The sequence below is a fragment of the Paenibacillus sp. ACRRX genome (assembly GCF_022346885.1).
Lineage (GTDB): Bacteria > Bacillota > Bacilli > Paenibacillales > Paenibacillaceae > Paenibacillus_B.
The window spans coordinates 115,344-173,014 of sequence record NZ_JAKRNK010000005.1; the positions used below are offsets into that span (position 1 = coordinate 115,344).

The window sequence follows — 57,671 nt, forward strand, 5'->3', positions numbered from 1 at the left end:
GTTGCTCCTTACTTGATTCGTTATTGCCAGAATCGTTATTTAACAACGATTAGATATCCAGATGGTGTGCATGGGGAGTCCTTTTATCAGAAAAATTGCCCGCAGCCCACGCCTGAATTCGTAAACACAGCATTTCATGGTGAACATGAGTATGTGCTGCTTAACAACTTGCCTACGTTGATTTGGCTTGCCAATCTAGCAAGCCTGGAATTTCACCCCTCCCTGCACACCATAGGAGATGAGCTTCCTGAGCAATGGATTATTGACCTTGATCCTTCTATTCCCGTAGAGCCGCGGATCATGGAAGCTGCAGCACTTGTAGGGCAGCTGCTGCACTCCTTAGGTATTGACAGTGTACCCAAAACCTCTGGTGCAACCGGCGTCCAAGTCGTAATCAAGCTGCAGCGGGGACCGACATTCGCCCAATTGAAGTCATTCGGCTTATTCGTAGCGCAGTACTTATGCCAGCAATCTCCGAACCTCTTTACCATCGAGCGACTGAAAAAGGATCGCGGCACTCGCATTTACATCGATTATGCACAGCATGATATCGGTCGTACGATTGCGGCTGCGTATACGCCCAGAGCCACCCCTTATGCCACCATCTCTATGCCTTTGACTTGGGAAGAAGTCAGCCGCAATCCGAGTCCGCGCGACTTCACGCTGCTGAATGCGGCGACACACTTATCGCAAACCGGGGACTTGTTGGAGCAAGCCCCCGTACAGCATTTGACAGAGACGCTGCAAGCCTTCCAAACGCAACTTCGAAACTGAGACAAAATCAGTGCATAACAGACCAAATAACCCGAATCGGATAGGACTCCGATGTCGGGTTATAGCAGGTATGACAGCTAATTGCAACAGCAGCAAGCCAGTCAAAATATTTTATAACTATTTGAGCATTACGGCTTACACCATAATTTTGCACATATCATTTGTAAATTGAACAGGGTCTTGAATTGGCAGGCCTTCAATCAACAGTGCTTGGTTGTACAATAGATTCGTATACAGATTCAACTTCTCTTGGTCTGATGCTTGCGCATCCTTCAAGGATTGGAATACTTCATGGTTGACGTTGATTTCCAGCACTTTATCCGCTTGTACATCTTGGCTGTTTGGCATTGCCTTTAATATTTTTTCCATCTCGATGGATAGTTCACCCTCCGTGGACAAACACACCGGATGAGATTTTAATCGTTTGGATGCTTTTACTTGCTTCACTTTTCCGGTCAGAATGCTCTGCATCGCTTCGAACAACGCGTTATTATCGTTGTCATTCGCTTCCTCAGCCTGATCGTTTTCATCCGCCTCAATACCCAGGTCTCCGCTGGATACGGAACGGAACTCCTTCTCTTTGTACTGCATAATCGTCTTAATCGCAAATTCATCGATATCATCGGTGAAGTATAGAATCTCATAACCTTTGTCAGCTACCATCTCAGCTTGCGGCAGCTTCTCGATACGCTCGATGGATTCACCAGACGCATAATAAATGTACTTTTGCTCTTCTGGCATTCTGGATACGTACTCGTCTAACGTCACCAGCTTCTTCTCGGTGGATGAATAGAACATCACCAAGTCTTGCAGTGTTTCTTTATTAGTGCCGTAATCGCTGTACACGCCGTATTTTAACTGTCTGCCAAAAGACTTGTAGAACGTTTCATATTTCTCGCGCTCATCCTTCAGCAAGCTTTGCAGTTGGCTCTTGATCTTGTTTTTGATGTTCTTGGCGATCAAATGCAATTGGCGGTCATGCTGCAGCATCTCACGTGAGATATTCAAGGATAGATCTTCGGAATCGACCATTCCTTTAACAAAGCCAAAATAGTCTGGCAGCAGGTCTGCGCATTTGTTCATAATGAGCACGCCGTTGGAATAGAGCTCTAGACCTTTCTCGTATTCCTTCGTGTAATAATCAAATGGCGTATTCTCTGGAATAAACAGGATTGCCTTGTACACCACTGCGCCGTCCGCGCTGATATGAATATGCTTTAACGGTTTATCGAAGCCATAACGCTTTTCGTTGTAGAAGCGCTCATAATCTTCGGTCGTCAGTTCATTTTTATTTTTACGCCAGATCGGTACCATGCTGTTGATCGTCTGTTCTTCTTGGTAGTCTTCCAGCTCATTCTCTTCGCTGCCTTCTTTAGGACGCTGACCCTTTACATCCATCTTAATCGGGTAACGTATAAAGTCGGAATATTTCTTAATAATCGATCTGAGGCGATACTCTTCCAAGTACTCGTCATATTGATCATCTTCTGTGTTCTCTTTAATTTGCAACGTAATCTCGGTTCCTGCTGTATCCTTCTCACACGGTACAATCGTATATCCGTCAGCACCTTTAGACTCCCACTTAAACGCCTCATCGCTGCCGAACGCTTTGCTGACTACTGCAACAACGTCCGCAACCATAAAGGCGGAGTAGAATCCAACCCCGAATTGACCGATAATGTTATGTCCGTCTTTTGATTCGTTTTCAGACTTAAAAGCCAACGACCCACTCTTGGCGATTACCCCAAGGTTATTTTCCAACTCCTCCTTGGACATCCCGATGCCAGTGTCTGTAATCGTCAATGTTCTGCTGTCTTTATCAACTGCTACTTTAATGTAATAATCTTCTTTGTTAAATACTAACTGATCGTCAGCAAGCGCCTTGTAGTACATCTTGTCGATTGCATCGCTTGCATTGGAGATAAGCTCTCTCAAGAAGATTTCTCGTTGGGTGTAAATGGAGTTGATCATCATTTCCAGCAATCGCTTGGATTCTGCTTTGAACTGCTTCTTGGCCATGAATAGATCCCCTTTCAATGTAAAGAAAATAATAGAATCAACGCTGGCTCACCTTGCTAACAATTAGGGTGTGCAGCGGTCATATATATAGTTCGCCATGATTAGCACTCTTTCCTGTCGAGTGCTAATACTTCTTTTTATATACCACAACCTAATTTTCGATGTCAATACGGTAACGAAAAAAATAGAAAAATATAGCATATGAAATCTTCTTTAGTCAATCAATCGTCTCGTCCCTGTTAGAACAAATGAAAATGACCCCCTACACTCTCATTTACACAAATTCAACATCACCATTACGTAAGCTTAACAAGTGACTGCTATAATTCGACTAAATACGAGCAAGTTAACGATTGAAGGGGGATTTATCGATCATGAACAACAAATGGCTGATGGCTGCTACAGCAGCACTTACACTCACAGTAGGCACCAACGTAATACCTGTAAATGCACTAAATGGTTCCCCGGCAGAGCAGATTACGTATACCAACAACGGGCAAGTGGTGACACCATCTTCTTCTGCGGTGGATATCGATGGCCGTTTATATTTGCCGCTTCGTGCGCTTAGTGAAGCCTCTGGCAAATATGTAGATTGGGATGAGTTCCGTGGCAGCGTAGCACTGACAGACAAACCTGAGTTAACTGGAAAGTATAAATTAAATGCACCTAATCTAAACGAAGGGGTCAAAATGGGGATCGGTTCCTCTTTAACTCACATACCTGGTGACCCTGATAACGTGTTTTATTCAACAGCAGACCGCGGTCCTAACGGAGAAGTCGAGGTCAACGGCAAGAATCGCCGGACTTTCCCGCTTGCCACTTACACGCCAAGCCTTTATAAGATCCAAATTGAAAAAGGCGAAATTAAAATATTAGAGCAAATACCATTAAAACTAAACGGCACCAATCCTGCAACAGGTAATGATCGTATTACGGGTCTACCGAACATTAAAGGCCGTGACGAAGTGCCTTTTGATGTCAAAGCAGAGAAAGAGCTTGCCTATGACCCCTATGGGCTTGATATCGAAGGACTTGCCTATAATCCAAAAGATGACACGTTCTGGATCTCTGATGAGTACGGTCCTTCTATCGTCCATGTAAAACGCGATGGCACGCTTATCGAAAGGATCGTGCCGAAGGGCTGGGGCGCGCAAGTGTCCGCCCCGCTCGTGCCAGCACGTGAAACATTGCCAGCCGTATACAACAAGCTTCGCCAAAACCGTGGTGCAGAGGCGGTTGGCATCACGCCTGACAGCAAATATATGTTCATGGCCATGCAAAGCCCGCTTCGCAGCCCGGACAAGTCCACGGACAATTCGCGCCAGCTGCGGATCATCAAGCTTGATCTAGCAACACTGCAGCCAGTAGCTGAATATGCTTATGTGGCGGAAGACGCGAAGCAATTCAACAACCTGTCCCAATCAGACATCGTAATCTCTGATCTGGTCGTAGTAAACGAGAACACGCTGCTGATCGATGAGCGTGACAAAAACGCGGGCGACAAGGCACAGTTGAAACGAATTTATGCGATCGACCTGACTAATGCATCTAACATTCTCGGCAAATATGATGATGAGAAAGCAGGTAAGACGCTGGAGCAGATGACGATTGCCGAGTTGCGCGCGAACGGGATTCTCCCGCCTTCTAAGCGCACTGTACTCGACGGGGTTCAGTTTGGCTACCCGTACGAGAAGATTGAGGGCTTGTCGCTTGTGAATGGCAATACACTCGTGATTGTCAACGACAATGACTTTGGCGTGGGCAGCACATCTTCGGATAACGGCACTGAGTTGTGGACGTTTAAGCTGCCTTACTCGATTAAGTAACCCTAGTCCCGTGTGCCCCTTCCCTTACTGAATCGTTTCACAACGATTCCATATGTATTAACGGCCCCGTCTTGAGCCTTTGGCTGGACGGGGTTTTGTTGTTCATTTGCATACTCGTCCGCTCACCATATTCCCTCGCTAATTTCCTTCCCCATTCGGTCTATCGGATGACGGTTAAGCATCGATAATCAAAAGGTTGATATAATGGACTCCCCACTTTAAAATGAACTCCAACACCGACTGGTGCTTTATACCCTATTAGATTTGCAAATATTGAAATATTCCATAACCTCCCTTATGATAGAATTACAACCAAGAAAGGAAGCTGGAATATGAAGAAAATAATAGTACTTTTGCTTCTGCTTGTTGTACTCGTACCCTCTCAAGCGTTTGCAGCCGCATCATCGTCTAAGGTAAATATTGAAAAGACTTATTTTGAGTCTTACAAGGGCAAGGTTAACGAAGTGAAAGCCGCCCAGAAGAACCTGAGTGTCTTGCTGTGTCCAGATGTTAAGCCTCTCACAGAGCAGTATAAAGCCTCAGCAGCTAGATACACTAGCTTAGTTAAGAGTAAAGCGAGCAAGGACACGCTGGCGCAAGCCAAAGCAGAGAAGGTTCGAGACATCAAAGCGCTTAACGCCGCGAAGAAGATATGTTCTGCTAAAGTAAAGCAGCACAAGATAGAAAGTGATAAGGCACTGAAAGAAATCAACGTATTAAAAGCAGCCATCGTCAAAAATATTAAGACTCACTTGGCTGGCAAGGATGGCATGAGCGAGAATGACTTCAATTCCTCTGTGCAGAAAAGTTTGTCGTTTATGTATAGCAAGTTTGATGTTCTGTTGAACTCGTTAAGATCTGTGTAGATATTTATGCATAACTAGTAACAAGAGAGGAGTACGTATAAATACGTCTCCTCTCTTTCTTTTTACACTTTACAACCGTGGATCAATCTCCTTCTCTTTAGCTACTTCAAATAACAAATTGGATACAATCTCCTGATACTCTCTGTTATCTGGTTTAATATCTTCAAACTTAAAGGATAACATTTTCTTTCCAAGGCGGTGCTCATTTATAGATGTTCGAAGTTTCTGCTTTATATTTTTCTGTTTGAATAACTTATGATACTTATGCGGGAACCGATAATCATAACCATATATAATTGATAAATAATCCGGGTTCCTAACCTTCATAAAAGGTGCTGCATCCCCATTATTTACTTCAGGTTTAATTACGACTCCTTCCATATGATTAAGCATTGTAAGCGATGCAAAATAATGCTCTGCTCTCTCATAGCTATCCGATTCGGTCAAGTCTACAGTAAGATATTCATCTTCAGATAAGAACTGATACATATCAGAAGTAGTCCAATCTGGTATTTGTTCTTCACCGGACTCATAGATTATTTTTAGTAGCGCAAATGGTTTAAATTCAAGTGTATCGTCCTCAGCATATAATTCAAGCTGCCTTTTATAGGTGATATATGCCTTTTCGTGTTCGTGTAGTGGTACGTAAGTCTCTAAAATACTGTGCACGTGCTTATAATTTTGATATATGTTGTCTCCATACTTCTCACTTAACTTTGCCTTTGGTATATGAAATTGGTCCTGCTCAAACCCGCTAGCCTGATATTGATCCGCTAAATGGTCAAATTCTTGTTGGAAACTATACTGCTTAAGAAATTCAAACTCACTCTCTAGGGCTGATTCAATAGGCTTAAACTGACGTTTAATCAAGGCATCACCCAAGGCCTTCCAAGGGAGCAACTCGCCATCAATAATGAGCATTTCTATTCTATTATCCTGCATATATCCACCGAATTTCAGCTGCAGTTGATCGTATATTGCTGTCAGCTCAACCTGATTAATCTTATAGCCATTTCGACTAACTGCAAAGCATCGTTGACGCTCATTATGCAAATATATATTACATCTTGAACCCATATATTTGGGTTGTAATACAACTTTATTTACTGAGCGAGCTGCATAATAATTTAGACCTGAAGTTAATGACTCGAGCTGATACGTCGCTTCATCCTTATCTGCAGGAGGCATCGTACCGGAAATAAAATTGACCTTATTCCGCGAACAGTATTGGAGTCGGCGAACCTCATCAACATCGAGATCTTGAATCGTAATTTTTCCTTGTTCCACAAACAAATCTTGTAAGGATTCCGCTATAATGACCTGTTTCGATTTGTACGCTTTAAAGAACGGTTTAAACGAGATTTTAACAGATGTCAGCGCATTTCCATGAACGCTTCCCGTATCCAAATGAATTTTATTTTTAATACGGAATGCAGTTTTGGCCGCGATATGGCCGTACACATGATAAGGATGATTTTTTACCGCTTCTTGCTTCAGGAATTGAAGTTGTTCTTCGAACGGCACATTTCGATCAACTCTAAAATTACGTTGATGTCGGAGAGAGCTTGTGTCCAACTTCCCAATATACTTGTTTTTGCATGGTGCGTGTGTTACATAAAAAGATGGACCATTTACTCCACAGAACTTATAAAAAGGTTGTGATAAGTTTACGAGCTGACAAAACTTATCCATTAGATCTGCATCATGTAGCAGGACCTGAGTCGAGTCAAAGTACGTATGAAGCAACTCCTGCTCCACACCACTAACTTCACCTTTTATATACTTGTGTACAAAATTTTCATGGTTTCCAAGAACAAAAAGAAAATGTTCTTGATTTACGTAAAGGAACTCTATCGTCTCTCTTGTTTGTTGACCTTTATCGATCCAGTCCCCCACTAAGATCACTTTAGTATCCCGCACTTGATCTGTTGCAATCAATCTTCCGGATTCAATCTGATAGCCATAACTCAAAAGCAACCCTTGAAGATCGTTAAGACACTCGTGTACGTCACCAACCATAATATACTTTAGGTTTTGTGGCAAAATAGTATGAAGATAGTCATCACGATTTTCAATAATCACTTTATATGGAGAACTATCGTTTGGACACACTGTTGAATAAAAATCTTTAGCTCGTATCTTGTGTATATTCGAGTATCCTTCCCGCGATAATGAACCCAAAACATCCTTTTTAAAACGATTAATATGATTAGTAATGATCTTCTTCGAACGTTCGGAAGCATAATAGTCTTCGCGCTTGCGATAGTCAAATAATATGACCTCAACATTATACTTATTTTCAGATGCAATCTCCCTTACCTTTGCCCGAAAATCATCGGCTAATCCTGTTGTATCCAATACAATAAATTCCGCATTTATAGGAAATGAAGTGACCATTTTAAGTTTCTCAAACAGCAAGTGAAAAGCTTGAGAGCTAGCTTCCAGCATGACTTGATCATACTTGTCATAGTCACTCCCCAAAACCTCCTGCCGAATAGCGTCTGACGAAATATATTGGATATTGAATTTAGCATTTTTATGTATATCTTCAAACCTGAGCTGCGGAATGAGTACATCCTGTGCAAATGTTGTCTTGCCGCATTCTGTCGGTCCAATCATCATAAAAATAGTGTGTATTTTCGTCCGAAGTTCCATCTCAATCCCCTCTTTTCTTCAGCACAATTCCTTGTGTAGTACTGACCTGATTTACACTATCACCGATAGCTACGAATTCGTAGTGAAGATTCATTTCCTTCAAGAATTCCAAGAACCAGGCTCTAAAACGTTCCTGCCCCATTTCCCACTTATGATCATCATGCCTAAAGCCATCCAACTCATAAAAAGTATTAAAGTCAGCGTTCGGTGTTGTAATAATAAAATGTTCATAGTTAACATGTCTGCATACATGTTGAATCAAATCTTTCGCTTCATTCTCACTCATGTGCTCAATTACTTCAGTCATGATGACATCCACTAGTTCGCCGTTATACGTTCCCAAAAATTGATCAAGAGAAGGATAGGTTGATATATTATCGATTTCTTTGATTATTGCTTTACGTTGCAAGGCATCCAATATTTCTTCATTCGTGTCAATTGCATAATAACTGTGATCCATTTTCTTGGCAAAAGGGATGGCATAAAACCCCTCACCGCAACCAATGTCCACTAATGATTTATTAAGAGGTAATACTCCACCAATATAATTTCTTCGTTGGAATGCCGTCCCCCCATAATCCAGACGAATGTCATATCGTCTTGTTTTTTCAATTTCAGACTTATATTTATTGAATCGTTGTCTAGAGGATAAAAAGTTCCGCGCAAATAAACTCCGAATATAAAAAGGCGCGTCTATTATATTAAGACTCTTAATATATTTGTCGAGAATACTATCAGATATATCAATATATTCGTTCCCTAACATAGATAAAAACAAGCAAAGAACACTAGTCACATGAAGCAGTTGATAGAGGCTCCTCCGTGTCGTTACAGTTAAAGCGTAACTTTTATGTGATCGATGCTGAATATGAAAGGTGAAGTCTGGTAAGTGCTTTTGGAAAAAATCAATATATCGAACCATCTCAATATGGATCATATTGATGAAGAGCGAATGATCATAACCTTCCAAGTCAAGTTCATCATCTGATCTCTTTAATGGTGCATTAAAAAATTCATTGATCGCATTAAGCGGAAATAACGGCGTGTTGTAGCGTGACACATTCAAATATTCAAAATGTTCGTTTTCATGCTGTTTGTACGATATCTCGTTATCAGCATCTTTAAAGTAAACATTATACGTAGACTCATCCGAATACCAGCCGTATGCCATTCCTTTGCGAATTGAACGAAGCTGCATTCCAGAGTTCGGATTTTTCTTGATTAGAAAAGTAAACTGGGGATTAGCAGATTTTAATTGTACAATAGCCATCTTTTATTCTCTCCTCTCCGAACCTTTCGGTCGGTCTACAATACGAATCAATATTCTCGTAATCTATTAATCCTTATAAGGATCAATCTCATCCGCCCCTGCCATACACACCCCAATCGGCCTTAATACGTTCAACACCTCGATCGTCTCCGCATGGGCATCCAGCACCTCTTGAAGCTTACGGTATACAAATGGACTTTCATCCGTCCCTGCACCGCGAAGTTCGACCCCAAAGTCACGAACCGCGTCCAGCATCTGCTGCGTACTGATCTGTCCGCCGCTGCGAGAGCGGGTCTTCCAGTTCATCTTGCCGGCTGCCTGCGTTCGACTCATGACACGTCCTGCGCCATGAACAGTGCTATAATACGCATCGCGGTTTTCCACTGTATCTTTGCCCTTGACGATAACAGAAATATCGCCCATGCTTCCGCCGATAAAGCCTACTTGTCCCGGTGCCGACGGTGTAGCTCCTTTACGCACAACTACAACTTCTTCTCCGTTATGTGTCTCTTTCCAAGCGTAGTTGTGGTGAGTATGAACCTCAAAGTCTGCTGCAGTTCCGAGAATCGACAGCACTTCTTGGATCACATAATCACGTCCTGCATATGCGTAACGACCCGCCAGCTTCATTGCACGGTAATACATATCTCCCAGTTCACTGTTAAGATCAAGCAGTACTGGCGGTTGATCCATCTTTTCGCCAGGCGCTTTATCCATAAAGGCTCTTCCCGCAGCCAAGTTTAGGAAGCCGCTTGCCGTCTTATGTCCAAAGCCGCGGCTACCGAAGTGATTTCCGATCCACAGCCGCCCCGTCTCCATTTCCTCAAACAAATCCACGAAATGGTTGCCGCTGCCTACTGTGCCAAGCTGATTGCGGGCCAACACTTTCAGCTTGTCGTGCTCCTGCTTGCCGATCGCTTCATACACAGACCAATCAGGGTCATCAAACAACTCATGATCCACCTTCTCCTGATTGACACGACCCATCCCAAATGAAATACTACGCGCGATCTCATCCATGATCTGAGCCAGCCGAGGCTTAATATCTGCAGCATACAGATTGGTACGCACCGCTTTGTTACCGCATCCGATATCATAGCCAACGCCAGACGGTGATATTTGACCCTCGTATACGACTACGCCGCCAATGGGCTGACTGTACCCTTTGTGGTGATCTGCCATCAACAGCGCCTGTACGACATTTCCGGTATCAGCACATAGTTTGGCTTGGACCAAAGCCCCTTCCTCTGGGTTTCCCCACACACGAACACCATCTATATTTTGATAAGCCATAAGCTTTAACCCCTCTGCCAAATAATTTTTCCTCTACATGGATACTCTAAGCCCTTTATCCCAGCTACTTGATCGATACAATGGCCAATTCATTACTCAAGAGTATCCAAACAATAATATCCTGCCTTATGCCCACACCTCATCCAATGCTGACCGAAACAACTTGTTAAGCTGCTGATCCTGATTGTCAGTAGACGCAGACATTTTAGCAGCAACTTGATCATAAAAGCTTATTTTTTCTTCCAAAAACGCGTTGATCGCATGTATTTTAGGCTCATAATCAAGCTCATCTCCCGCCATTTTCCGCACGAGCAGCTGCTGAATTGCAGCCCTAAGCTCGCTATTGCCTGACACGATCCCCTCAACCAGCACTTGAAACTCGATGGGAGGCATCGTGTTGTACTTCTCAATCCATTCGCAAGCCAGTATCGGACGAAGTACATAGAAGTATTTTTTGATCTTCACTTGCTCACCCTGTAAATACTCGCGATAGTTTCCTTTTGCCATATGAAGATAGTGATACATACACGATCTGGGTGAAAAAGTGGACGGTGCAAGGCAGCGTATCTGCTCTGCAATAGAATAGTTCTCCTGATACCGAATTGGCGATTGCAGCCACTCCAGCAGCGGCGGATTAGACTTGCGGAACAGCTTCAGCGCTTTCTTCAGATCCCAGCCATTCACATCCAGCATATTGCTAATCGGCCGCTCAATCACGTCTCGCTGCTCAAATATAGATAAATACCATTCCAACGGTCTGATGTATATAAATCTAACGTCGTAATCGCTGTCTTTGGACGGAAACCCCCAGGCACGGCTGCCCGATTCGCAAGCATACAAGATTCGAACTTGTTCTTCCTTTTCGATTCGTGCCAATTCCTCCAAGATAAGTTGTTGATAAGCTGACATGAGGTCTCACTTCCCTTACTTTAGTTTGAATGTGCTGTCCCCGAATCCAGTTAATCCAAGTTCAACGCTGCTATTTGCTCCGTCATCTTTGAGTATTCCTGTATGGTCTGAGCGATATAAGATAATACAGTATCACTCCAACCATAAATGTAGAACGTCTGCGGATCTTGATCCGGCACCATGACGTGCCGATAAGGCGCTATATCGATAATAAAAGCCTTTACATCACGGTTCACCTGCGAACGATACCGCTTCAGTTGTTCATAGAACGGACTGCCGCTATTCTGCTGCTCATCTGTAATCATAATGATCTGATCGACTTTTCTCCGCTCCTGAATTAGCTTTTTTACCGCCGCTCCTGTATCTGTTCCACCACGCGTATGGATGTGCGCCGCTTGTGTCAAGATACTATCCTTACGTGAAGGTTTAGCGTCATATACATCCGTGTCAAACAACCAGAACAGCGAATTTCCCTGTGTCTTTTTGTACATGGCCAAGGCGAAGATCGCGCCTGTTTCAAGATAATGGCCTTCCATCGAGCCTGAGATATCTAGGAAAATAGCCGTTTGCTCTCCCAACTGCGGGAGATTGTCAAACGTCAGCTCAACCGCTTCACGTAAAGCATCACGAAGCTCTACATGCTCTATCTGACGAAACGCAGTCGCTAACCGGAATGGCAAAATTTTAGCTTTGCGCAGCGCCTGTTGATCGGTCAGTCGACTCACGACATAATCCAAATGGCTCTTCTCATCCAAGACGCCTGCTCGCTGCAGCGCGTTCAGATGACGAAGCAGCGCAAACGTCGGCATTTGGTACAATAATGCTTCCCATACAGCTTTCAAAGGCTTAATCGCCCCCGTTACTGTCTCATAGGGCAACTTGCCTCGTGTAATCCACGCGATCTGTTCGGATTCTGTCGCAGCAAGCTTCAATTGCTCTAGCGCCTGTACCTGCGGCAGCAGATCCAGATTAGCCTCTTGGCCGCGCAAATATCGGAACAACGCTTGCTGCCTCAAATCTTGCGGCTTCGGATGGGCCGTTGCAATGGCGTCCCCTAGGCTGTAACCGCGGCCACGTCCATTATATTTGATCGCCCAATACTCAGTTATACCAGACAAAAATTGATTCACCTGCCGCTTAATCGCGCGTCCACCCTCACCGCGTCCTAATCCACTCACAATGGTTAAGAAGTCGGACAAATCAGAAGGAATCCGCACCACCTGCATAAAGATCTTCGCGAACAAGTCCGGACGATAGAGAGATAATACAGCCAAGCCAAACAGCGGCTGGAGGCGCATAAAGCCCTCATTACGAGCAAATACGATTGCTTTTGCCATAAAAGTTGAATTCGTGTTTGCCATCTCATGATGAAGCTGTTCCGCCTCACTTAACAGTTCATGTTGATCCGCATAAAACGTATTACTCATCGTATTGGTCAGCAGCGTCTGTACGTATTGCTCCTCTATAGAACGCGTATAGGCTGGATATTTAGCTTTATTTAGAGTGTTTGGTCGCAAGGCGCCAAACAGCTTCTTTGTCATATTCAACAGTATCAGCTCCTTAAAAATTAGAAAGGTGAGGAAAAAGCGGGATAGGTATGCTGCAGGAGTCGAACCTGCCGTATTGCCCGGGTAATTCAATGTGTCGATAAGCTCGAAGTAACCCATCCCAGCGCCTCACCAAGGTATTTCATCTGATGTAATGAAGCGAGGAAAAAATGGAAAAGGCAGATGGTGTCCATTCACACAGACACGACGAATACTTAACCCATTTAAGTCGAAGAAGCCCTTTCCAGCGCCTCGCTTCCAATTCATTTATTAAAGATCATCGAGGAAAAAGGTCGGAAAGGCACAAGACTGCTCTACCACTGAGCTATTCCGCCATAGGGGCGGAAGTTGGAGTCGAACCAACGGCATGTCGCTTAGAAGGCGAAGTAACCCTTCCATACGCCTCGATGATCTACTGGGGCTGCACCATGTGGTGTCGGCCTCTGTATGTATCATCCCTTATTTCCAAGCAAGGGAACATGGTGAAAGTATTACGACAGGTAAACAACTTTTCCATATCGCCCAGCTTTATCCCCTGTTACAATAAAAGAACGATGCAGGAGAACGGAGGATTTCGAGGTGGCCAAGGAAAGCTTTGACAAAGAAATTCAATTTTTGCGGATGCTGACGCTAACGAGTGGTGCCTACAGCAGACAGCAGTTTGCAGAGCGGCTCGGTATTTCCGTACACACGTTTGACAAGACCATTAAGAAGCTGAAAACGATCGTAAACACAACTTATCAGCAGCTTGCACCAGGACAGGAGAAACAATTTGCGGAATCAATTCGCTACAGCTATTACGAGTCAATCGATCCCCTTCTGTTGTTTGTATTTCGTGCCAAATCAGTAAAGGAATCCGAATCCTACAGAATTTCCCTGCTGCTGGCCGCCATGGATGAACAGGCACTCACTACGATGGAGCTTATGGACGTATGCTGCGGCGACCTGAATCCCGACATGCCGCTTCCTGACGAGAAAACCATTCGGTCGGATTTGAAGTATTTGGAGGAAGTTGGCGTCATTAAACGTGAAGCGGGCACACGACCTTTCCGCTATCGTCTACATAACGATTTGATCCAGGAGTTATCGGACGAGGAGCTTTATGACTTGTATGACTACGTGGATGTGATGTCCAATACACAGGTGCCTTCTGTGCAAGGTTATTTGCTGCGTGATGGGCTGAAGAAGCACCTTGCTCGCAATCAAGTGGAAAAGCATGCGATGGAGCCCTTTTTGTACAAATATCATTATTACTCGCGGATATTAGATGAAGCACACCTCTTTACGCTGCTGCGTGCGATTCGGAGTCGACGCAAGGTTCGTTTCTTGTACTTCTCACCCAAAGCTGAGAAGAGTTATGCCTCCCAGAATACGAATCCGTTATTCGAACGGGATCATGAGGGTAAAGTGGAACAGACGCTGCCGCTTAAAATCATCTACGATCATCAATATGGACGGTGGTATTTGCTGTCGAACGGCAGAGAGGGCTTGCGGAAATACCGCATGGAAGGCATTACACAGCTGGAGGAAGCGGAAGCAGTATCCGAGGAACTATGGGAGAAAAGGTCTAGCGAGCTGGCAGAGAAGATCCAGTACAGTTGGCTGATTGATACGGGGCGACCGATAACCATACGTGCCCGCTTCTTTAACCCGGGAGATTTGGAACCTAACTTTATTCGAAACCGCGTCCTGCTTCAGGGGCAATGGGGACAAATCATAGAGGAAAATGAAGACTTTTTTGTCTATGAAATTACCGTTAACGGTACCTTTGAAATTAAGCCATGGCTGCGCAGCTTTGGCTCCAGTTGTGAAATATTAGAGCCGATACAGCTCCGTCGAGAGATGATTGCCGAATGGAAGGAGATTCAAGCGTACTATGAACCTGTTCGAGAAAATATTTAACTATCAAGTCCTCTCGCGTCTTGAGGATTCCGGTACATTTATGATCACCTCACACGAAAGAGCTTGGCTCAAGACGATGCTAAATCATCCTGCGGCAGCCGAAGCATTTACTGCGGAGACACTGGATAAATTGTTTTCCCTTTTGGAGCAGGATCAGCGAATGGATACGAGGGATTATTTACTGGAGAAAGCCAAAAGCACAGAGGGGCAAGTCTACCATTCCCTTCTACGCTCTTTACGAAGACATATTACGAGTAAAAGTGGCATCTGCCTCACGTACCAACTTAAGCGCGGGCAAGTGCAGTCCGAGCAATCCGGACTGCCGTACAAGCTGGAATATTCGATGGTCAAAAGAGAATGGTACCTGCTCTGGTATCACCTCCGCCACCGTGCTTTTATGAGTACACGGCTAAAAAACATCGTCACTGTCTCAGCTGAGCCAATTCCATCAGAGAAGGCCGAGCGTATTCTTGCCCACGTGGCTCGTACGCTTGACTCCCGCAAGACCGATGTGGTAATTGAGATCGTCCGCGAGTACAACCAAGAATTATCTCGAATTCTGTACGCCTTCTCCTGCTTTGAGAAGGACGTTGCCTATGATGAGGAGCAGGATACATACCGTGTGCGAGTCTGCTTGCCCGGAGATGAGATGGAATTCCTGCTCTCGAAGATTCGTTTTCTCGGAAAGCGGGTGCGGGTGATCGAGGGGAACTATTTGAAGAGACGGATGCTGGAAGCTTCTACGAAGGCGTTGGAGCGGTATGGGATGGAGCATACATAAGTTCCGTTTTCATTTTCTATATGATGAATAATAAATACATTCCATGGCGTCTCTCCTCGTGGTAGAAATATCACAGGTTCCAACGAATCCCCGGATATTAATTTTAGTGGAACCAAAATAAAAACAGACGCCGTTACTTGGCGTCTGTTCGAATAAATATATTTACCACGGATGGATCGTTGATCCTCCACCACTTGTCATTGCAACAATGGCGATAGGCAGTAAAGTAGTTACAACAAAAGCAGATAAAGCAGCTAACTTGCTGGATTTGTTCTTCATGTCGTATCTCCTTATTATTTATTTGTTAAATAGGAAAGCACTTGTGTAAGCTTGGCATCATGTAAACCACCTCTGAAGGCTTCGCTTAGCATTATTCCTATGCACCTGTCAATGTCATGATGCCTATCAACAGATATGAACATTATAATGCTATCAAGCAAACATTCAAAAGCTTTATTATGCTCATTTATCAACAAAAAGTATTGACTCTTCTTTTCATAATAGAATGCATACTCTGAAACGATGGATGGGTGGCTAGAAGACATAAAATCTTTTTCATGCAGCAGTAACCTTTCAATTGCTTGTACATCTTTCTGTTTTAAGTAAAGCTCCATGAGATCGAACATAACCGCGACCTTATGAGGGGCTGTACCTAGTCGGTTTTCTAGCTGAATTATAGCTAAATCAATATCCCCTTTCTTACCGTCCAGTTTGGCAGTCAGAAACGAAACCTGTTCCTCAATAGAAGGAATACTAGAGAAGTGTTTTAAGATATTAACATACTTCTCTGCCAAGTCGTATCGATCCAGAAAGAAGTACGAGAAGGCTGTTAATTGAACGGCATATGCTTTTAATGTACCTTCTGAATAATCAAGAGTGATCACTTCTTTACATAACTTTATGCAATCCTGGTATTTACCCAAGTGATAAGCATGAGCGCCTAGCTTATAATAATATGTAATTTGATCGGCTACTGAAAGGAATTTAGCGTGATATTGAATATTTTTTCCCGGTTCATAAGTCTTGCTTAACTTTGTAAAATCATCTCGCTCGATCAGATAAGATTGGAATAGTGCTTTCGCCAGAGTAGGCCGAATGCCGTGATCGTCGGAGAACTCGCTAATCACTTTAAACAAGGCGAGCTTTTGAGGGATTTCTTTTGTTTCGATTGCAAGGTCGTATAATCGTTCGACGGACTCTTCAGAGGTTTCGCGCTGATTAAAGGCGAGGAATGTAGTAGCGATTTTCATAATCAGTGGAACGGGCAACGAATTAGGAAGAGCTTCCTCCAATACCGTAAATAGTGCTTCCGAGCTACATTCTGCTTCGATGTAGAATTCTGTGATCACATCAATCGGAATATCTAAGGTCGAAGCAATAACTAGAATAGTGCGGAACTCTGGAGAACGTGTCTCCCCTGTTTCAATTCTGGATAACGTAGCTTCTGGAGTACCTGATAGATCGGAGAGCTGCGGGAGTGTCATCTGTTTTTCTTTTCGTTTACATCGTATCAGTTCCCCCAGCCCCATTGTTAATGTGGACGCGGAGATTTCAACCAACTAGTACACCTCGCTTAATTGATTATTAATTAATTGTATATTAATCGACCACCTACATATTACCATATTTTTTTAGATGCACCAAATACAACATTCCACAAATGACCATTACGGTCGTAATTAATTCCTAAAATAGCTCAAGTGAAGCGGATGAATAACAAGACATCTGCTCTTGGTCAACTACAGCATGCATCTCTAGTTTCCCCAGTTATATCAAGCGTTTGTTTAAGGTCTTAAGCTGCGTAAGTTGAGTTAACTAGTCATAGATCGCAATAAAAGATTTTTCATTATGTTGATATACATTAACCAGTAATGAAAAGACATCAAAAATAACCACGAGGGGTATTCCCTGTGGCTATTTCTATTTATTGAGACATGACTTCACACCGAAGATAAAAAACGCTTGGCCGATGCTGCTGATGACAACCGAAATGTGACTGACGGGAGTTCCAGCAGCCTTCTCCCATTAAGCAATGAACTCAGCCATGATGGTACTAATATCAAACGGAGTAATGCCTTCATTCACCGAAAACACGGTTTGTGCGTCATCTGCGTGCTGCACAATTCGGCCTCTGGCCTCCGCATGGAGCATAAATAAATCGTACAGGTTTGGCTTTGTTAAGGTGGTCATTGCTTTCCCCATCAGTACCATACCTTTTTGATTTCCCTCGACATTGTTGAAATAGTTAGGATGATGCTGCAGCGCTAGATCACACCAAATCATTTTCCGTTCTACCACATCCAAAATGATCGGAATTGCGATTCTTGTATCCGCAGTAACATCTATTCGATCTACTACAGTGGAAGGTTCAAAGATTTCTCCAGAATTGGGATGCTGCCTCATCATCCAGCCTGCAAAACACTCTGGTAAATTACAATAGGCCTGCCCTGTAAATGAGTTCAGCGTGGCTACGATGTAACGGCCCCCATATTTAACAACAGAAGGAATATCAATATCGATAAACTCACAGGCCCCATGTGGCGCCGATGTAATATCGCCACTGTGAGCCGCTTTATACTGGGCTGAACGCAGATTCGTATAGGAAATATGTTCGACATACTGCCACTGCTCATCATACATAACCGCAGAGAGGTCAATATCAACTCTTCCTGTAGGCGTTCCGTCAATCTGCCCTTCCTTCCACCACAAGTAGAAGCGGATTGTGTCTCCTTCAGTCAGCTCAAGCCGACTACCGCGAACGATGGTACGAAGTGCCTTGCTCGCCGACCTTTGAGAAAAAGGCACTACATATTGCCTTAAGCTTGCATCGACATAAACGTCCCCCATAGCAGGAAGCTCAGCGAATCTCTTGATGAGCGTATTTTTGCACGTTTGTACTATCGCCTCACAAGCTTCCAAATTAATATCGGGAAGAGTATTCTCGATAGCTACCGCCTTGGCGACATTCCCTTTTGGGAAAAACGTTCTCAGTTCATGCCCTTTATTCCTATTGCTAAAATGAGCCTTTACTTGCAACAGCACAGGTGTAGAGACCTGTTCGGCAATTGCAGCAAATTTTTCAACGACCGAAATGTTGTCCTCACCCATTCTTAACATATGGTCCAGCCGCCTAGCGAACTCTCCTGGACGGCTTTGCAAGATGTCCGCAGCCAGACTTGTATCCTTGAAACGCAGCGCATGTTCAACCTTACTGCTGAACGTTTCATAGGGTTTATTATTGCGTAAAATATCAAACGCTTCCTTGCAGCCATGAAACTTATGTTTATATTCGGCAGGGTGCAAAATTTCGCCAAGACGAATCCAGCGATGTTTATACCGCAGCATATCCTCCACACGATTCCCACATTGCTCAAGCAGCTCCAACAATAGACGTCTCTCTGGTCGCTTGAACTTACGAAACTTCGATATACTCGCAAGACTTACATCTCCATCTGAAAGTGCTATCGCTAACCGCAGTACATCTGTTGCCGTTCTTATGTATTTGCTGATAAGCTTCGAATTTGACTTCTCATATTTGAGCAGGGTTCCTATTACAAACCCTACGTTTTCTTTTAAAGGGATCTCGTCCGGCAATATCGAGCTTACATCCTCGTAATTGGCGATCACCCACTCCACATCTGCCTGATCGGTTTGGGAGATTGAGCCTTTTGCCCCAATAAGATTACGAATAGTGTGATCAAAATCGGCTGCGCTTCCTAGATCTATTATTTTCAAATCAACCTGATCCAGAAGTGGAATTCGCTCCAATGCATCATATTCGTTCAGTTGGAGTGTGATGTAGTGAATGATAGCGTTAATATAAAGCTCTGCCTCACTGGCAAGCATCACTTGCTTGGGGAAGTTCGGGTACATGGGCCTAAAGTTTACATTCCCACCAATTAACTGCTTCAAGTCTGACACAAGCTGATGATACAACTCCAGAAACTGTTCCACTGACATCGTTTGAACGACTTCCATAAGCGGCTGGGATAAAGTAAACCCGAGATACTCTATGTTTTTCAGTGCCGTAGCTAAATATGGTTGGGGGAGACGGTGTTGACCAGGTTCTACAATGAGCTTGCTTGCTCTTCTTAAATAAATAGCATTTCTCATTGGGCCTAATCCCTCCTCATTTTCATAAAATAACAATCAGGAAACTTGCATCTCTAGTATCAACTAGGTTTGGTTTAAGAAGGAAGAGATGCAATAGCCTGATTGTGATCTCTTCAGGAAAGGTGCCACCCTAATTTGAATCTCCAATGGTTGTAGAAGGAAGGATGGCAATAGCCTGAAGTGGTTGGAGGTTATCAACTTACTCAAGGTGTTCTTAACTGAGCATTGTTGTCGGCCTCTTGAGTAGTATCATCCCATATGTTCAGGTAGACGAACATGGCGAAAGTATTACGACAGTGATTATTTGCGAAATTAGATAGGCACTCATTACCACGATTGACGAGTACATAAGGTGTATTAATTGACTAATAAGTTAGCCGAAGCAGCCACCTTGTTTTCCGTATATTACGTCATACTCCATTTAAGCCTTACTTAAGTTCCAGACTATTTTCGTTTATACTCGGCCCTGCCTGCTAATAAGAGCGTAAGCTTAACAAATAATAAAAGGCGAAAATTGGCATACTAAAGCAACAAGTCTCCAGCATGCTCTTATGCTGGCAGACCGAGAAAGAACTACGATGCGGAGGATTGCATGATGAAGAGAAAATGCCAGCCTGCCCTGATGATCCTACTTGCCTTTCTGCTGCTGATCTCAGGTTGTGGAGGAGCAAGCTCCAAACAGCCTGGACCTGAAGCTGGTGCAAATCAACAGGCAGAAGAAAACAAGGAAAAAGAAAAGGAAGATGCCGTATCAAGCCCATCCCTTGCTACATATACACCGCTTGACCAGCTCAAGGAGAGCTATGACGTTGTCATTGTTGGTGCAGGAGGTGCTGGCATGACCGCGGCACTTGAAGTGAAAGCAGCAGGCTTGAGCCCTGTCATTCTGGAGAAGATGCAGGTAGCCGGCGGTAACACAAGCAAAGCATCTTCAGGAATGAATGCATCGGAAACCAAGTTCCAGAAAGAACAGAACATTACGGATACTAATGATCTGTTCTATGATGAAACGCTAAAAGGCGGGCATTTGACCAACAATAAGGATATGCTTCGGTACTTTGTGGACCATTCTGCTGCTGCCATTGATTGGCTGGACAGCAATGGTATTCGCCTGAACAACATTACGATCACAGGGGGCATGAGCAAGAAACGCACCCATCGTCCTGAAGATGGCTCAGCTGTCGGCAAATATCTTGTATCTGGACTGATCAAAAAGGTACAAGAACAAGGAATTCCACTCTTTGTCAACGCCAATGTTCAGGAGGTCACAAGCAAAGACGGGAAGGCAACTGGTGTAAAGGTTGATTTCAGCCAAGCAAATAAGAACAAAACAATTGCGGCCAAATCTGTTGTGATTACGGCAGGTGGATTCGGCGCAAATATGGAGTTAATCAAGAAGGTGAGACCTGACCTTGAAGGCTATGTGACGACGAATCAGGAGGGCAGCACAGGTGACGGCATTAAGATGGTAGAGCACATGGGCGGCACCACGGTTGACATGGATCAAATTCAGGTTCACCCTACCGTTCAGCAGGAAAATTCCTATTTGATTGGTGAAGTAGTACGCGGTGAAGGTGCGATACTGGTATCCAATGAAGGGAAGCGCTTCGTAAATGAGATGGGCGCTCGTGATAGCGTTACAGCAGCGATTAACAAGCTCCCGGAAAAAAATGCTTATCTGATCTTCGATTCCGGTGTCAAGTCGCGTGCAAAAGCAATCGATTATTATGAAAAAATGGGGTTTGTTAAACAAGCAGATACGATCAAGGGGCTGGCAGAGATTATCCGTGTGCCTGCCGCTCCCCTGCAGAAGACGCTTGAGGGTTGGAACACCGCTGTGAAGAGTAAGAAGGACGATACGTTCAACAGAAAAACAGGGATGGAGCATGAATTATCGGGTACTCCGTACTATGCGATCAAGATTGGACCAGGCATTCACTACACCATGGGTGGTGTAAAGATCAACACCAATACGGAAGTATTAGACAAGGATGGCAAGCCTATTCCAGCTCTATTTGCTGCAGGCGAAGTCACAGGCGGTCTGCATGGTGAGAATCGAATCGGCGGCAATTCCATCGCAGAGATCATTATTTTTGGCCGTCAGGCTGGGATGAAGTCAGCGCAATATGTGAAGAGCGCAAAATAATGAAAAGATCCGTGCAGTGATTTTCTTGTAACGATTAAGAGGCCCCTAGAAAATAGCGGGCCTCTTCTTGTGGGGTACAAGTTGACTACCACAAGATATCAACTACGCTTACACCATCCGGTTATTCGTATGTAAGATGTTTGTAGCAATGATCAAGGATGTAGCTCATAAGATGGAATCGTAATTAGAGTTGGTACTAGTTCATTGCGCCCTCTTTCTGCTTATAACAAAATTCCTTATTATTCTGACTAATATATAAACTATAATAGCCAGCACAGATACGCAGTCTATTAAAAAGTAAAAGATAAGAATTTCGAGCGGAATGCCTGCTTTATCATTCATGTGAGAGGAAAACGCCTCCGTCGGTTCCACAGGTATAAAACGCTGCGATTCACGATCCAGCTTCAATTCATGGGTATAACATCCAAACTCCCGAATAACAATCTGTTTTCTACCAAAAAGGCCGCTAAATGCTGGTACTTTCTTAGATGAGGTTTCTACATAAAATGGGTGAACCGTTCCACCAATCCACCCAATTTCTTGGATCCAGTTTGATGATACCTGAGCCACGACGTCTTCGTGACAATAATCCTGGTACAGCTTCTCTACAGCGATTTTGATCGTATTCTTATCCTTATCATCGATATAGTAATTATGCAATAATGGATAATGAATCAAAATAATAAACACGACAAACCAGAACATTTTATTTTTGAAGAGTTTCATATCAAGCCCTCCTCCAGATCCCAAAATATAACATATTTTTATTTTTGTATATAAGATTTCGCATCCTGTACACAATACTTTCCTAATTTTTCTATCTTCCCTAAACACGTAACCCCATCCAACCATCAGTTGCCGGGCAGGTAGGATGAGGTGTGACCTTTTTGATTGTTGTGCCGCCAAAGTTGTTGCTACGATAGTTCAAAGTAGCAGGTTAAGTACAGCTAACAAAATTGGAATAGGAGCGGCTCAGTATGAAAAGAATCGTAACATTGAACACACGAAAACTAATGGACACAGCAAGACACGGCGGATGTGGTGCATGTCAGACATCTTGCCAGTCTGCTTGCAAGACTTCCTGTGGCGTTGCCAACCAACGTTGTGAAAATGAAATGAACAAATAGTAATTGAAGCTCACCGCCGTCCCTATAAGGACGGCGAATTTGTTTATGCTGGTTAGTCGTTGCAATTTGTAGGCAAAAGGAGTTTGGTTAGCAATATGATTCATCAATATCAACTGAACGGATATAACATCGTGATTGACACCTATAGTGGCTCAGTGCATGTTGTGGATGATCTGGCGTATGAGATCATTGCACTTTATGAGCATGCAGCTCCCGCACAAATCCTGACCTTAATGAAGGAAAAACATTTTGCTGAGGATAGTATTAGAGAGACATTTTCAGAGGTTGAAGAACTCAAAAGGAATGGGCTGCTCTTTACAGAGGATGTGTATGAAGAACTGTCTATTGATTTACAAAAACGAAAAACATATGTCAAAGCACTCTGTCTTAATGTCGCGCATACCTGTAATCTGTCATGCGAATATTGCTTTGCCAGCCAAGGGAAATACAATGGTGAACGAGCCATCATGAGTGTTGAGGTTGGACAACGAGCAATTGATTACTTGCTGGAACATTCGGGTCATCACCGAAATCTGGACATCGACTTCTTCGGCGGGGAACCGCTTATGGCTTGGAAAGTCGTCAAACAGATCGTAGCGTATGCACGAAGTAAGGAAAAGGAATGGAAGAAGAAATTCCGCTTCACCTTCACAACGAATGGGATGCTGCTGGACGATGAGGTCACCGAGTTTTTGAATCAGGAAATGTACAATGTCGTCTTAAGCCTCGATGGCAGAAAAGAGGTACATGACCAGTTGCGTACAACCGTGACCGGCAAAGGCAGTTATGATCATATCGTACCGAAGTTCCAGGATTTCATCCAAAAGCGCGGCGACCAGGAGTATTATGTACGAGGAACTTATACGCAAAACAATGTGGACTTCACCAATGACATCTTCCATATCGCAGATCTAGGCTTTGACAAAATCTCAATGGAACCTGTCATCTGTGATCCACGGGAACCCTATGCTCTAACCGAGAAGGATCTCCCGGAGATTTATCACCAATACGAAATTCTTGCCAAAGAAATGATTACGCGCAGCGAGCAAGGCAAAGGATTTACGTTCTATCATTACATGCTTGATCTCTCGGAAGGTCCTTGCATCCAGAAGCGAATCACAGGCTGTGGCTCAGGCACAGAATATCTCGCTGTCACCCCAGCGGGCGAGTTGTTCCCCTGCCATCAGTTTGTAGGGGATGAAGCGTACAGCATGGGCAACATTTGGGAGGGCATCACACGACCTGAGCTGCAGGGCCAATTTAAAGAAAGCAACTGCTACGCGAAGTCAGCATGTAAGGATTGCTGGGCTAAACTGTACTGCAGCGGCGGATGTCCTGCCAATGCCCTGCATGCGACGGGTTCCATCAACGGAATTTATGAATTTAGTTGTGACGTTTTCCGTAAACGAATTGAATGTTCCATGATGGCAAAGGTTGCCGAGTCCATTCGAGAACTTGAAGCTTGTGAGGCGTAGATAGAGGAACGAGGGGTTATGTAGTCATAACCCCGTCAAATAAACAATAAGAAAAGAGTATTTAAGCGGCGATCGATTCCCGATATTGTATTGGGGATAGGTCGCCGAGTTATTTCTGATAACATTCATATTTGTAAAATTCAATCTATTCAGCAATCTATCTCTTTGCGTTAAACGCGTTTTGAGATTTCACTATATATAGCTTTTCTATCTCAGAGCATCGCTTTTCACTGTCTGCTATTGCAGATCATGTAAGAGTCCCTGCGGTTTAGCAAATTATCGTCATCCGCTACCTGTTTTTTTGTCATGGGAGCTTCATAATTAAAGCGGGGCGCACACCATCACGGGCTAAACTAACATTCGCATAGCTACGAATACTGCAACTTGGGCCAACAAAATAGGCACGTGAAGGCTTGTTTCCCTGTGTTCGCAGCCACCACCAAGAACAGCCGACTTCTTCGCCGTTTCTGATGATATAGTTATCTTTGTCTGTTTTATCATATACATATAAGCTGCAGCCATCGTTTTTTCTCGTTTTGGCAAAGTCTGTTCCAATGGCACGTCGCAATTCCTTGCCGTGTATCACAGAAAAATCCTTTATCTCGGTAACGCTAAGCAAAAAAACTTTATCATCTGTATCGGGGCTGCCTACCCCGTTGTCCGTACAATGAGTTGTTTTTATCAATTCCTGTTCGACGTCGCCAAATGCATTATTATAAAATTCATTGTTCAACCACTTGCGCAAATCGCAGTCACTCCACGTAATATCCACGCAATCCTGCCATTTAATTTCCACACTGCTGCCATGGTACCGCTTGCAGTCCAAAATATACTCGCTCAAAATAAATAGCTCGCTGCCCGAATTGTGGAGAACACGCCATTGTATCGGTAGTTCTATACCGTCATCTGACTGTGGATATAAGCCGAAAGTAATGATTTCGCCGGGCTTGAAGTTCCTGTTCGACGTGAAAGCAAGATTATCGTCTTCCAAATAGGCTCCCCTCCTTATTTTTCTCTCCATCTTTGATTAATTATATAAAAAAAGACCAGGATAAAAACATCCAGGCCTTCAAAAAAATGATCAAAAGCTTTGTGAATCTCGACATGAAAGTTCAGCAAGGTATGGAACCGGCCGAAGCTTCACGTTAACTTCCATACGATTTGAGTAGATAGAGGTAGCTAGCATGATGGGAGGAGTTCCCCAAATCCCCCCTTCAATCTCTTCTCATTTATGAATTGCATCTAACGCTTGTCGTATTTTTCTTGCAAACACAAGAGGTCTATCAATAACTTCCATATTAATATAAATCAGGCGAGGCTGCTCGAATAGCCACTCATTATGAACAGACGTCACTTTTATACCTTGCCTACGAATGGCTGTGACGATTTTATTAACTTCTTTTTCTAGGAATGCCGCTCTACCTAGACAAAGCGCTCTACCCGTTCTTTTATTTAAGGATTCGAACGAAAAAGAAGAAGTTACGCTAAATCTTTTTCCCAGAATTGTTGCTCTTATTTGATTTCGATTTATAGTAGATACGCATTTTCCGCCGGCAAAGCCGGGTTGACCCCCAATAATTCTTGAGAACCGCTCACATATCGAACCGTTGTTAGGCATGCTTCTTCCCCCCTGTATTCATATATAATATGACTACAATTACAGGATGGATTCAGATTATCGCCTGATATAACGTTTTCAGTTACTTTCCAATCATATAGTTGGACTGAAAATGAAGGGCTCAAAAAAGGGACTATCCCAAAACCATTTGAGATGCCCCTTCTTTACTAACTTCCTATTAGCATCTCAACAAACTTAATATCAGCTGAGGCAAATTCATACTCTACTAAGTCTTTAGACTGTGCCCATTCATATTCATCATGATCAATCAATACGATTTCACCACTAACAAAAGTAGCTTTATATGCAAACAAACGTATATGTGTTGATCCATAAGTATGCTCATTTACACCAAACGATTCGTATGGTTGAATTACAATATTCATTTCTTCCAACAGTTCTCTCTTAAGGCAATCCTCAACAGTCTTATTATTCTCTATCTTGCCACCTGGAAACTCCCACAAGCCTTCTTGTGATTTCCCCTGCTTTCGTCTGGCGATTAAGATCTGACCAAGTTCATTTTCGATTATAGCCGCCGCCACTTCAATCATCTCAATCACATCCTATCCAATTGCCTTATTTGCTACTGGCACCAATTCCGGCGGCATCTCTTCCTTTAGTCGCCAAACAAAACTCATCGGTTTATTCCCTTCATGCTTCATGTACTCGGCTTCTCCTAAGAAAATGAAAGGTGCGGTGTAATTATTCTGATCCTTATATTCACGGACAAATAAGGCGATTCTTGTCCCCATCTGCTTATGGTTTACATATCGCTTAGCCGTATTCGTTCCTTCAGAAATTCGACTTTGGGTCTGCCAATGAAACAACCTTTCATTAATCGCATAATCTTCGTATAAGGTAGACGGAGAAAAGTCCTTGTTAGATTTATTCAATGTAATAAAGAAAATATCTGTTCCCTTATCATCAAAATACTTTACTCCTTCACGGAACGCAGGAGCATTGTCTTCATTCCAGAAGTCAAAAGCTGCTAACACTTGATCCATCGAATATTTGCAGTGCAGATCTAACGGACATGCATAGGGGAACTCATTCTGTTTATCAACAAAATTGATATGCGCATAATTATATTTTAGTATCTCTAAGATTTCATCCCTAAACATCTTACAGGAAACAATAGACTGAACTCCCTCGATAATGTCGTGAAAACCTTGTTTTTTAGGCTCAGATCGATAGAAGGTATAATAGAACATGTGTAACATCAGACGCTCTTCTTCTGTTTGTACTAGTTTTTCTTCCTCAAGATAATCGATTAAAAAACTTAGATGCCTCCGCGAGTTCATGCTTAATAATGCTGGAATACGTTTCGTCAGGATCTCCAAGTTCTCAAATTCCAATGGATCGATCAAACCCGCTTCAGCCATTAACCCCCGGAATGTCCGGTTTCCATTTCGCCCACCGTAAACATCATAAAGACTTATTCCATGGTACCGTGTGAAATTTTCTAACGTTAAGCTTAATCCGGTATCTTCTGTAAAATACTTCAGTTTAACGACCAAGCTCTTTCGGTTGATTGTTGTTTGCTTTAGATTTCTTAAGATGTGCTCTTTTGTTTGTTTCTCAAGTTGAATGAAGCTCCCTCGTGGCAGGCTCGAAAAACCATTTTCAATATAATGCTGAACTGAGTGCTTTGTTTTTCCAAGCAGTGCTCTGAATTTTTCCTGAAAATTATATTCTTTATGAGCTTGCCCAATGAAATCTAGAACCGTTAAGCATTCCTTGCCTTCTGCCAAACGGAGTCCACGACCCAACTGCTGTAAGAATATAGTCAGACTCTCCGTAGGACGTAAAAATAGAATCGTATTGATCTCTGGGATATCTATCCCTTCATTATAAAGATCGACGACGAAAACAACCTTCACATCACCGTTAACCAATCTTACCTTTGCATAGTTACGCTCTTCGTCGCTGGACTTCCCATGCAATGCAATAGCAGATATTCCCGATTCATTGAAAACTTTAGCCATATAGAGGGCATGGCTCACACTCACACAAAATCCAAGTGCTTTGACGTCTTCTAAATCTGCTACATATTTTTTCAAGCTGTTCATGATTTGACTAGCTCGGATTTTATTATGGGTGAATAAATGCTCCAACTCATTCAGATCATAGCCACGTCTTGTCCATTTTACTTTGGACAAATCAACATGATCCGTCACACCAAAATAATGAAATGGGCAAAGCAGTTTCCGATCAATTGCATCAGTTAAACGAATTTCAGCCGCAATTGTGTCGTCAAAATAGTGCATAATGTCCTTCCCATCCATCCGCTCAGGTGTAGCCGTCAACCCTAATAAAATTTGGGGCTGATAATGAGACAGAAGCTTTTGATAGGAAGGCGCCGCCGCATGATGGAATTCATCAACTACAATATAATCATAGAAGTCTGGTGTTGTTTTCTCAGCTAACTGTAACGTGTTAAAGCTTTGTATACTGATAAACAAGTGATCAATTGATTCCGCTTGATAACTCCCAACATGAAGTTCTCCAAAATTAAGGTCCTTAACGATAAAACGAAATGTATCGAGACTTTGTTTTAATATTTCCTCACGATGAGCAACAAATAGCAGTCTTGCTCTACGGTTTCGCTGAGCAAACCGCTTATAGTCGAAGGCCGAAACAACAGTCTTCCCTACGCCAGTAGCAGCAACCAGCAGATTTTTCGTTCTCCCATAGATCACTCTTTGAGCTTCTAGCTTTTCAAGGATTTCCTTTTGGTAATCATAGGGTGCAATGTTGAACTGAAAGGATATTTGATTACTGCTTTGTTCCTTCTTCCTTCCAAGTGCTTGTTTAAGTAGTAATTGATGATCCATATCGGATATGGAGAAACTCTTAAACTCTCGGTCATTCCAATAGCTTTCAAAGGTAGCCTCTATTTTCTTCAAGACATCATAAGCATCCTTCTCGGTAACCTTCAAATTCCACTCTAAACCACTAGTGAGCGCAGGATTAGATAGGTTAGACGAACCAACATAGGCTGTAGTGAAGCCTGTATCTCTTTTAAATAGATAGGCTTTAGCATGAAGTCGTGTTCGATCGATATCATAGGATATTTTGATTTCCGTATTCGATAACTTACTGAGTTCCATTATTGCCTTATAATCTGTTGCCTCCATATAGGTGGTCGTTATGACTCGCAAACGCCCTCCATTTGAAGTAAACCGCTCTAACTGTTCTATGAGGAGACGCAATCCACTCCATCTGATAAAGGAAACTAACAGATCTACTTGATCCGAAGTCACAATCTCATGTTTAAGCTCACTCATCATATTGGGCTCAGAATGGGAGCCTGTAAATAATGAGCTTTGTGATAATGGTGTTTTAGGACGATTAACCCTATCTTCCTTAATACCACGAATATGGTTTAGCTTCGAATATATATAAGTTAAGACCTCTCCGCGTTCATCTAGCTGCCATTCACTTATTTCCTCGTGGTCCAATATATTTTTAAGGGTTGCAATAATATCATTACAGGTACGAACCTGTAATAGTAGTGCATCGTCATCATCGTTACTTTGTTCCCGAATCATTTTTAGGGCTCTTCTAGTCACTGCAGCCAAATAATTCGAAAGTTGTTTTCTTGCTTCCTCCGGGTCAAGTGATTCTGTACCTATCTCGTATAAAGAAGGGTCCAGATCAGAAATCTGTTTTCTCGTTAGGTTATTTATGATTTGTTCATAAAGTCCCAGCTTCATAAAACACTTCAACCTCCTTTGAAGTCCACTTCTTATATAAGATATGGATGAAGACCCCATCCTTACTGAAGAGGTTTTTACTTTTGCCCTTCATGTTTCATGCATTTAAAAAAGTTAAGCTTTAATCGTCTTTATATGTAAATAATTATATACTTATAATCTATTAGAGACAATTTTAGTATAATGCTTAGAAAGGATAACATAAACAATTCATAACCCTGTTTCTTTCTGGGCTTGGTGGTCAAAACTCAGAAGCGCATAACCAATAAGGACCGGCATTGCGATCTTTGTTAACTTGTGTATTCAAACATTCAGAAAAGCATAAATTTATATGCGTATAAACGCAGCAATGCAAAAAAACACCCCATGACTCTCATGGGGTGTTTCTCATTTATGCTTAAACCGTCTTTAAGAACTCCACAATCGTCAGCAGACCCTTATCAAAGTTCTCCAAGTTAAAGTGCTCATTAGGCGCATGCAGATTCTCGTCCGGCAAGCCGAAGCCCATCATCACAACAGGCGCCTCCAGCACACGAGAGAACGTCTCCACGATCGGAATCGAACCGCCATCCTTCGTGAACAAGGCACGAGTGCCATAGACGCTCGCATAAGCGTCAGCCGCCACTTGCAGCATACGATCCGTTGGATCGATGTTGAAGGCGCGGGCTTTCTCGCCGTCTGTAATTTTCAAAGTCGCGCCTGGCTGAATGTGCTTGTTCAGGTGCGCTTTGATCTTGTCGAGCATGTCCTGCGGATCTTGGTCGCCGACTAGACGGCACGTAATCTTCGCATGCGCTTCCTTCGGAATAACCGTCTTCGTGCCTTCACCTTGGAAGCCGCCATATACGCCGTTCAACTCCAGCGTCGGACGTGCGCCAACGCGCTCCACGAAGGAATAACCCTCTTCTCCGTAAAGCGTGTCGAGGCCCAGCTTATCCGTAAGCGCCTGCTCGTTCATATTTTGCTTCGCAAACTCCTCACGCATCAGCGGCGACAGCTCTGGCACGCCTTTGTAGAAGCCTTCCACGGCTACACGGCCCTGCTCATCATGCAGCGTCGCGAGCAATGCCACGAGCGCGTGCAGCGCATTTGGAACACCACCGCCAAAAGTACCGGAATGCAGGTCCGTGTTAGCGGTATTCACTTCTACCTCCAGCGAGCACAGGCCGCGCAGACCGGTGCTGATTGCTGGCTTGCCTGGCTCAAGCAGCGACGTGTCCGAGATGATGACCGCGTCTGTTGCCAGCTTGTCCTTATTTGCATCCAGGAACGGTGGCAAGCTTGCGCTTGAGATCTCCTCTTCCCCTTCGATGCACAGCTTGATGTTCACTGGAAGCCCATTCTCTTCCTTTAAGATCGCTTCAATTGCCTTAATGTGCAGGAACAACTGCCCTTTATCGTCTGTCGCGCCGCGTGCGTACAGCTTGCCGTCACGGATCTCCGGCTCAAACGGCGGAGTCGTCCACAAGTTCAGCGGATCTACAGGCTGCACATCATAGTGGCCATAGACCAGAATGGTTGGGCGGCCTGGCGCATGCAAGTAATCAGCGGTCACAATCGGATGCCCATTCGTTTGGTGCACCACCACATTTTCCAACCCAATGCTGTTCAGATGTTTCTCAAGCCATGAAGCTGCTTTGTTTACGTCCTCTTTATGAGCAGACAATGCCGATATGCTCGGAATCGACAACCATTCTTTTAGTTCAGTCAGATGCTTTTCTCTATTTTGTTGAAAATACGTTTCATAACTCATAATCAGTAACGCCTCCTTCATATGTATAACGTTATTGTACGCCTTTTGGACAATTTGTGAAATTACGAAATTGGAAATAACCGAAATGCCGAAATAGCGACATGGCGACATGGCGACATGCTGGCATGATGACAAGCTGGCATCGGGGTAAGCAGGCATGGTGACAAGCACATCATCACCCCTCTTACAATAATGGCGACAGCATCCGCGACACACCTTCTAGCACCCGCTGCCAGCGTGATCGCTTGACGAATTGCTCATAATCAATCTCCTTGCTGTCTGCAAAGTCCATCTCAAAATCCTGTGCCAAGCAGTCGATGACCGCTTCATCGAACATAACTGCATTCAACTCAAAGTTGCTGAAAAAGCTGCGCATGTCCATGTTGGCCGTGCCAACGCACGCCAGTGAGTGATCCATGACCATCGTCTTGGCATGGGCAAAGCCTTTGTAATACTCAAAGAAGCGCACGCCCGATTGCATCAATTCCTCTAAGTACGAGCGCGCTGCCCAGTCGACGATCTTGGAGTCCGACTGGTGCGGAATAATAATTCTTACATCCACACCGCTTACGCCTGCTGTCTTTAAGGCAAGCTGCGTCCCCATGTCCGGGATAAAGTACGGTGTCATAATCCATACACGCTCGCTCGCGCAGCTCAGTGCCCCAAAATACAGCTCCTGAATCGCATCCCAGCTCGTATCCGGCCCGCTTGGCACGATCTTCACCTGTTCATTCCCGGGACAGATATGACGCGGAAAGAACTCCCGCTCCAAGAGCCGCTGCTGCGAAGCAAACGCCCAGTCATGCAGAAACACCGCCTGCAGCGTGTATACGGCATCCCCCTCAACCTGTAGATGTGTATCTCGCCAGAAGCCACTCTTTGGACTGCCACTCACATATTCATCACCGATGTTAATGCCGCCAACAAACCCAATCCTGCCGTCCACGACAACTATTTTTCGATGATTCCGATAGTTGAGGCGCCGCTTGAAGAAGGACACCCATACCGGCAGAAACCAGTGGAATTCAATACCTGCATCTTCGAATTGCTTCACATAACGTCGTTTCAGTTCGATGCTGCCGACACCGTCGGCAATGACACGAACCTTTACGCCCTGCTGTGCCTTGTCAATCAGCAGCTTTTGGAACATGGCTCCTATGGAATCGTCCTTAATAATGTAAAACTCCACATGAATATGATGCTCTGCCCCTTTGATCGCCTCGGCTATCGCTTCATATGTGGCATGCCCGTTCGTCAGCACCTGCGTGCGGTTGCAGCTTGTGATCGGACTTTCTGATAAGGTTGAAATGAGACGGAATAGACGATCCTGCCGTTTCATTTCAGCATTTTGAAGCTCCTCTACATCGCGAACAACATGGAGAAAGTCCAACTCTTCGATCACATGATCAACAAACCAGCTTTTACGAATTCGTCTTCTGGCCGTATATTCTTGCGCAAGAAAATAGTACATGACAAATCCGATTATCGGGATACAAAATGAAATCCACAGCCAGGCGACTGCCTTAGCGGGATGCTTGTACTCCAACACAAGGATGGTAAACAACTGAAATATATAGAACAGTAGTCCGATGATCCACCATATCATTGCACACAATTCTCCTCATCTTATCATGGCCTATGTTCAGCCTTGCCCACATGTACCTGTATTCATTCATTTATCATAGGGCTATATAGACACAATAAGAGCCAGACAAAACAGAGGCTGGTCACGTTTTGTGGTCATGTTTTGTCTAAGCAGGGAATAAAGTGCATTAAGAGGAACATGCATGACCAATTCGGGAGGTGATGTTATGAAGCGGCGATGGTTCAACGATTCGATGACATTGCTCGTTATAAGAGATGCAGAGCAAGCAGTCAAGCAAGTCAATGTCCCGAAGATGCTGATCGTATCCGTACCGATTGCGGCCTTGATGTCGATCTCTGGTCTTATCCTCACCATGCAGTTCACTTCTGCCAAAGAGATTAATACGCTTAAAGGACAGCTTAGCAGTCAGTCTCTAGCGCTCGATGTCACAGTCAAAGATAAAGATGAAGCCATCCGCAGGCTGCAAAATGAAATCGTCCGTCTGTCCGCTGAAGCAAAGGACGTCAAACATCGCGTACAGCAAATGAGTGATCTGGAGAACAGACTCGAGAACTTCGTGGAATCTCATCTGGGCTCCGAATCCGCTGCCAAGCCCCCTAAACTGTCCTTGTCACGAACATCGTGGACGGAGACTGAGCAAGTTGGCGGCGAAGCATGGTACGCCGACACGGATGAACTGATTCAGCTTGCCCGTCAATCCAGCTTTGAGCTGAAGCAGGTCCAGCAGATGCTGAACACGGTGGCACAATCTGCTCCCGCAACCCTGAATCAGGCGATTCAGAAGCAAACGACGATAGCCGGCACACCGTCCATCTGGCCGACGACGTCACGCCGCCTCACTTCCAGCTTCGGATACCGTCAAGATCCGATGACTGGACGTGCTGCCTTTCATGCGGGCATAGACATCGGCGGCGAGGTGGGCGATCCGGTATACGCAGCAGCAGATGGACAGGTTATCGCAGCAGAGTTTAATCACGCTCGCGGCAACTACATCATCATTCGACATGTCAACAACCTGGAGACGTGGTATATGCATTTGAGCAGGCTTTCCATCCAACCCGGTGATAACGTGTCAAAGGGCGACCTGATCGGCAAAGTAGGCAACACTGGGCGCAGCACAGGGCCCCATTTACATTTTCAAGTGGTCCAGCAAGGTGCGCCTATTGATCCCTCTCCGTATATGCAGCACAGCCATACCCAAGTGGAAGCAGGCGGCAAGGACACCTATTAAAGCAAGTTGAGCTGTATGTATCCTTCAAAATATGTAATCGAGGTGAGCTTATCATGTTAGGTAAATCCAAATCTGCAAGCACACGCTCCATTCCATCTACAGACACACTGATCAGCTACGGTACGGAAATGGAAGGAATCATTCACTCCCCTTCTAATCTACGTATTGACGGCGCGTTTAAAGGGGAAATCAGAAGCGATGGCATCGTTGTGATTGGGGAAAAGGGAGAGGCGCATTCCAATATCGAGGCGCAGCAAATCATTATTGCGGGTAAAGTATTCGGGGAGCTAAAGAGCAGCGGCAAGATCACAATCACCCCGTCGGGAATCGTGTCTGGTAATTGCGAATCACAGTGGCTTGTCATTCAGGAGGGCGGTATTCTTAACGGAAGCAGTCAAATGGAGCGGCTGGAGCAGGCTGGGGATAACAAGCAGAAGCCAACAAGCAAAGTTAATGCGGAGGGGAAGCCCAATCCAGATCACAAAGTGAACGAGAAGCAAGCGGGTTAATCCCCCTTGCTTCTTGTTCCATATAGAGGAGGTAGGAATACCGATTAGGGGGTGCTGCTTTGTGCTGTGCTTGCTCAGTGCTTGCTCAGCACGTTCTGCCACAGCGTGGATGGATAGCTGAGCAATGGCAGAAACTGCTCAATTCAATAGAAAGACCAGATTAATAAGACAAGCGTTCGTGCTGAATCAAGCAATCATAAGGAGTGCCTGTTGCCATGGCCGTCCATAGGATGCCGAGCATCTTGTGCTCACGGACACAGGTGCTGCATGCACCTAATGGAATATGCCCGCGGAAGAATCCCGTGCGGAATTGCATGGTGCTTCGTTCTGCCGATACAGGCTCGCGACAGCCGAGGCAGTACACCGGCTTCTGCGACAGATGGTGTGACGTATCCAAGGTCTCCATGTACAAGGCAACCCTCCTGTTGGGAAAAGTGTAAACTTTTCCATTTGCTACATTTCGTATCAATAATGTACGTTATAACGAGCTCCTTGTCAAGCAGATTGCTCCAATTTGTTACGAAGCAGTTCGTGAATTCGCACTCTCTCTTGATCATCCACCAGCCAGTAATAGATACCGTTGATTCTAGCGCTCCGACCTTGAACCGCTATTTTTTCGACCTCTTTCAAAGTTGACATATAGTGCACCATAACATTTTGCCAATCTTCAAATCGAAAATTCGTTTTGATGTAATTTTTCATCGTGTCGAGTAAAGCTGTCCAGTGTGTCATCCCTTGGAGAGATGCCGCGCGCTTTAAGACCGATTGCAGCACTTCCCGCTGACGGTCCATACGACCGAAGTCCCCGTTCGGGTCCTGCTTGCGCATCCGTACATAAGCCAAAGCCTCATATCCAGCCAAATGCAGGTCGCCCTGCGCAAAGTGAACCCCATCCAGTTCAAACGGAAATTGATTCTTTACTTCTACCCCGCCTATCGTATCAATCATCGTCTGAAAGCCTTCCATATTTGTCTTTACATAATAATGGATCGGGATCTGGAACATCCCCTCAACAGACGCCACTGACATCGCCACACCGCCAAACGCGTAGGCATGATTGATCTTGTCCTCTTTATTTCGACCGACAATCTTCGTCAGCGTGTCGCGCGGGATGCTCACCATCGTCACCCTACCTGACTTCGGATTTATGACAGCAATCGCCATGCTGTCCGACCTTCCGACGTCACCCTTCCTTTCATCCACCCCTAAAATAAGGACCGTAAACGGCTGACCTTCATTTAAGCTTGGGTCTGTCAATAACGGGGACGTGTCCACAGGCTTGTTAGCAGACTTATTACCGTTATGGACTTTTGTCATGTTTAACGGGACAAGCTTTCTCGGCGGCAATGGCTCATACATCGCATTAGCCGTGCTCCTCAGCTTGTACCATAACGTTCCACCTACCGCTGCGGTCACTAGCAGAAGTGCCGTCATCACAATAAAGACGACCTTATGCCAAGGTCGCCAACGGTTCCATATTTTTATCATCGGATCACTCCAGAGCGCATGTCAGCTTGGTACCATCCCCGAGACAGCGCTAATCTAATTGATAACGCATCTTTACTGTAATCCACATCCGCTTAGCTGGTTCCGTTAAGAACGCTCTACTCATAGCTTAACCTGCATAGACTCTTATTCGTATAGCCCATCTTATTCGCATAGGCCATCCTGCCTTAGCTCTTGCACGCAATTCTGCAGCGCTTGCTGCCAGTGGCGCAGCGGCTGGAATCCGTTCAACCGCAGCGCCCTCCCGTCCATTACGGAGTAGGACGGTCTACGGGCAGGCCTTGGAAATTGTGAGGTTGGCACAGGCCGCACTGGCACCTGCATCCCCGTCTCCTTCATAATGGCGCTCGCAAAGTCGTACCAAGAGCAGGGACCCGCGTTTGTTACATGATAAGTACCATACAAATCCGATTGAAGCAGATTCACAATCGTCTCCGCGAGATCAACCGTATATGTTGGGCAACCAAACTGATCGTGAACGACCTGCAGCTCAGACTGCTCGCGAGCCAGCCTCATCATCGATTTCACGAAATTATGCCCGTGTCTACCAAATACCCAAGAGGTACGTACGACAAAAGCGCGCTGATGAAGCTGCTTAATAAACTGCTCTCCCTGCCATTTGGATGCCCCGTATACATTGATTGGACGCGGGCGGGCAAATTCGTCGTACGGTTTCAAGGACCGCCCGTCGAAGACATAATCTGTGCTGACATACATCAGCTTGGAGCCGACTGCTTGTGCGGCAGCAGCTATATTCCGTGTTCCATAGGCGTTAATCCGGAAAGCCGTATCTGACTCGCTTTCTGCCTCATCCACCTTCGTGTAGGCTGCTGCATGGATGACCGCTCCTGGCTGTTCATGGCGCATCCATTGCATAACAGCTACCACATCGGTGACATCCAGTTGCTTCCTGCCACATGCCACGTAAGGAATGCCGCGTTGATCCAATGCGGCTTGTATATCCCTGCCAAGCTGCCCATCTGCGCCAGTAATGAGAATCGGTTGTATTTTCCGTATCATCAGTCGCCCTCCCTTTTAGTCACCCGGTAGTTCTGCATCTACGAGTAAGGGCAGCCGCTCATCTTTGTCCGAAAGGATAGGTGAGGACGAAGGCCATGGAATATTCAACGTCGAGTCGTTCCAGCGTATTCCTCGATCAAGTTCGGGTGAATAATAATTGTCTACTTTATACAATACCTCGGCATACGGGGTTAGCGTACAGAAGCCATGAGCAAAGCCTGCCGGTATAAGCAATTGGAGTTTGTTCTCAGCACTCAGCTTTACGCCGGTCCACTGCCCGAATTGAGATGAATGGGGCCGGATATCCACCGCCACATCCCATATTTCGCCCACCAGTACACGTACCAGCTTAGTCTGCGCTTTAGGGGCCAACTGGTAGTGCAGTCCCCTGAGCGTACCTTGAACAACAGATAACGAATGGTTATCCTGAACAAATGTAATGTCGATGCCTAAATCATGCAATCTGCTGCTATGATAGCTTTCCATAAAGAAGCCTCTGTCATCTACATGAACGGTCGGTTCCAGAATCCAGACGTCATTCAGCGTCGTATGCGTCACCTTCATCACTTTGCCCCCTGCTCATCCCGATGTAGGTCCTGCTTAAGTATGAGACAACAATAAAAGGGGCATTCATCCTGCCCCTTTATGCGCTTGCTGAATTAAGGGTAGAAAGGTGTTTGAATAATTACAGGTGTATTTCCCTCACTAATAATCAAGCTGCCGCTTAACATCGGAGAAGCCGATACAATGGAGTTGTTGATCCAATACAGTTGTGTGCTCGCATTATCCAAAGGTCCAATACTTCTCAGGAGCATACCTGTATACATTTTGGATGGAGTGCGGTTATCCTCGATCGAGTTATCCTGAATGATTACATTTCGGAACAAACGATTTTCAAGCAGTGCAATACCTGCGCTGTTGCCATCCTTGCCGCTATACAAGGAACCCGCATTAACGACCGTGTTTTTCTCCACGGTTACGTCTGTTAATACGCCATGCACATCCCAGGTGATACCGTTGCTGTACGAATTACGAATCATATTGCCCCGAATCAGCATATCCGTGATGTTGGCTGTTGTGCTGAACAACGTGAGATCAATACCCGCTGCGTTCGGGGATAAGGTCATATAACCTCCACCCGGATTTTCGAAGTCAATAAAGTTATTCAGAATGGAAAGGTTGGTCCAGGAGTAATTTCCTTTGTTGTAAAATTGAATCCCTGCTGCTGCCGCATTTGTCGGTAAAAACCCACCGCCCCGTGCATTTACCAAAATGTTGTTGTTCTTAATGGTTAACGTGCCTACATGGTCAATTGAAGCCCATAGACTCATACCAAATACGGCTTTCTGAATCCGGTTGCCTGCAATTAAATTGTCCTTATTTTCATACGCAGGATTGTCAGTAGGACCGTAAATGATACCCGTCCGGTATTTGCTGATCGTATTGTTCAGCACGCTCTTGGTCGAACCGTGAATCTCAATGGCAGTGTTCGCTCCAGGACCGCCCGCTTCGATGAAATTACCTGACACAAGGACGTTATTTCCTACTAAATACATACACGAAGTGTCATAGAAGAACGTCGCTCCAGATCCCATGTTCAAAAATTTATTGCCCGTAATCGTCATATCTGCCACTACGTTCGCCATAATCGAGTGGATCGCTAGGCTGTTCTTCACCGTAATATTGGCGATCTTAACGCCGCTTCCGGTATACATCATAATCTCGCGGCGTGCGTTATAAGAATCGGTCGGTTTAGAGGAAATCGGATTGTTTATTGAATTGGAATCAATCGTAAAATCAGTAATCGACAGGTTTTTGACTGGCAGTTTAAATTCGAATACGTTGTTGTATACCCCTATTTTATTTGCGATTTTAAGCGTACCAGTGCCGGCAAGCGATACCTTTTGCGGCATTTGGATAAAGGTCTGGCCCGGTATAGTCATCGTCCCTAATATATATGTGCGTCCCGCGGAAAAATGAACGGCAGCATTGGTCGTTAATTGAGAAGCATAATTAACAGCAGCCTGAATATATGGGCGGTCATCCTGAACCGAATTGCCAAGCGCTCCAAACCATTCGGGATATACGGTTTTAATAGCAGCAGTCCCTGCTACGTTCCCTTGACCACCGAATATTTTATACAGCCCCGCAACAATTTTTCCGTTAATATATAAATTTTTCCCTGAAGCGACTTGTATTTTAGCATTCTCGCCAAATGCAAGCGTAAGGTTGGAGTTAAAAATCAAGTTGTCGTTTAACACATAGGTTCCGGTTGGAAAATAGATCGTGCCTGTCAATAGATTGCTTGCCTTGATAAGTGCTTTTGTATCATCCTTGATGCCATTTCCGACGGCGCCAAACGCTTTGATACTAATTCCTTGCGGCTTAGGCGCATCTAATGCAGATGCTTTCATCGGAGGGAAGTCGTTCACTTGCAGCATGAAGACGCTTAACATCACACAGACAATTAGCAGCCACCTTCCCAGATACGGAATCTTCGTCCTCTCTTTTCGCAATGCTCTCACCTTCTTTCAAAGTATGATCCCCCCTATCGATAAATTGAGCAAGTAGGAGCAATCGTAACATATACTATGATTTCCCACGTAAAGTTGCTTAGTCTGACAACTAATATTTCGTATTTTTATACAACGACAACAAGCCGTTACATAAACGCAGCGGCTTGTTCGACTAGTTTACCTATTGAATTCATCACTTCGGGATTGCGGTAAATGGGAAAATACTTTTCTTGCAGCAGTCCTATCCCTAGGCACTGAATCGATAAATTATATAACTCCTCATTTCGAATCCGCTTACCTACGTAGAAATCAGCTGCCTGATGCTCATTAAAGCTTCGTTTGAACCGATATAAATTATCATTCCCTGAGTACCCGCCCCCAAGGTGCAATACTTTGCAGCCAATTGACTTGGCCCACATCGCGGCTTTATGAATAAGCAGATTTACAGGCGCGCATTTCAAATGCTCGTTGTCCGATCCCATCAAATGATAATGCGCATAATCACCATAATGCATAAACAAACATGACGTAATGACCTGATCATTGCGAATAACTTGCAGTAGTTTAATATTTTCCCGCAAATAACCGACGGTATTCTCAAAGAAATCTTTTTTAAAATAATAATAGGAATTGGCTTGTTTCTTGCACATCGTCGAATAGTATAGCCTTAACAAATCATCGAGTTCGGATAAAGGAGTGAGTTTCACCACCAGCCCTTCACGTTCTGCCCGCCGAATGCGATTGCGGTTATCGCGTGAGTATTGGCGCATAATACTTTGTTCGTCCATCGTCAAATCTATGAATATCGTATTGCGCACGTACTCTGGATTGCAATCCTGATAGTACTGAGCGTTGTTCAACAGCGGATGAAAACGTACAAACTCCGTTACTATACGCTCTGTCTTGCAATACTCATCAAACTCCTGCTCAAAGCGACGAAACATCGCTTCACGTTTTGCAGGGTCATCCACATTGCTTATGGGCCCACCGTATCCGTATGGGGTCGTAATATCATACACAGGCTCTCCATTATGTAATTCCGTGAAACCAGGCTGCCGAGATGCATCTCTTAAAAGGAAGGGGTAGCAAATATAGCCATCCCCTTCACGATATACGAACAACTGCGCTTTTCCTTCGCGGTTCTCTTCGTAAATGCGGCAATAATCAGCAGTAAAGTAAATATCTGCTTCTGGTATCGCACGGATCAATTCATTCCATTCCTTATCCTGTTCCAAGTTATATACAACGACTGCTTCCATGAAGCTCCACCCTCCACATAATGCTGCCTGACTCGGCATGCCATCAAGCAATGCTCTTATCCCTGTATTGATACATAGATCTTGCCCGAGCCGGAACGGATGTACGCCGGCTCATGCCCTGGAAATTGGAACGCTCGCGCCACATTCCAGATCTGGTCCGACCGCGTACCCAGCTTAATTTCTTTGCAAGCTTTGACATCCTCAACCTTATAAGTCTGAGGTGTGATACCCATCTCGGCCGCCATAATGTCCTGAGGTGTGGACACCGCCTTACCTGCAGCAATCTGAGGGAGGTACTGCTTCATTAATTCCAAGCCGATCCGGTTGCAACTCTCAAATAAATCGTAAACTGTATGCTGTGGCTCAATAGGAAATCTCTTTACATCAATGATATCTCCCGCATCAACTCGTTCATTCATCCAATGCAAGCTTGTGCCATATTCTTTACGCCCTTCCATAATAGCTGCGGCATCACACATAGACCCCCTCATCTCAGGGAGTGGTGCACCGTGCAAATTGATGACACCAAGCTTGAATCGATTCAGATGTGATCGCCTTAGCACCTTATGGAAGCGCACACTTACGCCAATGTCAGCCTGCACATGCTGCAGATCGTCCATATCAAGTATAGGGATTCCTCTTTCCTCTGCCACTTCCAACATGTTGCGATCCTGTATCGTCTTCCTCCAAGCCGACATCGGTTCGCGGGAACATACGACACCTGCAATCCGGAAGTCAGGACGTGTCAGCAGCCATTCGAGGCACTCAATAGCGATGCCCATACTACCCAATAAGATTAGATTCATCATCCTTCCCCTCCTTCTAGGCTTCTTGCAGGTTCCCTCCGCCTCCTTCTATCCACCGTCAACTACATCAACATCTGCCGTTCTTTATCTAGATCCATCACAGCCTGACTCGGATAAATAGCCACATCCTTACGTGCAAAAACATGAATGACAGTCAGCCATAAGATACGGATATCAACAAGGAAGCTCCAATGTTCGACGTAATGAGCATCCAATTCAAATCGCTCTTCCCACGAGAGCATATTCCTACCTGAAATTTGGGCAAGGCCTGTTATTCCGGGCCTCACTTTAAAGCGAGTTAATTCTTTAGATGTATAATAGGGATTATATCTGACAAGCAGAGGACGAGGCCCGACCAGACTCATATCACCTTTCAGCACATTAATAAGCTGCGGCAGCTCATCCAGACTAAGGCGGCGCAGGAAGATTCCTGCCTTTGTGAGCCGACTCTCATCAGGAAGAAGATCCCCGTTTGAGTCTCTGGCATCCGTCATCGTACGAAATTTGTATAAATGGAATGACTTCATCTCTTTGCCAGGACGTTCTTGGAGAAACCAGATTGGGTTTCCAATTCGAATCCGTACAAATAAGGCCGTTAACAGCATAATTGGACTTAACAACAACAGTAAGATCGATGCTACCGTGATATCAAAGCACCTTTTCATCTCTATTACCCCACATTACCCATATATTTGCACAGAATATGTTTCATTTGTTCAATTGCCGAGTGTACTGTAACATCCTCTGCTTTCACTTGCTCCATTCGTTGGACAAATAACGCCAACTCGTTGGTTATGGCTGTATATCGCCCGTCATGACAAGCTTGCGCATGCTCTCCAAGTTCTACCGATTGGCCAGCTTCCAACCGCTTGGCATCGCAAACGCTAGACGTTGTCTCTGTCCTCATCTACCTCGCCAGTGCATATAACATCGACTGTATGCCCTCGATTACTCGTTCTTGCTGGCTCTCCGTCAAGTTAGAACCTGAAGGTAAACATATGCCATGTCTAAAGAGTCGATCGCTGACACTTGTACCTTCCTCATGCTCATAATAGTCCGTGCCTTTGAACAACGGCTGCAAATGCATCGGCTTCCATACCGGCCGGCATTCGATATTTAGCTGTGCCATATGATCCACCACTTCATGGGCGGTTATTCCATACACGTCTGGTTCCAAGGTCAAGGCTGTCAACCATCTCGTAGACATGCCGAATGCTGCTTCTGGCATCATAACGATACCTTCCATAGGCGATAAATGCGCTTCATACCGAGCAAATATTTGCCTTCTTGCCTCCACTTTCTGCGATAGTACAGCCAGTTGTCCTACTCCAATTGCCGCCAGCACATTGCTAAGTCGATAATTGTATCCCATGACAGAATGCTCATAATGTCTTGCAGCATCTCGTGCTTGGGTCGCCCAATAACGCGCTTTCTCCAATGCCGGCAGATCATTTGATAGTAACGCTCCGCCACCCGAAGTCGTAATAATTTTGTTTCCATTAAAAGAGTAGATACCGAACTTGCCTATCGCGCCGCTCATCGTATGTTTGTATGTTGCGCCGAGCGATTCAGCGGCATCCTCAACAATGGGTACGCCATATCGCTCGCAGACGGCAACGATCGGGTCCATATCCGCATTTTGCCCGTACAAGTGAACGACAACCACAGCTCGTGGCAGCTTTCCTCTCCGTGCGGCATCTTCGAATGCACGTTCCAATGCTTGAGGCGACATGTTCCAAGTATCAGGCTCCGAGTCAATAAATACCGGTTCAGCCCCGACATACAAGATCGGATTTGCACTCGCTACAAACGTCAGAGTCGAGCAAAATACTCGATCTCCTGGACCGATGTCGAGCAGCCGCAAAGCAAGATGAATAGCAGCGGTGCCGGAGCTTAAAGCTACTGCACCCGCACAGCCTGCCTTGCTGGCTAATTCACGTTCAAATTGGTCCACCATAGGCCCAAGCGGTGCAATCCAGTTGCTGTCGAATACAGAGGCCACATACAGCTGTTCCTCCCCGCCCATATGCGGCGGGGATAAATAAATTCGTTCTTGATTCATCACTTGCACCTACCTACTGTTATGAATGATGTTATGATACTTGATTGGCTTGGCAGGAACACCAACAGCCGTACAGAAAGGTGGCAGAGAACGTGTGACGACTGCGCCTGCGCCAACGATTGTGTTCTCGCCTATCGTGTTCATCGGAATCACTACAGCATTGGAGCCGATATCACATCCGCTTTCTAACAATACATGACCTGAGATCCGTGCACCTGGCAGTATCGTTACACAAGTCCTTAACGTAGAGTCATGCCCGATCGAGGCACCATAGTTGATAATGACGTGTTTATCCAGCTTCACGTTTGTCGATACAATCGTATGCGCGCATACGATTGCTCCTTCGCTAATATCCGCATCCTCTGCTATAACGGAGGTTGGATGAATAATCGTGGCATAGCGGGGAGCCAATCCTGTTCGTTCAATGCGATCAAGCGTGCTTCTCCGTACGAGAGAACTGCCGATGGCGCATACGACATAGACATCGCGAATGGCCTCTTTGGTTAACCATTTCAGCGAGCCCACTACCGGAATATCGTTTAGCTTCATCCCGTGTATGTCCTCGTTATCGTCGACATAACCGATCAGCTTCCAGGTATCCTGGATACGATTAATATCCCGGACGCACTGCGCGACTTCCCTGCCTTGGCCGCCGGCACCTATAATGATTAATGGGTTCATATTTCATTGTTCCTTCTTATTTCAGTATCGTCTACATCGTCACCTGGACTTTCTCTTGAGCAAAGGATGGAATAAGCTCGCGCCCGATAGAGTCATAATAGAAACCTGACTTATGCATGTCTTCCAAAGGCCAGCAATTGCGACCGTCGATAAGGATGGGAGCTGCCATTGCGCTCCTGATCATCTGCCAATCTGCCTTGACAATCGTCTCCCACTCCGTCAACACGATACACGCGTCGCACTGCTCCACTGCTTCGTATACCGATTCACAATAGGTAACGGAATCACCAAGGTGCTTGCGTGCTTCTTCAGCTGCAATCGGATCATACACCCTGACGTTTGCCCCAAGTCGAGTCATGATCGGAACGACCGTTAAAGAAGGAGCATCACGCATATCGTCTGTATTGGGCTTAAACGATAGTCCTAACACGGCGATTCGCTTCCCCTTAACATCACCTAAAGCCTTGTTCAGCTTCTCGATGACCAGCAGTCGCTGCCGTTCATTCGTTTCAATCACGGCATCCAACAACAAGAAGTCGTACCCTTGCTCACGGGCCATGTACTGAAGCGCATAAGTATCTTTTGGGAAGCAGGAGCCGCCATACCCGATGCCTGCTTGCAGAAACCGATGTCCGATCCGGCCATCAAGCCCCATGCCGTGTGCAACCTCTTCCACATCCGCCCCCAAGCGCTCGCACAGGTTGGCTATCGCGTTAATAAACGATATTTTAGTCGCTAGAAACGTGTTTGAAGCATATTTAATCATCTCCGCGCTCTCCAGCGTTGTCTTCACCATCACAGAGCCAAAGGGTTCATATATTTCAGCCACAGCATCAGCCGCTGACGGCTGTGTTGCGCCAATGACTACACGCTCCATGTTTAAAGAGTCATAGACCGCCGAACCCTCACGAAGAAACTCCGGATTGGATACGACATCAAAGCGCGCATGAGGAGCTTCTTCCCGAATCCACTGCTCCAGCTTCCGCCCCGTACCTACGGGTACCGTACTTTTGGTGACTACAATTTTATATGCATTGATCGCTTTGCCAATCATGCGGGCGGCACTCTGAATATAAGTCATATCCGCTTCACCGGATTCCGACATAGGTGTTCCAACTGCAATAAAGATAAATTCAGATTGCTGCACGGCTTCTTCAATATTTGTCGTAAAGTGAAGTCTGCCCTGTCGCATATTTTCGCTTACAAGCACATCTAATCCCGGCTCATATATAGTAATATCAGCCTGACGAAGGCGCTCAATCTTGCCATGGTCCACATCGCAGCAAGTGACGTCATGCCCGGCATGTGCAAAGCTGGTTCCCGAGACAAGTCCAACATACCCGGTGCCAATAACTGCAATTTTGCGTTCACTCATCTGCTTGTTCCTCCTGCTGCGGCTGAAGGAACCTGAACCTCTTGAACCTCTGTCGGAATAAAGGAAGAAACGGTAATACGCTCAAGCGTATCGCCCAGATAAGCAATCATCGCGTCTCTAAGCTCATCCCGCTGCAGCGAGAAATCGATCGTCGCCTTCAAGAAGCCCAATTTGTCCCCGACGTCATAACGAATTCCTGCAAATTGGTAAGCAAGCACAGCTTGATGTTCATTGAGACGGCGTATTGCATCCGTTAGTTGAATTTCACCACCAGCTCCTGGAGCCTGTGTTTCCAATGCTTCAAATATTTCCGGTCTCAGCACATATCTGCCCATAATAGCAAAGTTCGAATCTACCTGCCCTGGCTGCGGCTTCTCGATGAGAGATCGCGTATTAAGCACGTTTCCTTCGCCAGGGTTGTCATAAGGTTCAATAATGCCGTACTTGTTAACGTCCGCATCAGGCACCCACTGTACACCGACAACCGAACTGTGATAACGATCGTATACGTCGATTAATTGTTTCGTACATGGAACTTGCGACTGCACAATATCATCACCAAGCAGCACTGCAAATGGCTCATTGCCGATAAACGAGCGTGCGCATAAGATAGCATGGCCGAGCCCCTTTGGTTCCTGCTGACGAATATAGTGAATGTTCGCCAAATTCGAGATGCCGCGTATTTCCGCTAATGCTTCATACTTCCCAGCAGCAGCCAAGCTTTCTTCCAATTCGAACGATTTATCGAAATGATCCTCAATTGCACGTTTGCCGCGTCCACTTATAATTAAAATATCTTCAATGCCGGAGGCTATCGCTTCCTCGACAATATATTGAATGGCCGGTTTATCCACGATGGGGAGCATTTCCTTAGGCTGAGCCTTGGTGGCTGGCAAGAAGCGTGTGCCTAGACCTGCAGCCGGTATTATCGCTTTGCGTATCGTCATTTTAACGCCTCCGTCTGTAATTCTACGTGTAGTGCTCTCTAACTATCGTCCTGTGAGGACATCACATCTCATTGCCAAGCCCTGTTGTCACTCTGTCACCTGTGCTGTCATCGTTTCCTTCGCATATGCATACGCCGCAGTCAATCCGCTGTTCAGATCAATACTCGGCTCCCAGCCAAGGCGTTCTCTCGCCTGGGTATTGCTTAAATAGCTGTGCTCGATGTCACCTGGACGCTGCTGGCCGAACACGGGAGCAGCTGCCCCTGTTATGTTCTGAAGGTATCCGTACAAGTCGGACACACTCGTCGGCTGACAAGTGCTGATGTTCACCGTATGGTTTCCACCTGCTTCAAGCGCAAGCAGATTGGCACGCGCTACATCTTTGACATGAACAAAGTCGCGTGTTTGTGTGCCGTCTCCATAAATAACGGACGACCGATTGCTCAACATATTGTCAACGAAGATAGAGACCACTCCACCTTCGCCCTTCGGAATTTGACGCTCCCCATAGACGTTGGCATACCGCAGTATCGTATAGCTTAAGCTAGGGCACTGCTCGTGCTTTAAGCGGATATAGTGTTCAGGTGTATATTTGGACACACCGTATGCAGACATCGGCAGGATGGGGTGCTGCTCGTCTACGGCCAAATAATGCGGATTGCCGTATACAGCGGCTGAGGATGAATAGACTATTTTGCTGACTCCGTACTTTGCACAGCAATCAAGGACTTGGAGTGAGCCCAAGATGTTGACATCCGCGTCAAATCTCATATCTTGCTGTGAGCGCTGGACATCGATTTGGGCAGCAAGATGAATGACTGCCTCCGGCTGTTCTCGCTCGAATACCGTCATTAACTGCGGCGAGGTGATTGACATTGAATATCTGACCGCTGAATCTGGCGTATGGCGCCAGTCCCCTGAACTGCCGTCATCCACAATAGCAACCTGATGGCGTGCTGCGATCAGTTGATCAACAACATGCGAGCCAATAAATCCTGCTCCCCCTGTAACGACAACTTTCATAGGGTTTCCTCCCGTTGTTTTGGCTTGTTGTAAGCTTCACCACTTACAGCAGTCGAAGTATTAGAAGCACCAGACCTTAAATACAAGCGCTCGTACACTTGCCCAAAAGCTTGAATCACATCATAGGGGTGAAAGTCGCGGACAACACGACGTTTGCCGTTGTCTCCAAGCTTCTTCCCTTCTTCCCTATGCAGAGCAATATATTTCATCTGTGCGCATAAGCCAGACGCATCTCCAGCTTCAATCATGAGTCCGGTTTGACCATCAATAACGGTATCCATCAATCCGGTAGACCGCGCGACGATCACAGGCTTGCCTGCGGCAGACGCTTCCAGCACTACATTGCCAAGCCCTTCCCGATAGGAAGGCAGTACCAGACAATCCAATGCTGCATAATAGAGGGGCAATTCATGTTGATAGCCAGCCTCGATAATATGTGAATCTGCCTCAATCGTTTGCTTTGTCAGTTCCGTGATCGGGTCTGCTTGTTCTCTCGCACCGACAAGCAGAAGTCGAACATTCGGCAGTTGAGCCTTAGCCAGTTGGAACGCTTCGACGAGTGTGTCCACACCCTTATCCCTTGTCATGCGGCCGACAAAACCAAACAATGTCGCCTCACGCGGTACGCCCAGTCGAAGTCGAAGCTCCTCGGCTTTAGCAGCTAAATCAGGTGTTACCTCATAACGTTCAGCCATGATGCCTTTGCAGCTGCCGTTGTGAGGGACAGTTACCTTTCTTGCAGCACATATACGAAGCGATGCCAATTTACGCCTAAGGCTGTCGCTTACCGCTATAACTTCATGCGCATTAGCAGCGGCAATACGCTCGGTCCAAGTTAGCAAGCGTCTCTTCCAACCGGACAATGTCTCAAGCCGCAGCCCGTGACACGTATACACCCTCGTCGGCACACCGCATATACGCGCCGCGAGGCCAACGATAAGCCCAGCCTTTGGCGTACCTGCGTTGACGATGTCCGGCTTGATGTCACGAATGAGCTTAATCGCCTTCCATAAGCTTTTTATATCCTCCAGCGGAGACATCTCCCTATTCATCCGGAGCTCCCTAAATGCAGCGCCTTCCAACGCTTCATCAGCAGGTCGACTGCTGCATACAACGGTCACCTCATACTGGCGGTCACGAAGATATTGAATCTGCTGCTCAAAAAAAGAGACGCTCTCCTGCACGGTAACAGCCAGCAGGATACGTCTCTTTTGTGTATATTCAGCTTCTTGTGCTCGTTTACTTGCCGGCATAGCCCATCACCTCTGCGACCGACACGGATGACTGCTCCGTTCCCCTCTCCCTTGCTTCCCGGTAAGGTATATACCATTCACAGAACTTTCTTAGCCCTTCTTCAATTGAAGTCACAGGTCTATAGTCGATATCCCGTTGAAGCGCGTCAATATCGGCGTAGGTAACTTCTACATCTCCAGGCTGCATTTCTTTCATTCGAATATTAGCTTGGACACCTAGATTCTGTTCAAGCAAACGAATAAACGTCATCAGCTTCACCGGCTGGTTATTGCCAATGTTGTATACGCGATACGGGGGTTCTTCGCCATCACGAACCGGCGCTTTGGGAACTAGTCGCATAATTCCCTCTACAATGTCATCGATATAAGTGAAGTCTCTCATCATCTCACCGTTGTTAAATACATCAATCGGCTGCCCAGACATCATCCGCTCAGCAAATGAAAAATAAGCCATATCCGGTCTTCCACATGGTCCGTATACTGTAAAGAATCGAAGTCCTGTTGTCGGCAGATCGTATAAATGACTATAGGTATAGGCCATCAGCTCATTTGACTTTTTAGTTGCCGCATATAAGCTTACGGGCCGATCCACTCTGTCCTCAACCGAAAATGGCACCTTCTTGTTCGCCCCGTACACCGAGCTTGAGGAAGCGTACAGCAAATGCTTCACCTCATGTGTTCTGCATGCTTCCAACATATTAACAGTCGCTACAACGTTGGACTGGATGTATGCATGAGGGTTAATGAGACTGTAACGAACACCCGCTTGCGCTGCTAAATGAATAACAACATCCGGCTTCGTATTTTCCATTAGCGCCATAATCTCGGATGCATTTTCCAACTGCATGCGATGAAATGAAAATGAAGGGTATTTACTTACAAGTTCGGCAAGTCGCATTTCCTTCAATTGAACATCATAATAATCATTTATACAGTCAATTCCCGTAACCTGATGGCCTTCACGCAAACATCTGTCCGCGGTGTAAGAACCAATGAACCCTGCAGCTCCTGTTATCCAAATCTTCATCCTTCCACCAACTTTGCAACGGATATACGCGATTGTTGACGAACATCTTGAGCAAACGATTCCCAAAATGCAGTACGTCGCGCGTTTAATACCTCATTCGAATATTGTCCGGCTTCCTCATAATTCTTCACGGCAGCCTCCTGCATGAGCTCTGGACTTGCGGCCAACAAACGGATCTTATCGGCGAGCTCTGCCCAGTTTCCTTTAGGCGTAATCCACTGTTCCGGCAGCAATTCGGGTATCCCCCCTGCTGTCGAGCCTATGCTTGGCAGCGCTCTGCTCATCGCTTCAATCAATGCTCGTGGCAGGCCTTCCTGAAAGCTTGGCTGCATGTACATATCGAGCTTATCCAGCCACTTCTGTACTTCTGTCCCGCTCGGAACCGGGTCATGGAACACTATACGATCTGACACGCCTAGCTGATCTGCATAGCGACGCCACCTCGATTGATCTCCTTCGCCCAATACGTGAAAAGATACATTTAAGTCTTTTAATTGCGCAATAGCTTGAATAGCTATATCTACACCCTTGTACTTGGAAGCAAGCGATCCAACCAGGCCAATACGCAGTTCAGCCGCTTCCCCCGATACCGTATACCGTTGCTTTATTCGCTCCAGTCGATCACGAAGCACCTCTCTCGGTGCGGAACCGACTTCTACGTTGGAGCAATGAATCGTACGACCTTTTGTAGGATAATGTCCTTGTAAAAACGACCGTGTCACATATAGTGCATAAGAAGCTTGTTTGACCAACCGTTTCGTACGCAGCGTCATGATAGGGGCATATACTTTGCCCTGCCAAGTTCCATAGTTCCACAGCGCATCCCAGGCATGACCAACTACCTCTACTGCCCATGGTTTGCCCATCCGTTTCGCAACACGAATCGCTTCTGCTCCAATCTCACTTGGCAAGCGTGCGATCAGTGCATCCGCCCCCTCAAGCTGCTTTCGAATAATAGCTTGAGCTTGCTTGCGGTTCGTTAATTGAGCGATTGGATTGCTCAAATTGGGTACAGCCTGGAATGTTATGTTGGGACCGCTCGACAACTTGCGGTTGACAGGCTCTTGTTCTGGTCCCAGCTCAATGATACGAGTAACTACCGTTAATTCTGAACAAGCCTGCAAATAGCGCTTCCATACGTTGTAATCAAAGTAGTTATGGTAAACCTCATTTGAGCCATGTGTCTGTTCCACTTGTACATCATAAGCAAATACAAATTTCATCCTGTCGCGCCTCTCCTCTCTTGTTCACGGTGCTGGATTCCATGGCCGTCACTCGCCAACAACTCATCGATTAATGCTTCATATTGGCCTGACGCATGTTCCGCAGTGAACCTCAGATCCGGCTCTAGACTTGTGGCAGCTGCGTCTATGCGCAAAGCCTGCAATTGCTGCCGGATTGCCTGTGTCATGGCCTCCACATCACCGCATGGTACGGTTACAGCACCCTTGACACCAGCGAGTACTTCCGTAGTTCCTGTTGCTGTTAAAGTAGCGACTACTGGCGTACCACAAGCGATCGCTTCAATTAATGCGGTTGGCAGACCTTCCACGTCAGAACTTTGTACATAGAGGTCCGCACGCTTCAAATAAGGCAGCGGGTTAGCCGTGTAACCAGGAAGATCTACATATTGATCCGCTCCAAGCTCAGAACGAATGTGTTCTAGCCGCGTTCTGTCAGCTCCTTCACCGATCAGAATGACACGGATAGGCAGTCCAGATCGTCGCAGGCGGGCCGCCGCTTCGATGACTAAGTCATAGCGCTTCTCAGAAGACAGCCTGCCGAGACTTACAATAACCGGTGCTGCTGATCCAGATTCTACAGCAGAAGCGCTGCTTTTCTCGTCACAAAACCAAGGATGACGACACTCTTCATCTTTGCGATCATTAAATCCTTGATCGATAACCGCGTTGTAAATGACCCTAATACGGTCTTGAGGGATACGAAGCAAACGATGAATCTCATCGCCCATCGCCGCAGAGCAGCCGACAACAGCGTCTGCCCGCTTATAGCACAGGCGGCGCAGCGAATTGGTACCGGGTGGTCGCTTACGGCTGATCGCGCTATGCTCGCACACAATAACCGCGTAAGGCCGCTTGCACCAACGCTTCGCAGCAACAGCCATCACGTTGTTCTCCCACAGGTTCGCAATGACAACGTCTGGTTGAACCTTGTGCAGCGACCGGATCAGGCGCGGCAAGGCAAGTCTTAGCCTAGGTGCCCGCATCTCCGTCACCTGTACATAAGGCGGTACTTGCGCACAATATGGACCTTCGAAACGATTGACGATCAGATGAAGCTCGTACTTCTCTTTGTCCAAGCTGTTGAGGAGCATCGTCACAGCTCTTTCCGCTCCACCGCCAGCCATAGATGTGATCAAGACGGCTATACGAGGCTTGCGCATCTCCTGTTGCTTCAATTTTGTCACCTCAACTGAATGAATTTATGCTCTTTGCCGCTGTCTCTTCAGGTCGAGCTTGCTTCAACCACTTCCATGCTTTTGGCCGCATGAGCGCTGCCAGCAGCAGTATGATCAGAATAAATATAAGTTCATAAACCAGATCCGCCACAATCGCATGAAATGACATTCGTTGGAATGTCATCGTAAGCGGCAGCGCCAAATATTTAATAAAATGACCTCTCGAAGCCCAGACAAGCAATCCACCGATCATCGTAAATACAGCAATGACTGCCCATACACCGCCATTCATCCAGGCTTGTGCCAACGGGGAGAAACCTTTTCCTCCGCCTTCCGCATAAATATATGGATAAAAATACCACACATACCAATCCCCAATATTTAACGGCTTGGCATGACCTGTAATTCCCTTGTATACAGCCGAAGGCAGGACATATCCAACGGCAGTCGTGTAACTTGGGTCCGCTTCCGGGTAATCCGTCACCGACAAAATATCAGCCGTAACGATAAAGGAAGAACCCGTCTCCCCATTCGAGAACGCCCAACTCTGCTCCGGCATGCTATCCATCGGAACCCCTTCAATTAAGCTCATCCTAAAATTAGTAAATAAAGGCGACAACAACAGCAGCATAAGTCCAACTAGCATGACTTGCTTCCACTTCGTCATTCTAACGTAGCCACGATCGATCATCACACCGAGACACGGCAAGATCGTAATTAAAATAAACCCTCTGCTGCCGAGACCAAAGAAGAAAAACATGCCGAGCATAAGCGTTATGAAATAAAATAAGTGCCGCTGCTTCTTTGTTCGAATAGATAATGCCAAGGTAAGCAAGGAGCTGGTAATAATCGCCTTCCACGGAAGAGATAACCCCTCAAGCTGACGCTGTGCCTGAAAGTTGCTTAATCGATTCGATACCCCAATGACACTGAAGCCACCAAGCCTCATCTGGTCGTAAATCATCATGGCAATCCCCATTAACAGCACAATCAGCGAGGGCCAATATAAAATATCGAAAATGGAGTTTTTTTCTTGCTGCTGCAACGGTAATTCAGGAACTTTCCGCTCAACTACTGCACCAATACGTCCATTCCATTGAACATTTATCGAACTTAAACAAGTCATCAGCACAATTCCGCCGATCAGACTTATATTCGCCAGTACATACAATTGAAGAATATGAACTAACCGTTCCTCTGACAAATTGTGCAAACTGCCTATGGCATGATCCAGTGGATAAGTAATGGAATACATCGTCGTAAATAACAGAAACATTGCAATCAGACTGCTAAAAAAAGAAGCTGACTTGGTCATACGCATTGACCAATAGCCAGCAATCAAGTTCATTAACACAATAGACCAAATATAAAAGGTAATCGGGTCCTGATCCATTAACTGGAGCGCGCTGTAGATGACAACTGGCACTAACACAACGCCTGTACCTGCCAGCGTTATTCTCCCTAGGCTCATGTTCTTATCCCCGCTCTCTTCCCAGCATAAAGAGCGGAAGAGTTACCGTTTTTTCCTCCGCCTGTACAAGCCGCCACTGCCGAATTCGATGATTCCAGATCAGATAAGCAAACAGCATATTAGTCACACTGACGATAATCATCGCATATCCAGCACTAATTAAAGACATGCCCAACTGAATAAACAAATATTGAGCAGCTAAGGTCACACCTACGCCTGCCGCATTAATAATTAACTGAGCTTTAAATACTCTTGCAGCCGTAAGCGCAAAACCGAACAAGGAAGCTACACATCCGATTACAGCTCCTAGCACCAGCAGAATTAACAAATCGTAATATGCGTCATAACCGCTGCCATACAGCAGACTCAGCATCCATTTGCCTGCGACTGCAATTATAATCATTGCAGCGACCCCCATACCACTGATGACATACATGGACTTGTTAAGCACTGACTTTACCGTGCCTTCATCGTGCTGTGCCCACGCTCGTGACAAACGCGGACTTACGCTTTGACCGAGCGAGGACACCACAGTTGTAATGGCAACCGTGACATACAAGAGCGCTGAATAATAGCCTAATGCCTCATGTCCATAAGCATCTGCAATCAAGTATCTTGGCACATTGGCTTGAAGAGACACCAGCATCATGACAATTCCGAGCGGCCAGCACTGCTTGATTAATCCCCACCATTGAACAGGCGAGCTGCGCCATTTGAAGCCTTTAAGACGTACGGCTCGCGGCCAATCATACAGCATCAGCAGTAACATCCAGCTGCCCGCATATGCCGCCAACGCTGTTGCAAGCTCCCCTGCATAATAATAAGTACCCCCAAACACCACAAGAGAGACGATTCCCCGCATCATAAGCGAGCTCCCGCTCCAGTCCATCTTTTCATGCTGCTGCCACCAGCCGTACAAGACGTCACTGATCGCTTCGAAGAACTTGGCTGCTCCCATCAGTATGATCGCGAGAGCCGCCGTGCGATCAGGCAAGTAAACAGCTGCAAAACCTGCTACAACCAGTAGAGCCATGCACGAACTGACAATACGCAAGCTTATGTACGCCCCCGTAGGATGGTGCTTTGAAGCATCCGTCGCAATGACACCTCTGAGCTGTAGATTCGCAAGCATGAATACAGGCGCGCTGATTGCGAGCGCCAAGGAAAACAAGCCGACATCCTTTACAGAACCCATGCGAGCCAACACAACCAGCATCCCAAGTTGGCAGGCCGCGTATACTACATTTCCAAGCAACGTCCATGAGAACAATCGAAATACAGATTTTTGCTTATGCGCAAGCTTTGACAAGCGAGCTTGATCTCGCTGCATTTGTCGTGTGCGCACACGCGATATACCTTCTGTCTGTGATTCCATCTCTGTTCGGCTCCTTCTTTACACCAGCGACAGCTGTTTTTCTCCCACTTCTGTTACCGTCTGCTTATCCTTCGCTTCGTACTGAGCCATCTGATAAGTAGGCACCAACTGCCTAAGTCCCTCACGAATGATTTGATCGCTGCCGCCAAGCGCCTGCTCCAACTTAATAAGCTGCATATCAAGCACAAGCTTCGGAATAATGGATGGTTTGCCGATAAAGATGCGCTCATGCATGGTTGAGGTTAGACCTTCTTCGTCGGTTAGCAATTCTTCAAACAACTTTTCACCAGGCCGAATACCTGAGTATACAATTGGAATATCTATTTCCGGTTCATAACCGGACAACCGAATAAGCTGTCTGGCAAGATCCACGATTTTGACCGGCTTGCCCATGTCCAGGACGAATACTTCACCGCCGTCAGCAAGTGCTCCAGCTTGAATAACAAGCTGCACAGCTTCGGGAATCGTCATAAAGTAACGAATCATATCGGGGTGAGTAACCGTTACTGGGCCTCCAGCCATGATCTGTTTTCTAAAGTGAGGAATTACGCTGCCTCTGCTGCCTAATACGTTGCCGAATCGAACAGCTGCAAAAATCGTACTGCTGTCTTTGCTAAAGCTCTGAACGATTAATTCAGCAATTCGCTTTGAAGCTCCCATGACACTCGTCGGATTAACTGCTTTATCAGTAGAGATAAGCACAAATCGCTCTGCGGCATAGCGGTCAGCACATGATGCCACGTTGCGCGTCCCTATTATGTTGTTCTTGACTGCCTCAGCAGGATTACATTCCATAAGAGGTACATGTTTGTGCGCCGCCGCGTGAAATACGATTTCTGGACGGTATTCGTTAAATAATTGGTCCATTCGTGACATATCCTGAACATCCGCAATAAGAGTCTCGATTGCCATATGCGGATATTTTTGACGTATCTCGTTCTCGATCAAGTAGATACTGTTCTCACCATGGCCCAACATCAATAAGAGATTAGGCTGGTGCAGGGCAATCTGCCTGCACAGCTCAGAGCCAATCGAGCCACCAGCGCCCGTAATCAACACCGTCTTTTTAGTTACATAGGAAGCCGCCTCAACTAGATCCATCCGTATCGGATCCCTGCCAAGCAGTTCTTCTACATCAACTTGTACGATATCTTTAATGGATAGCTTGCCTAAAATAACATCATTCAGATGAGGGACAACCCTCACTCTGGCCTGCGTCTTCTTGCACATCTCCACAATAGGCTCCAATTCTTCCGACGATGCCGAAGGAATGGCAATAATAATGTCATCGATGTGATGACGATCCACCATCTCGGCAATGTCATGCCTTGAACCTTCCACTTGAATGCCATATACACCGCAATGCAGCTTCGTCCTGTCATCATCCACGAAGCAAATTGGCTTCAATCTTGCAGACGACTGCTGCATCATTTCTTTTACAATTAAAGCACCACAGCTGCCAGCGCCGATGATCATCGCATTGCGGGTAACCGCTGCATCGTCGACTTGTTGTTTTATGACATGTCCTCTCAGCATGCGCCAGGTAAATCTTACTCCTCCAACGCCAAGCAAAAGCGTCTCAAAGGTCCAGAGCATCGTGCTAAATGAAATTTCACGGTCAACGAACAACCAGGTCCCCGCATAAGCTAGAAATATACCAAGACCGAGCGCTTTGATTAACGAATACATTTCCCCAATGCTCGCATATTCCCATACTCTGTTATACAATTTGAAGCCGTACAAACAGGCGATTGACAACACAATAGCCAGAGCACCAAACGACAAACTTTGAATA

Annotated in this window: 46 protein-coding genes and 1 tRNA gene (2 of these 47 cut by a window edge); 10 read left to right on the forward strand and 37 right to left on the reverse strand. The window is 45.6% G+C overall.

Annotated features, from left to right (window positions below):
- Positions 1-774 carry the 3' portion of a non-homologous end-joining DNA ligase gene (ligD, locus tag MH117_RS16180; protein ID WP_239330051.1) on the forward strand. Its footprint begins 120 nt before the window's first position, so 774 of the gene's 894 nt are visible here — the last part of the coding sequence; its start codon lies off the left edge, out of view; its stop codon occupies positions 772-774.
- 135 nt (positions 775-909) lie between these two features.
- Here ligD and htpG read toward each other — a convergent pair whose 3' ends face one another.
- Positions 910-2,793, reverse strand: a complete 1,884-nt coding sequence (gene htpG / locus MH117_RS16185) for a molecular chaperone HtpG (RefSeq protein ID WP_239330053.1) — start codon at positions 2,791-2,793, stop codon at positions 910-912.
- Between the two features lie 374 nt (positions 2,794-3,167).
- On the opposite strand from htpG, the gene MH117_RS16190 reads away from it, so the two are divergent.
- Positions 3,168-4,619 carry an esterase-like activity of phytase family protein gene (locus MH117_RS16190; RefSeq protein ID WP_239330055.1) on the forward strand — a complete coding sequence of 484 codons (1,452 nt, stop codon included), beginning with the start codon at positions 3,168-3,170 and terminating at the stop codon, positions 4,617-4,619.
- 332 nt (positions 4,620-4,951) lie between these two features.
- Positions 4,952-5,485 carry a hypothetical protein gene (locus tag MH117_RS16195; protein ID WP_239330057.1) on the forward strand — a complete coding sequence of 178 codons (534 nt, stop codon included), beginning with the start codon at positions 4,952-4,954 and terminating at the stop codon, positions 5,483-5,485.
- Positions 5,486-5,554: 69 nt separating this feature from the next.
- Here the strand turns inward: MH117_RS16195 and MH117_RS16200 are convergent, their stop codons facing one another.
- From MH117_RS16200 to MH117_RS16225, 6 genes are all read right to left on the reverse strand, one after another.
- Positions 5,555-8,140, reverse strand: a complete 2,586-nt coding sequence (locus tag MH117_RS16200) for a metallophosphoesterase (protein ID WP_239330059.1) — start codon at positions 8,138-8,140, stop codon at positions 5,555-5,557.
- Between the two features lies 1 nt (position 8,141).
- Positions 8,142-9,410: a class I SAM-dependent methyltransferase gene (locus MH117_RS16205; protein ID WP_239330061.1), complete on the reverse strand. Its 1,269-nt coding sequence runs from the start codon at positions 9,408-9,410 to the stop codon at positions 8,142-8,144.
- Positions 9,411-9,476: 66 nt separating this feature from the next.
- The gene (locus MH117_RS16210; RefSeq protein ID WP_239330063.1) at positions 9,477-10,703 is read right to left on the reverse strand and encodes an RtcB family protein; all 1,227 of its coding nucleotides are present in this window, start codon (positions 10,701-10,703) and stop codon (positions 9,477-9,479) included.
- 126 nt (positions 10,704-10,829) lie between these two features.
- Positions 10,830-11,612, reverse strand: a complete 783-nt coding sequence (locus MH117_RS16215) for a nucleotidyltransferase domain-containing protein (RefSeq protein WP_239330065.1) — start codon at positions 11,610-11,612, stop codon at positions 10,830-10,832.
- A gap of 50 nt (positions 11,613-11,662) precedes the next feature.
- On the reverse strand, positions 11,663-13,159 hold the full coding sequence (locus tag MH117_RS16220; RefSeq protein WP_239330068.1) for a TROVE domain-containing protein: 1,497 nt from the start codon (positions 13,157-13,159) through the stop codon (positions 11,663-11,665).
- 337 nt (positions 13,160-13,496) lie between these two features.
- Positions 13,497-13,565 (reverse strand) — tRNA-Ser (locus tag MH117_RS16225).
- A 173-nt stretch (positions 13,566-13,738) separates the two neighbouring features.
- On the opposite strand from MH117_RS16225, the gene MH117_RS16230 reads away from it, so the two are divergent.
- Positions 13,739-15,061 (forward strand): helix-turn-helix transcriptional regulator, encoded by a 1,323-nt coding sequence (locus MH117_RS16230; protein ID WP_239330070.1) that lies wholly within the window; start codon positions 13,739-13,741, stop codon positions 15,059-15,061.
- Complete coding sequence (locus MH117_RS16235; RefSeq protein ID WP_239330072.1) at positions 15,036-15,842, forward strand: WYL domain-containing protein; 807 nt, start codon at positions 15,036-15,038, stop codon at positions 15,840-15,842. Before MH117_RS16230 ends, MH117_RS16235 begins: the two co-directional genes overlap by 26 nt.
- A gap of 293 nt (positions 15,843-16,135) precedes the next feature.
- Here the strand turns inward: MH117_RS16235 and MH117_RS16240 are convergent, their stop codons facing one another.
- Both MH117_RS16240 and MH117_RS16245 read right to left on the reverse strand, forming a co-directional pair.
- Complete coding sequence (locus MH117_RS16240) at positions 16,136-17,401, reverse strand: helix-turn-helix domain-containing protein (RefSeq protein ID WP_239330074.1); 1,266 nt, start codon at positions 17,399-17,401, stop codon at positions 16,136-16,138.
- A gap of 466 nt (positions 17,402-17,867) precedes the next feature.
- Complete coding sequence (locus MH117_RS16245) at positions 17,868-19,955, reverse strand: TerD family protein (RefSeq protein WP_239330075.1); 2,088 nt, start codon at positions 19,953-19,955, stop codon at positions 17,868-17,870.
- A 595-nt stretch (positions 19,956-20,550) separates the two neighbouring features.
- On the opposite strand from MH117_RS16245, the gene MH117_RS16250 reads away from it, so the two are divergent.
- Entirely contained in the window at positions 20,551-22,101 is a 1,551-nt protein-coding gene (locus MH117_RS16250) for a flavocytochrome c (protein WP_239330077.1), read from the forward strand.
- Positions 22,102-22,302: 201 nt separating this feature from the next.
- On the opposite strand, the gene MH117_RS16255 is transcribed toward MH117_RS16250, so the two are convergent.
- Entirely contained in the window at positions 22,303-23,007 is a 705-nt protein-coding gene (locus MH117_RS16255) for a hypothetical protein (RefSeq protein WP_239330079.1), read from the reverse strand.
- Positions 23,008-23,078: 71 nt separating this feature from the next.
- Here MH117_RS16255 and scfA point away from each other — a divergent pair, with 71 nt between their 5' ends.
- Together scfA and scfB are read left to right on the forward strand one after the other, a co-directional pair.
- Positions 23,079-23,228: a six-cysteine ranthipeptide SCIFF gene (gene scfA, locus MH117_RS16260; protein ID WP_239330081.1), complete on the forward strand. Its 150-nt coding sequence runs from the start codon at positions 23,079-23,081 to the stop codon at positions 23,226-23,228.
- A 95-nt stretch (positions 23,229-23,323) separates the two neighbouring features.
- Complete coding sequence (scfB, locus tag MH117_RS16265) at positions 23,324-24,703, forward strand: thioether cross-link-forming SCIFF peptide maturase (RefSeq protein ID WP_239330083.1); 1,380 nt, start codon at positions 23,324-23,326, stop codon at positions 24,701-24,703.
- Between the two features lie 304 nt (positions 24,704-25,007).
- On the opposite strand, the gene MH117_RS16270 is transcribed toward scfB, so the two are convergent.
- The 6 genes from MH117_RS16270 to cls all read right to left on the reverse strand — a co-directional run bounded on the left by MH117_RS16270 (position 25,008) and on the right by cls (position 33,396).
- On the reverse strand, positions 25,008-25,694 hold the full coding sequence (locus MH117_RS16270; protein WP_239330086.1) for a DUF6273 domain-containing protein: 687 nt from the start codon (positions 25,692-25,694) through the stop codon (positions 25,008-25,010).
- A gap of 234 nt (positions 25,695-25,928) precedes the next feature.
- Entirely contained in the window at positions 25,929-26,321 is a 393-nt protein-coding gene (locus tag MH117_RS16275) for a DUF1259 domain-containing protein (RefSeq protein ID WP_239330088.1), read from the reverse strand.
- A gap of 167 nt (positions 26,322-26,488) precedes the next feature.
- Positions 26,489-26,872: an 8-oxo-dGTP diphosphatase MutT gene (gene mutT / locus MH117_RS16280; protein ID WP_239330090.1), complete on the reverse strand. Its 384-nt coding sequence runs from the start codon at positions 26,870-26,872 to the stop codon at positions 26,489-26,491.
- Between the two features lie 12 nt (positions 26,873-26,884).
- On the reverse strand, positions 26,885-30,037 hold the full coding sequence (locus MH117_RS16285) for a DEAD/DEAH box helicase (RefSeq protein ID WP_239330092.1): 3,153 nt from the start codon (positions 30,035-30,037) through the stop codon (positions 26,885-26,887).
- Positions 30,038-30,434: 397 nt separating this feature from the next.
- On the reverse strand, positions 30,435-31,790 hold the full coding sequence (locus tag MH117_RS16290) for a dipeptidase (protein ID WP_239330094.1): 1,356 nt from the start codon (positions 31,788-31,790) through the stop codon (positions 30,435-30,437).
- A gap of 184 nt (positions 31,791-31,974) precedes the next feature.
- Entirely contained in the window at positions 31,975-33,396 is a 1,422-nt protein-coding gene (cls, locus tag MH117_RS16295; protein ID WP_239330096.1) for a cardiolipin synthase, read from the reverse strand.
- Positions 33,397-33,601: 205 nt separating this feature from the next.
- Between cls and MH117_RS16300 the strand changes: the two genes are divergently transcribed.
- On the forward strand, positions 33,602-34,627 hold the full coding sequence (locus MH117_RS16300; RefSeq protein ID WP_239330098.1) for a M23 family metallopeptidase: 1,026 nt from the start codon (positions 33,602-33,604) through the stop codon (positions 34,625-34,627).
- Positions 34,628-34,680: 53 nt separating this feature from the next.
- Positions 34,681-35,136 carry a bactofilin family protein gene (locus tag MH117_RS16305; protein ID WP_239330100.1) on the forward strand — a complete coding sequence of 152 codons (456 nt, stop codon included), beginning with the start codon at positions 34,681-34,683 and terminating at the stop codon, positions 35,134-35,136.
- Between the two features lie 160 nt (positions 35,137-35,296).
- Here the strand turns inward: MH117_RS16305 and MH117_RS16310 are convergent, their stop codons facing one another.
- The 21 genes from MH117_RS16310 to MH117_RS16410 all read right to left on the reverse strand — a co-directional run.
- On the reverse strand, positions 35,297-35,548 hold the full coding sequence (locus MH117_RS16310; RefSeq protein ID WP_239330103.1) for a hypothetical protein: 252 nt from the start codon (positions 35,546-35,548) through the stop codon (positions 35,297-35,299).
- 83 nt (positions 35,549-35,631) lie between these two features.
- Complete coding sequence (locus MH117_RS16315; protein WP_239330105.1) at positions 35,632-36,624, reverse strand: LCP family glycopolymer transferase; 993 nt, start codon at positions 36,622-36,624, stop codon at positions 35,632-35,634.
- A 162-nt stretch (positions 36,625-36,786) separates the two neighbouring features.
- Complete coding sequence (rfbD, locus tag MH117_RS16320; protein WP_239330107.1) at positions 36,787-37,662, reverse strand: dTDP-4-dehydrorhamnose reductase; 876 nt, start codon at positions 37,660-37,662, stop codon at positions 36,787-36,789.
- A gap of 15 nt (positions 37,663-37,677) precedes the next feature.
- A complete protein-coding gene (rfbC, locus tag MH117_RS16325; RefSeq protein WP_239330109.1) occupies positions 37,678-38,226 on the reverse strand; it encodes a dTDP-4-dehydrorhamnose 3,5-epimerase in 549 nt (182 codons plus the stop codon).
- A gap of 95 nt (positions 38,227-38,321) precedes the next feature.
- Complete coding sequence (locus tag MH117_RS16330; RefSeq protein WP_239330111.1) at positions 38,322-40,178, reverse strand: glycoside hydrolase family 55 protein; 1,857 nt, start codon at positions 40,176-40,178, stop codon at positions 38,322-38,324.
- Positions 40,179-40,324: 146 nt separating this feature from the next.
- Positions 40,325-41,437 (reverse strand): lipid II:glycine glycyltransferase FemX, encoded by a 1,113-nt coding sequence (locus MH117_RS16335; protein WP_239330113.1) that lies wholly within the window; start codon positions 41,435-41,437, stop codon positions 40,325-40,327.
- A 56-nt stretch (positions 41,438-41,493) separates the two neighbouring features.
- Positions 41,494-42,243, reverse strand: coding sequence for a methionyl-tRNA formyltransferase (locus MH117_RS16340; RefSeq protein ID WP_239330115.1), 750 nt, complete (start codon positions 42,241-42,243; stop codon positions 41,494-41,496).
- A gap of 62 nt (positions 42,244-42,305) precedes the next feature.
- Positions 42,306-42,914, reverse strand: coding sequence for a sugar transferase (locus MH117_RS16345; RefSeq protein WP_343224466.1), 609 nt, complete (start codon positions 42,912-42,914; stop codon positions 42,306-42,308).
- The gene (locus MH117_RS16350) at positions 42,914-43,150 is read right to left on the reverse strand and encodes a hypothetical protein (protein ID WP_239330119.1); all 237 of its coding nucleotides are present in this window, start codon (positions 43,148-43,150) and stop codon (positions 42,914-42,916) included. The genes MH117_RS16345 and MH117_RS16350 overlap by 1 nt, the downstream gene beginning before the upstream one ends.
- On the reverse strand, positions 43,151-44,305 hold the full coding sequence (locus tag MH117_RS16355) for a DegT/DnrJ/EryC1/StrS family aminotransferase (protein WP_239330121.1): 1,155 nt from the start codon (positions 44,303-44,305) through the stop codon (positions 43,151-43,153).
- Between the two features lie 9 nt (positions 44,306-44,314).
- Positions 44,315-44,986, reverse strand: coding sequence for an acetyltransferase (locus MH117_RS16360; protein WP_239330124.1), 672 nt, complete (start codon positions 44,984-44,986; stop codon positions 44,315-44,317).
- A 31-nt stretch (positions 44,987-45,017) separates the two neighbouring features.
- A complete protein-coding gene (locus MH117_RS16365) occupies positions 45,018-46,361 on the reverse strand; it encodes a UDP-glucose dehydrogenase family protein (RefSeq protein WP_239330126.1) in 1,344 nt (447 codons plus the stop codon).
- Complete coding sequence (gene galU / locus MH117_RS16370) at positions 46,358-47,308, reverse strand: UTP--glucose-1-phosphate uridylyltransferase GalU (protein WP_239330127.1); 951 nt, start codon at positions 47,306-47,308, stop codon at positions 46,358-46,360. The genes MH117_RS16365 and galU overlap by 4 nt, the downstream gene beginning before the upstream one ends.
- An 87-nt stretch (positions 47,309-47,395) precedes the next feature.
- Entirely contained in the window at positions 47,396-48,331 is a 936-nt protein-coding gene (locus tag MH117_RS16375) for an NAD-dependent epimerase/dehydratase family protein (protein WP_239330129.1), read from the reverse strand.
- Entirely contained in the window at positions 48,328-49,584 is a 1,257-nt protein-coding gene (locus MH117_RS16380; protein ID WP_239330131.1) for a glycosyltransferase family 4 protein, read from the reverse strand. The genes MH117_RS16375 and MH117_RS16380 overlap by 4 nt, the downstream gene beginning before the upstream one ends.
- Positions 49,571-50,611, reverse strand: coding sequence for an NAD-dependent epimerase/dehydratase family protein (locus MH117_RS16385; RefSeq protein WP_239330133.1), 1,041 nt, complete (start codon positions 50,609-50,611; stop codon positions 49,571-49,573). Before MH117_RS16385 ends, MH117_RS16380 begins: the two co-directional genes overlap by 14 nt.
- Positions 50,608-51,834, reverse strand: coding sequence for a glycosyltransferase (locus MH117_RS16390; protein ID WP_239330135.1), 1,227 nt, complete (start codon positions 51,832-51,834; stop codon positions 50,608-50,610). Before MH117_RS16390 ends, MH117_RS16385 begins: the two co-directional genes overlap by 4 nt.
- The gene (locus tag MH117_RS16395) at positions 51,831-53,039 is read right to left on the reverse strand and encodes a glycosyltransferase (protein WP_239330137.1); all 1,209 of its coding nucleotides are present in this window, start codon (positions 53,037-53,039) and stop codon (positions 51,831-51,833) included. The genes MH117_RS16390 and MH117_RS16395 overlap by 4 nt, the downstream gene beginning before the upstream one ends.
- Position 53,040: 1 nt before the next feature.
- A complete protein-coding gene (gene wzy, locus MH117_RS16400) occupies positions 53,041-54,501 on the reverse strand; it encodes an O-antigen polysaccharide polymerase Wzy (protein WP_239330139.1) in 1,461 nt (486 codons plus the stop codon).
- A 4-nt stretch (positions 54,502-54,505) separates the two neighbouring features.
- Positions 54,506-55,876 carry a lipopolysaccharide biosynthesis protein gene (locus MH117_RS16405; protein ID WP_239330142.1) on the reverse strand — a complete coding sequence of 457 codons (1,371 nt, stop codon included), beginning with the start codon at positions 55,874-55,876 and terminating at the stop codon, positions 54,506-54,508.
- An 18-nt stretch (positions 55,877-55,894) separates the two neighbouring features.
- Positions 55,895-57,671 carry the 3' portion of a polysaccharide biosynthesis protein gene (locus MH117_RS16410; protein WP_239330145.1) on the reverse strand. Its footprint extends 116 nt past the window's final position, so only the last 1,777 of its 1,893 coding nucleotides appear in the window; its start codon lies beyond the right edge, outside the window — the gene reads right to left on this strand; its stop codon occupies positions 55,895-55,897.

Bases quoted from the DNA above. Each gene is read 5' to 3' on its own strand.
- MH117_RS16315 (WP_239330105.1), bottom strand. From the start codon at position 36,624: ATGATAAAAATATGGAACCGTTGGCGACCTTGGCATAAGGTCGTCTTT.
- rfbC (WP_239330109.1), bottom strand. From the start codon at position 38,226: ATGAAGGTGACGCATACGACGCTGAATGACGTCTGGATTCTGGAACCG.
- MH117_RS16245 (WP_239330075.1), bottom strand. From the start codon at position 19,955: ATGAGAAATGCTATTTATTTAAGAAGAGCAAGCAAGCTCATTGTAGAA.
- MH117_RS16375 (WP_239330129.1), bottom strand. From the start codon at position 48,331: ATGAAAGTTGTCGTTACAGGGGGAGCAGGATTTATTGGCTCGCATGTT.
- MH117_RS16195 (WP_239330057.1), top strand. From the start codon at position 4,952: ATGAAGAAAATAATAGTACTTTTGCTTCTGCTTGTTGTACTCGTACCC.
- MH117_RS16340 (WP_239330115.1), bottom strand. From the start codon at position 42,243: ATGAATCTAATCTTATTGGGTAGTATGGGCATCGCTATTGAGTGCCTC.
- scfA (WP_239330081.1), top strand. From the start codon at position 23,079: ATGAAAAGAATCGTAACATTGAACACACGAAAACTAATGGACACAGCA.
- MH117_RS16215 (WP_239330065.1), bottom strand. From the start codon at position 11,612: ATGTCAGCTTATCAACAACTTATCTTGGAGGAATTGGCACGAATCGAA.
- MH117_RS16235 (WP_239330072.1), top strand. From the start codon at position 15,036: ATGAACCTGTTCGAGAAAATATTTAACTATCAAGTCCTCTCGCGTCTT.
- MH117_RS16300 (WP_239330098.1), top strand. From the start codon at position 33,602: ATGAAGCGGCGATGGTTCAACGATTCGATGACATTGCTCGTTATAAGA.
- MH117_RS16335 (WP_239330113.1), bottom strand. From the start codon at position 41,437: ATGGAAGCAGTCGTTGTATATAACTTGGAACAGGATAAGGAATGGAAT.
- MH117_RS16380 (WP_239330131.1), bottom strand. From the start codon at position 49,584: ATGCCGGCAAGTAAACGAGCACAAGAAGCTGAATATACACAAAAGAGA.
- MH117_RS16305 (WP_239330100.1), top strand. From the start codon at position 34,681: ATGTTAGGTAAATCCAAATCTGCAAGCACACGCTCCATTCCATCTACA.
- MH117_RS16210 (WP_239330063.1), bottom strand. From the start codon at position 10,703: ATGGCTTATCAAAATATAGATGGTGTTCGTGTGTGGGGAAACCCAGAG.
- MH117_RS16190 (WP_239330055.1), top strand. From the start codon at position 3,168: ATGAACAACAAATGGCTGATGGCTGCTACAGCAGCACTTACACTCACA.
- rfbD (WP_239330107.1), bottom strand. From the start codon at position 37,662: ATGATACGGAAAATACAACCGATTCTCATTACTGGCGCAGATGGGCAG.
- MH117_RS16405 (WP_239330142.1), bottom strand. From the start codon at position 55,876: ATGGAATCACAGACAGAAGGTATATCGCGTGTGCGCACACGACAAATG.
- scfB (WP_239330083.1), top strand. From the start codon at position 23,324: ATGATTCATCAATATCAACTGAACGGATATAACATCGTGATTGACACC.
- MH117_RS16285 (WP_239330092.1), bottom strand. From the start codon at position 30,037: ATGAAGCTGGGACTTTATGAACAAATCATAAATAACCTAACGAGAAAA.
- mutT (WP_239330090.1), bottom strand. From the start codon at position 26,872: ATGATTGAAGTGGCGGCGGCTATAATCGAAAATGAACTTGGTCAGATC.
- MH117_RS16360 (WP_239330124.1), bottom strand. From the start codon at position 44,986: ATGAACCCATTAATCATTATAGGTGCCGGCGGCCAAGGCAGGGAAGTC.
- MH117_RS16200 (WP_239330059.1), bottom strand. From the start codon at position 8,140: ATGGAACTTCGGACGAAAATACACACTATTTTTATGATGATTGGACCG.
- galU (WP_239330127.1), bottom strand. From the start codon at position 47,308: ATGACGATACGCAAAGCGATAATACCGGCTGCAGGTCTAGGCACACGC.
- MH117_RS16355 (WP_239330121.1), bottom strand. From the start codon at position 44,305: ATGAATCAAGAACGAATTTATTTATCCCCGCCGCATATGGGCGGGGAG.
- MH117_RS16390 (WP_239330135.1), bottom strand. From the start codon at position 51,834: ATGAAATTTGTATTTGCTTATGATGTACAAGTGGAACAGACACATGGC.
- MH117_RS16350 (WP_239330119.1), bottom strand. From the start codon at position 43,150: ATGAGGACAGAGACAACGTCTAGCGTTTGCGATGCCAAGCGGTTGGAA.
- MH117_RS16385 (WP_239330133.1), bottom strand. From the start codon at position 50,611: ATGAAGATTTGGATAACAGGAGCTGCAGGGTTCATTGGTTCTTACACC.
- MH117_RS16290 (WP_239330094.1), bottom strand. From the start codon at position 31,790: ATGAGTTATGAAACGTATTTTCAACAAAATAGAGAAAAGCATCTGACT.
- MH117_RS16205 (WP_239330061.1), bottom strand. From the start codon at position 9,410: ATGGCTATTGTACAATTAAAATCTGCTAATCCCCAGTTTACTTTTCTA.
- MH117_RS16365 (WP_239330126.1), bottom strand. From the start codon at position 46,361: ATGAGTGAACGCAAAATTGCAGTTATTGGCACCGGGTATGTTGGACTT.
- MH117_RS16250 (WP_239330077.1), top strand. From the start codon at position 20,551: ATGAAGAGAAAATGCCAGCCTGCCCTGATGATCCTACTTGCCTTTCTG.
- MH117_RS16275 (WP_239330088.1), bottom strand. From the start codon at position 26,321: ATGCCTAACAACGGTTCGATATGTGAGCGGTTCTCAAGAATTATTGGG.
- cls (WP_239330096.1), bottom strand. From the start codon at position 33,396: ATGATATGGTGGATCATCGGACTACTGTTCTATATATTTCAGTTGTTT.
- wzy (WP_239330139.1), bottom strand. From the start codon at position 54,501: ATGAGCCTAGGGAGAATAACGCTGGCAGGTACAGGCGTTGTGTTAGTG.
- htpG (WP_239330053.1), bottom strand. From the start codon at position 2,793: ATGGCCAAGAAGCAGTTCAAAGCAGAATCCAAGCGATTGCTGGAAATG.